The sequence below is a fragment of the Planktothrix sp. PLAVEN19ND genome (assembly GCF_057220675.1).
This window is the reverse complement of sequence record NZ_CM170132.1, coordinates 4230661-4288331: the sequence shown is the minus strand read 5'-3', so window position 1 is coordinate 4288331 and position 57671 is coordinate 4230661. Positions and strand designations below refer to the sequence as shown.

The following is a 57671-nucleotide window of genomic DNA, read 5'->3' as shown; positions in this document are numbered from 1 at the left end:
ACATAGGGAGGAAACGGAATATTGCCAAAGGCTTCTAAAAACGGAATTAGGGACTTCCCTGGTGGAATTTCAAATTTTAATAACCTTCCCCCAGTTTCTTCATCGGTTTCCAATACCGTCGCCCGCAATACTTCACAATTCCAATTATTTTTTGAGGTAGGATTCAGTTCAAACTCAATTACAGAACCCAGTTTAAATTTTTTACCCGGTTTGACTAAAGCCAACCAGCAATGATGCTGTTTTTCTTCTAGTAGTAATACTTCCACCGCCGCCCCACTACTTTTGTGTCCATACAGACGGGCCGGAAGTACACGGGTATTATTAAGTACCAGTAAATCCCCGGGTCTGAGAAATTCGGGTAAATCCTTAAATAGACAATGAAGATGGGAGTCTGGAGAATCTACAACGAGCAAACGAGAGTGATCCCTTGGTACAACTGGATTTTGAGCAATCCGTTCTTCTGGCAGTTCATAGTTATAGCTTTCTAACTGATAATCTAACTGATCCATTTTTTCTAATTATCCTTTACCCAATTTTTTTTTATACATTATCTCATGGGAGAGCAACTCAATATTTGCAGATCCCTGTGGTGATCTTGATTAGTTATACCCTGATCTCAAGTAACTTTTGGGTAGAATCCCCCATGGAAAATCGGGTGCTTTTCCCCTATCTTATTATCCCTAATCTTGTCAATATAATAGGTATAGGGTTATGTTACCTACAGATCTGGCGTTCATAAGAGTCTGATCATTTTTGGCTCCGTTTCAACTTCAGACCTGAATCAACGGTTACAGGACAAGCAAAAATACCGCTCCTATTGCTTTTTGTTGCAGAGTTCCAGACTGGAGTTGAGCAACAAACAAAGCGGAACAGTCATGCAGGAGATCACCGATGGAATACCTCTACTACCTTGCTAATACCAGTCTTACCCTGAGAGTCATAGACTTTTTATGCTCGAATCATTCTTTCCCTGTTCAGTTTATTACGGTGATTCACCAAATTAATGGCTGGATTGTTAAAGTCAAAATGTGTCAATATCTCACCCCCCAGGAACACGGAGACTTCAGAGCTTTTATGCAGGAATTGGGTGTTCCCTATGAACCCGATATGCGGATTTTAATGGCCCTTTGGGGTTTGGAAACGGGACAATCTCCCCTGAGTGTCATGCGTCGTTACCAAGTCGCGGTTGTTTCCCATGGAATTCCTAACCGCGAAGATGTTGAGTCCTTCCGAACTCAATTTGTTAGGGGTTTAGGGTACTGTCCCGAAGCCTTAGCTTAATTTCCTCGATTATTCGCTAAATGCTGATTCAATATAGTCTTGTAGAATCAGTTGGTAGCCGTTTATCAATACAGACTGACCGATATTTATACGCGGGAAAAAGCTGGAAACTTCCTCTGAGATGGATGTTTGAGTTGGGTAGCGAACACAACTGACCAAAGCCACATCAAACCGACAGGCGTATTCCAGGAATTGGGGGCGATCGCTTAAAAATAATTCAGCCGATTGAATAATTTTGGCTTGCTTCTTTAGAGTAATGGCTAAAAGTCCCCCCTGATCCCAATTCCGTTGACTACGAGTTTTCACTTCAATAAAACTTAAAGTTAAAATTCCCGCTTCTCCCGTTTCAACGGCAATTAAATCAATTTCTCCATATCGACAATACCATTGATGATGCAAAATCTGCCAGCCTTGTGTTTCTAACCAATGGCCAACCAGTTTTTCCCCTAAAGAACCAATTACTCTTGATTTAGACATCGGATCTAGGATTAAAAATACAAGAATTTGTAAGTACGAATTTTATCGAAAATTTGGGATTAAAACCCCGTCCTTTAGCGATAGCGTCGGATGGCTTTATATTAACTTTTATTGAAGTTACAAATCAACCTAACTTTTTGTGAAAAATCCAGCTAGGATAGAGAAATAACATTGGCACTCCCGTCGAATGCTTAATCTGACTTACAACTACAAGTTAAAACCAACTAAAGAACAAATAGAAATAATTGAGCATAATTTGGATGTTTGTAAATCCGTTTGGAATTATGCTCTGTATGAAAGAAAGCTTTGGTACAATTCTCGTAGTTGTAAGGTAAATATGTGTTCACTCAATAGTGAATACATAGTAGAACCTTTTGAATACCCGTCATATCATAATCAATCTGCTAAGTTAACTTTAGCTAAGAAAAATAATGCTTTTCTCAAATCTGGTAATGCTCAGGCAATGCAGCAAACCTTGAGAAAATTAGATCGGGCATTTAATGATATGAAAAGTAAGAATATGGGATTTCCTAGATATAAAAAGAAGATAAAATCTTTTAATCTACCCTGTTCTGCACAGACGGAAAAACTATCATTTCAGATTGGCTCATCAACTTTGTAGAGATGTGGGAATGATCTTTGTAGAAGATATCAATTTCACGTCATGTAGTCAAGGTTTATTTGGTCAGCAATCTTTAGATATGGGATTAGGACAATTTTTCACAATCCTAGAATATGTTAGCAGCCAAACTGACACTTATTTCTGCAAAGTAGATAAAAATTACACCTCACAGATTTGTCCTAATTGTGGGACAAACACAGGCAAAAAAGAGTTGAGTGAAAGAGTCCATCATTGTCATGAATGTGGATTTGAAATTGATAGAGATATTGCTGCTTCTATGGTGATTCGAGATAGAGGTTTAAATATTGTGGCGGCTGGTACATCCGTGACTTAAATTGCTTTTGGAGGCGATCTGACGGGGGATACATCCTAGTTAAGAGCCTGTGAAAAAAGAATCCATTCGGCTTTAGCCAGTGGAGGTTCAAGAAAAGCGGACTTTGTTAAATGCCGATTTTTCTGGCCAAGTCCTAACCGACTCAGAATTTGGCTTTGCCAATTTACGCGGAAGCAACTTTAGCCATACGGATTTGCGGGGGGTTAGTTTATTTGGGGCGAAACTCCAAGATGTCAACCTCGAAAGACCCGCGATACCCTTGATTGTGATTAAGCTAAGCTGAAATACTCAATTTCAACAATCAATATTCACAGGTGGGGGCAAATATAACCTGTGAATATTTTTGTATCTTAGTCATTTGACTATAATTAGCAATATTTTTAGACTCTTGAGAAAAGAATCTTAATCACTTAAATCATTTATTCCCTAACTCAGATTCAGCTTAACCCAGATATTTAAGCCCGTAAGCCCTTCAAAATCGGGTAAATTCTCCTCAAATTGATTGACGGTAAAAAAGCGACCATATTACCACAAGTGTTCTTAAAAAACAATTATTGAGAATTTATAGCATTAACTGTATACTGTCTTCTTGATAAACTATTGCATTAAAGCCCGATGAACAAAATCACTAGACGTGGGTTTCTCACCCTGGGAACAGCCTTAGCTGTAGTTGCTGCGGGTGGACTTAGCCCGATGGAGCCATCGCAAGCTAACCCCCAAGTTCTGAATGTCTACTCCGCCCGCCATTACGATACTGATAATCAGATCTATGAAAGTTTCACCCAAAAAACTGGGATTAAGGTTAATCTGGTGGAAGGAAAAGCCGAGGAAATGGTAGAACGGATTAAGAGCGAAGGGGCCAATAGTCCGGCGGATATTCTGATTACCGTCGATGCGGGAAATCTTTGGAGAGCGCAACAACAGGGAATTTTTCAACCGATTTCTTCCGCTACTTTAAATCAAGTAATTCCAGCGAATTTAAGGGAACCGAATGGTAATTGGTTTGGGTTTTCTAAACGGGCGAGGGTGATTGTTTATAATAAATCTAAGGTGAATCCGGCTCAACTTTCTACCTATGAAGATTTAGCCAATCCTAAATGGAAAGGAAAAATAGTAGCTCGTTCTTCTAATAATATCTATAATCAATCCTTAGTGGCTTCGATGATTGGAGAAAGTGGAACGGCTCCTACGGAAACTTGGGTGAAAGGATTTGTGGCTAATTTTGCTAGACCCCCGGAGGGAAATGATGTTTCTCAAATTAAAGCTGTGGCGGCGGGTGTGGGATATTTAACCCTAGCTAATACTTATTATTTAGGGCGTTTAGTCGCCTCTCCCAAACCCGAAGATAAAGCGATCGCCAGTAAGGTGGGTTTATTTTTCCCCAACCAAAGGGCCCAGGGAACTCACACTAATATTAGCGGGGCTGGGGTAATTAAAAATGCCCCCAATAAGGCGGGAGCAATTAAATTTTTAGAGCATTTAGCGAGTCCTGAAGCTCAAAAGATTTTTGCTCAAAGTGCTTTTGAATATCCTGTAGTTGCGGGTGTTCCCGTATCTCCTGTACTTTCGAGTTTTGGCACATTTAAAAGTAATCCGATCAATGTTGCAGCCTACGGAAAATTCAATTCCCAGGCGATTCAAATTATGGATCGCGCAGGTTGGAAATAAACTTTGATACGTTGTTGCGCTTTAGCGCTCTTTCTAGGGGCTAAAGCAACAACAACTATTTTATCTGTTTTGCATTTCAATCCCTAAAAGGGATTATTGGTTATTGCAACTAGACTTTATGGGGCTTCTCAAGCGGGGATTGCAGGTTTCAATCCCTGAAAGGGATTATTGGTTATTGCAACACAACGGGCGCAAATGTCGAAAGATTCCAATACATATAGTTTCAATCCCTGAAAGGGATTATTGGTTATTGCAACCGCATTTTATTAAAAAAAACATTTATTTGATTTGAGAAGTTTCAATCCCTGAAAGGGATTATTGGTTATTGCAACATCTGATTAAACATCTGCTAGAAAACTCTGAGCTTGTTGCGTTTCAATCCCTGAAAGGGATTATTGGTTATTGCAACTACACCACACAGAACCCCGCGCCAAATGTTATAGGTTTCAATCCCTGAAAGGGATTATTGGTTATTGCAACTGCTTATCCGTCAGCATTTGAACTCCTTAATAAATTGGTTTCAATCCCTGAAAGGGATTATTGGTTATTGCAACAACTGGTTGAACTGCCCGAAGAACTGCCCGAAGGTTTCAATCCCTGAAAGGGATTATTGGTTATTGCAACGCGAAATTCAGATAATACCAGTCCTGCTACCATTTGTTTCAATCCCTGAAAGGGATTATTGGTTATTGCAACTAAGATTAGATTAGGATTGATCGTATTTGTAATTCGTTTCAATCCCTGAAAGGGATTATTGGTTATTGCAACGTGGGAGCGATTGGTCAATACCTATCAAACTATTTGTTTCAATCCCTGAAAGGGATTATTGGTTATTGCAACCTAAAGCGTTGTGTTCTCCCTTACCTTGTTCTGGTGTTTCAATCCCTGAAAGGGATTATTGGTTATTGCAACCACGAGGCTTTAGTTCAAACCAACCCGATTAATGGGTTTCAATCCCTGAAAGGGATTATTGGTTATTGCAACTCGACAATCCCAGACACTTTATCTAAATCAGTAAGCTGGTTTCAATCCCTGAAAGGGATTATTGGTTATTGCAACTACTTAGCTGACCGATGCGACGGAGCCAGGGAACATGTTTCAATCCCTGAAAGGGATTATTGGTTATTGCAACAGCAAGCAGCAAGGATGCTATGAAGGTTTAATGTTCTGTTTCAATCCCTGAAAGGGATTATTGGTTATTGCAACCTCGAATCTAGGATTCAAAAGCTAACGGACTTTATTGTTTCAATCCCTGAAAGGGATTATTGGTTATTGCAACGTGAGTTAAATCATGGATGATAAACAGATTGCTAGTTTCAATCCCTGAAAGGGATTATTGGTTATTGCAACGGGGAGACGGTGACAACTTGATTGGGGGATGCCTCGTTTCAATCCCTGAAAGGGATTATTGGTTATTGCAACAATCGGTTTTGTGATTGCTGCTTTTGTTGAAGCAAGTTTCAATCCCTGAAAGGGATTATTGGTTATTGCAACCCGATAATATCCTTCGTTTTTAAATACATAAGTCAGTTTCAATCCCTGAAAGGGATTATTGGTTATTGCAACAGTAAAAGATTTTGTCGAAAAGGCCAGTGGATAAGTTTCAATCCCTGAAAGGGATTATTGGTTATTGCAACGCGATGCCTGATGACTTGAAAGAAGCAGTTATCGTTTCAATCCCTGAAAGGGATTATTGGTTATTGCAACGTTGATATAATCCTTTAGATTGCCTCCTAAGAAGGTTTCAATCCCTGAAAGGGATTATTGGTTATTGCAACAATTACATTCGCATTATAGTGATAGCTTACAGTCTGTTTCAATCCCTGAAAGGGATTATTGGTTATTGCAACCTGGGTTGCCTCGGTGGAGTTGCGGGGTTGGTATTGGGGGTTTCAATCCCTGAAAGGGATTATTGGTTATTGCAACGGCGCGCCGATTTGATATTGCAATCTCGCTTTTTTGTTTCAATCCCTGAAAGGGATTATTGGTTATTGCAACTTCACAAATTCACATCAGGCGAGTGTAGTGACGGTGGGTTTCAATCCCTGAAAGGGATTATTGGTTATTGCAACGAGTGACGGGAGTTTCGGTCACGGGAGCTATAATTGGTTTCAATCCCTGAAAGGGATTATTGGTTATTGCAACGATAATTTAGTTTTAATCGAAATCAGCTAAGGGGGTTTCAATCCCTGAAAGGGATTATTGGTTATTGCAACCTCGGGATGCTGACGGGGTGTTACAAGAAGTTGGGTTTCAATCCCTGAAAGGGATTATTGGTTATTGCAACGAAAAACCTCCCATTGCTCACCATTGTCTTCAACAAGTTTCAATCCCTGAAAGGGATTATTGGTTATTGCAACTAACTTCCTTGGGGCAAAACCAGACAAATAGAAAGTTTCAATCCCTGAAAGGGATTATTGGTTATTGCAACCAGGGTCGCCGCCGTCAAATCGGGCGTAAAAATGAAAGTTTCAATCCCTGAAAGGGATTATTGGTTATTGCAACCAGAAAGAGTTTAAACAGCAACGACTTTATGATTTAGTTTCAATCCCTGAAAGGGATTATTGGTTATTGCAACTCAAGTTCTCAGGAGTAGTAGGCAGAAAGTCTATGTTTCAATCCCTGAAAGGGATTATTGGTTATTGCAACTTTAATTAAGCGGTATCATGAGGATACATTACTTGTTTCAATCCCTGAAAGGGATTATTGGTTATTGCAACGGCAGGTTTTTGTCTGATGGTGTCACGCCATTGTTTCAATCCCTGAAAGGGATTATTGGTTATTGCAACGGGGGGGGCGCTTTCCCCCCATCTGGTGGGGTTGATGACTTGTTTCAATCCCTGAAAGGGATTATTGGTTATTGCAACAAACCTTTACCCTTTGCTTGTTATGCCAGATTCTGTTTCAATCCCTGAAAGGGATTATTGGTTATTGCAACCTATCAAATCGTAGGAATTGCTAATCAATTCAAAGTTTCAATCCCTGAAAGGGATTATTGGTTATTGCAACACCCCGTGAGGATAGGACTAAGGATAGGCGGTAGTTTTAGCGTTTCAATCCCTGAAAGGGATTATTGGTTATTGCAACAAAAGAGTAGAAATTATTGGTTTGGCTATTCAGTAGGTTTCAATCCCTGAAAGGGATTATTGGTTATTGCAACAAATATTATAAAACTACATCAAAACTACAATATAAGTTTCAATCCCTGAAAGGGATTATTGGTTATTGCAACAATAATCAAGTTGAGTTAAAACAAAAAATATGGCGTTTCAATCCCTGAAAGGGATTATTGGTTATTGCAACGGAAATCTTGGGGGTTAGCTGCGGTTAAGTTAGCCGTTTCAATCCCTGAAAGGGATTATTGGTTATTGCAACGTTGACGTTCTTTAAGAGTGCCACCATTAATTGAGTGTTTCAATCCCTGAAAGGGATTATTGGTTATTGCAACCACCGTTTGTTAAAACATTACACCAACTCGGAAATGTTTCAATCCCTGAAAGGGATTATTGGTTATTGCAACCGCAGGCTTCTGAAACCCTTGATATATTTAGTTTTCGAGGTACGATTCCGACAACCTGATCGTAAAGTACCATTTCAGCCATCGACTTGTCAACACGCAAAAATAAAAAAACGCCAAAACCCCATTCCCGTAAGGTATTCAAGAATCGCGCCAACCTCCTTGAAGCCTTGAGACACCTCAAACCCATAATAGATAAACCTTTCAGACCCAAAAATCCCCCTCCAATTTTGAACAGCTATAGGTTAGCGCAAACCATATCCTAGAAACGGCTATTCAACCTGATAACCCAAATCCGCCAACTGACTGCGGGACTGACGCCATTTCGGTTGCACCTTCACAAACAACTCCAAATAGACCTTACCATCAATCAACTTTTGAATCTGTTGCCGCGCATCACTGCCAATGGTTTTCAACATACTGCCCTGATGGCCAATTAAAATTCCCTTTTGGGAAGGACGCTCAACATGAATAGTAGATAAAATCCGAGTAATTTTCGGGTCTTCCTCCACCCGGTCAACGGAAATCGCTACGGAATGGGGTACCTCCTCCCGGGTGTGGAGTAAAATCTGCTCTCGAATTAGTTCCCCGATAATGAAGCGTTCGGGTTGATCGGTAACTAAATCTGGGGGATAATAATAGGGGCCAGGATCTAAACGATCTATTAATAATTGTTGCAAATCATTGACACCCTCCCCCGTTAATGCTGAAAACTTGACCACGGGCCATTCATGGGGTTGGGCCAGTTGACCATAACTCCGGTCAATAATCACCGTATCCTCCGGTTGTTGATCCAGTTTGTTCATCCCCAGAATCACCGGAATTTTGACTTGTTCGAGTAACTCAATAATATAGCGATCGCCGCCTCCAGCCTCCACAGACCCATCGACCACCAACAACAGAACATCAACGGACGAAATCGCCGACTTGGCATTTTGTACCAAAACCTTACCCAGTTGATGATGGGGTTTATGAATTCCGGGGGTATCCACAAAAATAATTTGAGCCTCATCCGTCGTCAGAATCCCCCGCAGACGGTTGCGCGTCGTTTGAGCCACGGGGGAAGTAATGGCGATTTTCTGACCCACCATCTGATTCATCAAAGTCGATTTCCCCACATTCGGGCGACCAATAATTCCGACAAACCCCGACTTATATCCCTCTGGCGGTAAGGGAATTGTTACACCTTCAGACCCATCCATTCAATTTCTGTTCCAGTTGTGATAGTCCCTTGCTATTCTAACCTAAGCCCCTTTCCCTTGATATACCGACTAAAATTTGATAGAGTTGCCAAGTAGCTCTATCCAAATCTAAGATAGAAACCTACTCGAACTCAAGGCGATCGCAGAAACCCTTTCTGAATCTGGGTTAAGATAGGTTATAGTTCTGTACAGTGCCATGGGAGTAGTGTTGATCAAACCAGAATCAACTTTACGTCCAGAGTCCGTTAATTTTTACGTTGGTGAGATTGAGGAGATGAAAACGATGAATTCAAAACTGGTTGGTGGCCTATGCGCCCTAATCGCAGCAGCTTTACAGTTACCTGCTGTCGCTCAAAATCCTATTGGGACACCTGTAGTGCCCTCTGACTTTGACTATAAATATCAACCCAAAGATCCCGATCTGGGACGGGTTGACCCCCCCATTTACCACGCCTTACCCGACCTGGGTTACCCGGATAGAACCCTACCTGCGGCCTTCAAGTTTCCGATTATCTATGAATTAGGGGCTGATAGCAGCATCACCAGTGATGCGGTAATTACCGATACGGTGTTTATCCCTAACTTACCTCCAATCCCCAATGGTATTACCTTAGACGATGTTCCCCGGATTCGGGCTGAATACACTCGCAAAGTGGAAGAATGGGGCGAACTGGTTCAAGGGTGTCTGGCTTTAAGTCCTTTAATCATCAAAAGTGATACAGGCAACCCTATTTTAATCCAACAGCAAAGCGCTGGAACAGTTGTTCTGAATGCTAACAATATTTCCGTTTGCCCCAAATAAGTTGATTTAATCTTCTTAATTTTCACCTTCTTTGTTCATGGCAAAGGAGGTGATTTTATTTTAGAAGAAATGGCACAATAATATTAGGGCAAGAGGCTATAGCAGTCACGATGGTCAAGTCTTTTCCCCCTATTGCCTATTGCCTGTTCCCTGTTCCCTTCTATAAAACCATGAAAGAACTCGAAGAAGTTGCAGAAGCACTAGACCGTCAGGACTACCGCCAAGCCGCCAAACTTCTCAAACAACTGCAAAAACAAGAACCCCAGAATTTTTGGGTACAGTTGTATGCTGGGCGTTGGTATGAAGGGACTGATAAATTAGAAACCGCCGAAAAGGTTTATCGCAAATTACTTAAAGATGCGACAAACCCTAAAATTGTCTCTCAGGCGCGTCAGGGGTTACAAAGAATTGAAGATATTGAACAAAATCGACGTCAAGACGCAATTATTCAAGCTAAAGCTGACCCGAAAAATCAAGAATTAGGGATTTTAATTTTAGAACCTTTAGCCCCAGAAAAAAAACAAATCGCCGCCCAAACCCTAGCCCGAATGTTGAAAACCGATCCCTATACCGCCCGAATGCAGCTACAAAGTCGGGGTTGGCGTCTGTATAAAACTGGGGAAATGGGAGAATTAAAGGTTTATGGTCAGGAAATGTTAGAAGCCGGAATTCCGGTATTTTGGGTGGCTTTAGCGGAAATTCAAAAACTTCAGGTTTTTCGGATACAATCAATTCAAAGTTTATCCCCTCAACCGACTATTATTTGTCAAAATGAACAGGATCAATTAGGGTCTATGACTTTTAATTGGCAGGAAGTTACCCAACGGGTAGAAGGATTATTACCTATGTTTGTAGAGTCCTTAGATTATGATCCCCGTCGTCCTAAATCCGAACGATTTCGCCATAAAGAAACCACCCAAGATTACGCTCAAATCTATGATTTACACTTGCCTAAACGGGGTTGTATTCTCAGACTTTGTGACCAAAATTATGATTTTAAACAAGGAGTTGATTTTAGTCAATTTTCCCCGGAAACCGTGCCCGCTTCCCAAAATACTAATAGAATTCATTGGAATTTGTTAAAAGAACAGTTAAATTTATTGTTAACTCATGCTCAACTCTGGTCTGAGTTTACACCCTTTGCTGAAACCACATTAGATTATACTCAATTTCTCGGTCGGATTAAACCCCATATTGATTTATCTCGAAAATCCGAAAGTGTTTGGGATAATGCTTTTCATTTATATAGTGGTTTGGTATTTTTGAAATTGTAGGGAACAGGGAATAGGGAATAATTCACGTTTAGGGTATTAGATAATCCCTCTAATTTGAGCTAGAATTGAGCTTATTTTTAATATTTCTTCTTTAGCTTATGCAAAATAACACCTTTAGCCTAACAATTAATAGTCAAAAAGTCGATATTCAAGACCTTTCCCCCACCCTCACCCTATTAGACTATTTGCGCAGTAGTGGACGGGTAGGAACAAAGGAAGGTTGCGGGGATGGAGACTGTGGTGCTTGTACCGTTGCGGTTATTGGTCAGGGGGCGGACGGACAACCCCAATATCTAGCAATAAATAGTTGTTTAATTCCCCTAGCAACGATGGCGGGGCGGGAAATAATTACCGTTGAAGGTGTTGGGAAAGACGGTCTCCATCCGGTACAGGAAGCGATGGTTAGTTTGGGGGGTTCCCAATGCGGCTATTGTACCCCGGGCTTTATTATGAGTTTATTTGCTGCGTATTATAAAGGTCAGGTTGATTATCAATCTTTAGAGGGGAATTTATGTCGATGTACGGGATATTTGCCGATTATGAAAGCCGCAGAAGCCGTTAATAATTCCCATCCTGTCGATCAGTTTAGTCAACGTTTACAAGAAATTGATTCACAACTTAATTCTATCAAATATATTACTTCTTGTCAACAGTTTTTCCGCCCCATTCGACTCTCAGAAGTTTTCAATCTTTTACAAGAATATCCCCAAGCTCAATTAATTGCAGGAGGAACAGATTTAGGCTTAGAAATCAGTCATCATCGCCAAGAATTTCCCACTCTAATTTCTTTAGAATCCGTTGCAGAACTCCAACAAATTCACTACCATTTAGATACCGTAGAAATTGGTGCGGCTATTCCTTTGAGTTATATTCAAGAACAATTAAGGGGAATATTTCCGAGTTTAGATGAAATGTTAACCTGGTTTGCGGGTAAACAAATTCGTAACCGTGCTACCATTGGAGGCAATATTGCTACAGCGTCTCCCATTGGAGATTTAGCCCCGGTTTTACTCTCTTTAGATGCTCAAATTCGGTTAGAAAGTTTAACCGGAGAACGAATTATTGCTATTGCTGATTTTTTTAAGGGTTATCGTCAAACTCAATTACAATCCCAAGAAGTAATTGTTTCCATTATTATGCCTAAAACTATTACTAAAAATGCTATTAGGCGTTTTAGTCAATCCTATAAAGTGGGAAAACGGGGAACCGATGATATTAGTATTGTTTCCGCAGCCTTTACCATTGATTTGGATACAAATAATACAATTATTTATGCTAGACTAGCCTATGGTGGAGTCGCAGCAATTCCGCTCAGAGCGATTGAGACTGAAGAAATGTTAATCGGAAAACCCTGGAATTTGGCAACTATTCAACAAGCTAAAATGAGGTTAAAAAATGTTTTTAATCCCTTGACGGATTTACGAGGAAGTGCTAGTTATCGAAAACGATTAGTTGCTAATTTGTTTGAAAAGTTTTTCCTAGAGTTTTCTCCTTTGTAAAACGTTGTTGGGCTTTAGCCCTTATTGGGAGCGCTGAAGCGCAACAACAAATATAGTAGCTTTGTAAAGATTGCGCTGAAGCGCAACAACGCGCAACAACGCGCAACAACGAATTTAAGGATAAAAATATGGAAGAAAATAATAAATCTAAACCTCATGAAAGTGCTGTCGGTCATGTTACGGGGAAAGCGATTTATACCGACGACCAAAGATTACCTAACGGAATGTTATATTTATGGCCCGTATTATCTCCTTATGCTAAAGCAAAAATATTAAAAATTGATCCTTCAAATTTAGATAATATTCCAGGGTTTGTGACTATTCTAACCGCCAATGATATCAAAGGTTATAATAACACGGGAACCATTAAACACGATGAAGTCCTATTACCTGCGGATGAAATTAATTATTGGGGTCAACCTGTAGTGTGGGTGGTTGCAGAAACAGAAATTTTAGCCCAAAAAGCAGCCGAAACTATAAAAATTGACTATGAAGTATTAACCCCAATTTTAACAATTAAAGACGCAATACAAAATAATAGTGTTCACGCCGATAAAAATATTATGCGTCGGGGAAATATTGCTAATGCTTTACAAGAATCCGAATTTATTTTAACCGGAGAGATTGAAATTTCAGGTCAAGATCACTTTTATTTAGAAACTCAAGTCAGTTGGGTTATTCCCAATATGGAAGACCATTATCAAGTTTATTCCTCTACTCAACATCCGAGTGAAACTCAAGCAATTATTTCAGAGGTTTTAGACATTCCTAGAAATCAAATTGTAGTCACTTGTTTACGCATGGGAGGCGGGTTTGGAGGCAAAGAAACCCAAGCTAATCCTACCGCAGCGATCGCCGCTTTAGCCGCTCAAAAAACCGGACGTCCGGCGCGAGTTCGACTCAAACGAGATCAAGATATGATCACTACTGGAAAACGCCATGCTTTTTTAGGTCAATATCAAGTAGGATTTAACTCAAAAGGTCAACTTTTAGCCCTAGATATTGATTTATATTCCGATGGCGGTTGGAGTGCGGATTTATCCTTCCCTATTTTACAACGGGCGATGTTTCATCTGGATAATTGTTATTATATTCCTAACTTAGAAATTCGAGGTCAAGTCCTGAAAACTAATAAGGTTTCTAATACGGCTTTTAGGGGATTTGGTGGGCCGCAGGGTATGGTAATTATTGAGGAAATCATCGATAGAATTGCGCGTAAATTGGGATTACCTCCTGAAGTAGTCAGAGAACGTAATTTTTATCATGGTGAAGCAGAAACCAATACAACCCATTATGGTCAAGAAATTTTTGATAATCGCATTTTAAGGGTTTGGGAGGAAGTGAAATTAAACTCTAATTTTGCGCGGCGGAAAATAGAAATAGCACAATTTAATCAAAATAATAATTATCAAAAACGCGGGTTAGCCATTACTCCGGTTAAATTTGGAATTTCTTTTACCAAAACCGAATATAATCAAGCAGGAGCTTTAATTTTAATTTACCTAGATGGGAGTATTCAACTCAATCATGGGGGGACGGAAATGGGTCAGGGTTTACAAACGAAAATGTTACAGGTTGCTTCCCAAGCATTAGGGGTGAATATTGAACGATTTAGAATTATGCCCACGAGTACCGATAAAGTACCTAATACCTCGGCTACAGCCGCTTCTAGTAGTTCGGACTTAAATGGTCAAGCGATAAAAAATGCCTGTGAAATCCTTAAAAGACGACTGGCAAAAGTTGCTGCCAAGTTGTTAAATATGGATGAACCTCAAGAGTTAGTTTTTGAGAAAGATTGGATTTATTGTCAAAGTTATCCCAGTCAAAGAATAGCTTTTAATGAAGTGGTTAAACAAGCCTATAATCAACGAGTCAGTTTATCTACAACGGGCTATTATCGCACCCCTAATATTTACTATGATCCCAAAACAGGTCAGGGTAGACCCTTCTATTATTATGCCTATGGTGCTGCTGTCAGTGAAGTAGAAATCGATGGATTTACGGGAACTTTTAAACTACGCCAAGTGGATATTGTTCATGATGTGGGAGAATCCTTAAATCCTTTAATTGATATCGGACAAATAGAAGGAGGTTTTGTCCAGGGAATGGGATGGTTAACGATGGAGGAATTGGTTTGGGATGACTCGGGAAGATTAAAAACATTTGCTCCAAGCACCTATAAAATTCCGACCATTAAAGAAGTTCCTAAAAATTTCAAGGTTGACTTATTAAAACGAGCGACTCAGGATGGGGTGATTTATGGGAGTAAAGCGGTGGGAGAACCTCCTTTTATGTTAGCAATTTCGGTTAGAAAAGCGATTAAAGAAGCTATTGCAGCCTTTGGTCAAAGGGATTCGGTTTTTTTAGCTTCTCCTGCTACCCCAGAAGCTATTTTAAATGCCATTGAACAGGTACAATTTACCTAAAAATAATCCTTTATTGAATCTGTGATTAATCTTAGTTATTAATTCAGTTTTCTATTGATTACTTGCCCTTCTTGTGTTATAATGATTCAATTCTATCAACAACTGATTCAAGTTTTAAATCAAGGGGATGTGGTGGTGGCAACCGTCACCCGGGTTAAGGGTTCAGTCCCGCGAGAAATGGGGGCAAAAATGCTCATTTGTGCCGATGGTCGAACCTTTGAGACGATTGGAGGGGGTGCGGGAGAATTTAAAGTTATTCATCAAGCTGGGGAAGTTTTAAAAACCGGAAACAAGCAATTAGTTGAAATTGATTTATCCGGTGCACCTGAGCGGGAAACCCAGGGGGTTTGTGGGGGGTTAATGCAGGTGTTATTAGAAAGATGGTCAGGGAAAAAAGCGATCGCATTAACGGAAAAAATTTTACAGAATTTAGAAAGAGGTGAATCCGCAATTCTTGTGACTTATTTTGATAAAACTTTTCCCTATTTACTGCCAGAAAATAACCCAATTTTAATTTCTGATCAAACCTTTATAGAAACCCTAAAACCACCTCCAACTTTATTAATTATAGGCGCGGGTCATGTCGGAGAAAAGTTATCTCAAATAGCTGATTTTATTGGCTTTAAAATTATAATCCAAGACTCTCGGACTGAGTTAACCCATCCAGAAAGATTTCCTCCCCGGGTTCAAATTTTTAATCAAAGTGTTAGCAATGTTTTGGAACAACTCACATCCCATGATCATCTCTATATTGCCTTGGTAAGCCGAGGATATATTTATGATATTGAAGCCTTAAAGGTGATTTTAAATTGGGATTTATCCTATCAATATATTGGAATGATAGGGAGTCAAAAACGGATTAACTGGGTTTACCAAGATTTACAAGAATCTGGAATTTCTCCCCACCAACTCGAAAAAATTCATGCTCCCATCGGATTAGAAATTGGAGCATTAACTCCTGAAGAAATTGCCATTAGTATTGGTGCAGAATTAATTCGAGTTTATCGAGAAAAACAGAAACCTTAAGTTTGAGGCGGTTTCAGCTAAAGCCTTGAATTCAGATCGGCTTTACATTGATTCAAAATCCGAGTATCATTTTCACTAGGATTAGGAAGACGATGAAATCCTTCTAAAACCAGATTATTTTCGCTAACTTGACCTCCGGTTGTCGCTACAACAGCAGTATTATTCAAACCAATTTGATAGGAATGGGTCTCTTGAGTATAACTGTCAATAATATTTAAACTCAGATGATTTCCTTGAGGAACTCCAGTAAAACAGTCAAAGGACGAACGTGGCATATAAAACGCCCCGGTTACTTGACCTTGCTTGACTTCAAACACCATATAAGATTGTCCAATTTGTTCCGGTTGGGGAGATTCACCATAGAGATAAACCCCATCTCCAAAAAAATGACCTTGGACAGCGGCGGTTTCTGAGCCCGGATTGTGGGGATTTTGTGAAAGTAAAACGGTGTTCGCCGAGGCAATTCCCCCAAAACCCGCGATTACCGTTAAGGCTAAAGTATTAACCAGGGGGGAAAGTCGGGTCAATACCCGGCAAAACCTACTCCCAAATGAAACATAACTGAGCAGTTGATCAAGCATTTTTTGAATCTCCTGCGAAAAGGCATTGATAACCGAATCTCTAGCTACAGCATCAATTCAGTTGATTTCGGTAAAACTTACTGCTAATTGCAACATACAATACTATTTTGAAATTCTTTTGAAGTGAACATTCCCTTTTCGATTGACCTAGATCGCTAATTCACCGAAACTAGATTAAAGCGTTTCAATAGTACGCCCACCAGAGGTATGATGACGTTACGGAGCAACTAAGGGAACGCAAAATTAAAATGCGAATTCTATTTGTCGCCGCAGAAGCGGCACCTTTAGCAAAAGTAGGTGGGATGGGAGATGTGGTCGGTGCCTTGCCGCAGGTATTGCGGGCAATGGGACACGATGTTCGCATCTTTATGCCCTATTATGGCTTTCTCGCCGATAAGATCAAAGTCCCAAAAGACCCGATCTGGTGGGGAAATGCCATGTATCAGCGTTTTGCTGTCTTTGAAACGGTATTTCCCAAAACGGATGTGCCATTATATTTATTTGGGCATCCCTCTTTTATGCCTCGTCGTGTTTATTACGGAGAGGATGAGGAGTGGCGGTTCACTTTATTTTCTAGTGGCGCGGCGGAATTTGCCTGGAATTATTGGAAACCCCATATCATTCATTGCCATGACTGGCATACTGGAATGATCCCCGTCTGGATGCAAGAAACACCAGATATTGCCACAATCTTCACTATTCATAATTTAGCATATCAAGGGCCTTGGCGTTGGTATTTGGAACGAATTACTTGGTGTCCTTGGTATATGCAGGGTCACAATACCATGGCGGCGGCGGTACAAGCGGCGGATCGCGTCACAACGGTTTCACCCACTTATGCTGAACAAATTCAAACCGCAGCTTATGGGGAAAATTTAGAAGGGTTACTTTCCTTTGTCAGTGGTAAAATGACGGGAATTTTAAATGGAATTGATACGAATTCCTATAACCCAGCGACTGACCCTTATATTCCCGAACGGTTTACGGCGGATACTTTGGAAAATCGCCGCGCCAATAAAGTTGCCATTCAAGAAGAAGTGGGATTAGAAGTTAATTCTAATACTTTTTTAATGGGGATGGTCACTCGATTGGTGGAACAGAAAGGGATTGATCTGGTAATTCAAATTATGGATCAATTCCTATCCTATAGCGATTGTCAATTGATTGTTTTGGGAACGGGCGATCGCTATTATGAAACCCAATTATGGCACATGGCCTCCCGTTATCCGGGTCGGATGACGACGCAATTATTGTTTAATGATGCCCTATCAAGGCGGATTTATGCGGGTTGTGATGCCTTTATTATGCCGAGTCGGTTTGAACCCTGTGGCATTAGTCAGATGTTGGCGATGCGTTATGGTTGTATTCCGATTGTTCGACGGACGGGCGGTTTAGTCGATACGGTATCCTATAATGATCCGATTAATTATCAGGGCACGGGATACTGTTTCGATCGCTATGAACCCTTAGATTTTTATACCTCAATGGTTCGGGCTTCTGAAGCGTTCCGGTTTAAAGATCAATGGCGAGAACTCCAACGTCGGGCGATGAGTCAAAACTTTAGTTGGGAAAATTCCGCTAGAGAGTATATCCAACTCTACAACAATGTGATGGATAGTTATGGCGGTGTTTCTAATGAACCCGCACCCCCACCCGCACCTCCCCAACCCCCCCAACCTCCCCAACCCTCTGCTGGTGCGGTGGTTTAAGGGTTGATGTCTACTAGAATTAAGGTTCAAAGTTCAAAGTTTAAAACGGTTTAAATTTTGAATTTTGAACTTTATAAGTTATTAATTTAGGCAAATAAATCTAAAGGAAAATGTCCGTATACGCCATTAATTCCATTTTCTTCGGTGGATTGAAAGGAAATTAGTACCCCGCGATATTTTTCTAAATAGGGACTAATATAGAAAGTTTGACTGCGACCATTAAATTTTAAATAGACAGATTCCGAGACAGGTTCTAAGGCATGATCTTCCAGATTAATTGAATATTCAAAGGCTTTTAAATAATCTTTTAATGCGGTTAAAGCCTGAGCCATGGAATCAGCACAAATGCCAATCATTTGATATTCTGATTCACTGTTAAGTAATAATAATGCGGCTTGAATTTTCACCTTTTCTGGATCAGAAATAGGGGAAATTTCATCTGTACAAAGAAAGCCCTTTAAAATGGCTTGAGCTTCTGGAATAGTTAATGGGGATATCATAATTAATTAGGCTTTGAAGTTAGGGTTAGAAATCAGAGAACACCCAAGGCGCGGCACTGGACTAGGCGGTGGCGTGGGCGAGTTCTTGCCACCGTTGATGCCAAAGTTCCATGGCGGTTTCCCCTTGGGGCAGGTCAGCAAATTCTTGACTTTGTTGTTTAAGTTCGGGGGCCAGGCGTTCTAAGGCATCAAAGCTATTGCAGTAACGCAAAACGGTTTTCCAGCCGTCGTGCCACTGTTGACCTGCTTGTTGACGTTCCCGCAGGGGTCTGAGACGTTCTTCTTCTTGGGCTTGACGTTGGGCTTCGAGTTTGAATTGTTGGGATTTTTGCGCCCAGGCGGAACGCCATGCTTCTAGGACGGAGGAGTCATACTGAGTTGGGTATTGCTTCACTTCTAAACTGAGCATTTCCCCCAGTTGATCTAAGTAGGGGCGATCGCTACAATTTTTAATCGCGTCTAACCCCGTTTCTTTCCAGAGGGGCAGGCGACGATAGCTGACAAAAATGGCTTTTTTCTGTTCAATTTTTACCCAAATTTGGTGTTGCCAGAATTCTAGGCGCTCAATGTTTCGAGGTGCGATACTCAGTAAGGTAGCAACTTCCAACCAAACACGGGCTAGGGGCCATTGACTCGGAACAATTACTCCAGCCTGAATTAAATTATGAGACATGGGCAAACACCTAGATTCTGCACGATGATTTTCCCTGACACTAGATATAGCGTCTTGATTGGGAATTATCAATAATTATACTCTATATTTGGAATTTAGTCTAGGTCTTGAGGAAGAAAAATTGCAGACCATGGCTAGACGGGGCCAAGATTGTAGCGACAAATACAGCAAGTTGGGTTGAAGCGTTTTTGAGTATAGACTTTAATAGAATAGCAGAAGTTAACACCATTGGCAAAGGCCCAAATTTTGGACGTCAGTGATTAGGGATTGTATCCAAAAGTATGAAAATTAATAAAATTCATCATATCGCCATTATTTGTTCTAATTATCAAAAATCTAAGGATTTTTATGTGAATCTTTTAGGGTTTGAAATTATTCAAGAAACCTTTAGAAAAGAACGAAATTCTTATAAATTAGATCTGCGAGTCGGAACCCAGGATCAGATTGAGTTATTTTCCTTTCTTGATCCTCCCCAACGGCCGAATCAACCGGAATCTTGTGGTTTAAGACATTTAGCATTTGAAGTGGATGATATCGATCAAAGCGTTAGGGATTTATTGGGAAAGGGGATTGAAGTAGAACCAATTCGTTTAGATGAAATTACAGGAAAACGATATACTTTTTTTCAAGACCCGGATCATTTGCCCTTGGAAATTTATCAAAAATAGGGAACACCGGAACAGGCAATAGGCAATAGGGAACATGGACTAATACCCAAATCTATCGGGTACATTCTTGCTGTTGTTCCCTACCCTAATTAATAATCCCGAACCACCGAAGCACTGCCATAGGCTTTTTGCCAGAGGTGATAGAGTAAAGATTCCGTGCGATCGCCTAAAACAGTCAGAAAAATTCCAGTTTCACCCTCTGGATCAACTGTGATCCAAGTTCCGGTTAAACTAACTTCTAAGGTTTCTGTATCCGCCAAACATAACGCGATCGCTTCTGACTGCTGTTGACGGACTGCCGCCTCCAACATCGAGAGGGCGGGTAAACCCACGGGTAAAAGAAATGAGGCTGAACTAGGCTGCACGACCATGGTTTGGCCGATTCGCATTGCCAACTTCACCCGCAGCGCCACCAGTTGCTCGGGAGATTGACTCAGGCGATCAAGATGAAAGGTTGTTTCGGTATAAGTTAACTTCAGCATGGATTAATCGATCCCTTTTCGCAAAAAGCAAGGGTTTATCAGGGGTTGAGGGTTAATTGTTAACGGTTAACACGAGAATTGGATCTGTCCGTTGGGCTGGTCATGGCTTGACTCCATTTACACTAATTAATACAAACACAAACACAAACACAAACACAAACCCCCGCCTCTTGTTCTGATGAGGAAGCGGGGGTTCAACCGAGTTGGGTTGAAGTTTGGGTACGGGTACAATTCATCTAAATTTGTACCTCCCGCTTCGTGAGTCGAATAAAAATGTTGAAATACTCAGAGGGTTAGGGTGAGCAGATATCGGGGTGGGGTCGGCTTTGAGTGGATCTCCATCACCCCCCCACGACTGGCCCCCATCGAGAGAAGTTCCGGTTTCATGAGGGCGGATGACTCCACTATAGGAGCCAGAACCCTTGAAACGATTGGAATTTTGCCAGAGTGGGGATAGGTTGATCACCAGAAAGCTAAACCTTAATTTAGATAGTTTTAATCTCACGTTATTTATACTACACTAATATTACACAAACGTCTAGTTTTTCAAGGAGAAAAAATTATGTATACCCTTCCTCGAACCTCAACAACCGATATGGAAGTCACCAGCATTCGCCTAGAACGGGATCTCAAAGAGAGATTAAAAGGACTAGCCAAGAACAAAGGCTATCAAGCATTGATTCGAGATATCCTTTGGAATTATGTCCAGCAAAAATCGGGAGATTATCGACCCTCCCTGACCAGAGAAGATATCCGCGCCCACATTTCCGCCATTGCCGAACAAGAGGAACGCTGCGTTTTAACAGGCAATATTATCCGACCCAAAGAAGCAATGTTTCTGGGACTAACGTTTCAAGGCGATATGGTTCCCCTGAGTGTGGAGAGTGTAGAAGGCCAGTAATCACCGAATCAGAGGTAAAGATTGCCTAGTCCCCCTAAATCAAAGAGGGGGATTTAGGGGTTTTTGGGTTAACTTGATCCCCCTATCTACCTCCTATATAGCAAGAGGCAATAGGGAATAGGCAATCTCGCTATAGGTAAATACTTACTGTGAGCAGCTTTTAGCTTTCAAGAATGTCCTAATAGATGTGGCGACTGCTATACCTCTATTCCTTTAGAATACTTTTTTTTCACAACTGGATTTGAGTAGATTATTCTGGAAAAGTCACCCTAAAAAGGCGAGACTTTAAATATAGATTTTGGGTAAAAACTTTATGTCAGATCATCAGGGTAATATTTTAATTGTTGATGACACCCCCGATAACTTAAGGCTGTTATCCAAAACTTTAAGTGAACAGGGGTATGAGGTTCAATGTGCTATTAATGGAAAATTAGCATTAATGGCTGTGCAGCATCAGCCACCGGATTTAATTTTATTAGATATTAAAATGCCGGAAATGAACGGGTATGAAGTATGTGAATGCTTAAAAATGCAGGAGGAAACGGCTGCCATCCCGGTAATTTTTTTAAGTGCTTTAGATGATGTTTTCGATAAAGTTAAAGCCTTTACTGTTGGGGGTGTGGATTATATTACTAAACCCTTTCAGATAGAAGAAGTTTTTGCTCGAATTGAAAATCAACTCATCATTCGCCGTTTACAAAGACAATTACAAGATAAAAATTTAAAACTAGAACAATTAAATCAAGAGTTACAGCGTTCCAATCAAGAGTTAGAGGAATTTGCCTATGTCGTTTCCCATGATTTACAGCAGCCGCTACAAACAATTACTGGATTTGCAGAACTGTTATTAGCCCTAAAATCCGAAATCAATTTAGAGGAGGAAGCAGAGGAATATGTTAGCCCAATTTTAGAAGAAGGGATTCGGATGCAAGAACTGATCCAAAACTTACTCGAATACAGTCGAGTGGGAACCAAAAAACGTAACTTTGAACCGACAGACTGTCAGGAAATTTTGAGAAAATCCTTAGGTCATTTGCATAGTGCTATTGAAGAAAGTCGTGCTATCATTGCTTCTGAAACTCTACCGACTCTCAAGGGAGATCGGATTCAACTCGGACAGTTATTTCAGAATTTAATTGGGAATGGGATTAAATATCAACGGCCTAATATTCAGCCTAAAATCGTAATTTCTGTTCAAGAAAAACCTGAAGAATGGTTATTTAGGGTTGAAGATAATGGCATAGGCATCAAACCCGAAAACTTTGATCGGATTTTTCAAGTCTTTCAGCGTCTTCACACCCATCAAGATTATCCAGGTAGTGGGGTAGGATTAGCCATTTGTAAAAAAATAGTTGAACGTCATCAAGGGAAAATTTGGTTAGAATCAGAATGGGGAACTGGAACCACATTCTATTTTACATTACCAAAATTAGATCAAGGTAATTATGAAAAACTCTAAAGGGTCAGAAACACCAGGATTAAAACAGCAACTCGAAGCAGAAATTAAAGCGCGTCAGCAACTGGAAATAGCACTCCAAGAAAGCCAGTCCCATTGGCGAGACCTATTCCATTTATCTCCGATTGGTATGGTGGAAATTTCCTTAGAGGGGCGTTTTTTGGAGGTGAATTGTTCCTTTTGCGAGTTTGTTGGTTACTCTAAAGCTGAATTGATGGAGTTTAAATTTAATCAGGTTACCCATCCTGATGATCAAAAAATTAGTTTGGAATCGTTTAATCAGTTAATTACTCAAAAAATATCACAATTTCAACTCGAAAAACGTTATCAACATAAACAAGGACATTGGGTTTATGCGATTGTCAATGGTTATTTGCGTTTAGATGCCCAGGGAAAACCTTATTCTGTGATGAGTCAAATTCAGAATATTACCCAACGTAAATTAGCCGAAGAAGATATTAAAGAACGGGAAGAATATTTACGTTTAATTATAAATAATATTCCCCAGCAAGTGTTTTGGAAAGACACCAATTTAGTCTTTAGAGGGTGTAATACAAATTGGGCAGAAGCCGCTCAGTTAGAAAGTCCAGAATATGTGATGGGAAAAACCGATCATGATTTATTTTCTGATCCTAAAATTGGAGACTTTTTTCGCGCCCAAGATCGGCGAGTAATGGCATCTAAACAAGCGGAAATGCACTTAATTGCCCCCAAACAAAAACTTTCTGCTGATGGCCGACAATTATGGTTAGATATTAGTCGGATTCCTATGCAGGATTCTGATGGAAATGTGATTGGAATTTTGGGAGTAATTGAAGATATTACGGAACGAAAAGAAATTAATGAAAAGTTGAGATTAACGCAATTTTCTATTGAAAAATCAAGGGATTATTTCTTATTTACAGATAGTAAGGCTCGTTTTTTTGATGTCAATGAAGCTGCTTGTAATGCTTTGGGATATTCCAGAGAAGAATTATTGAAAATGCGGGTTAAAGATATTGATGCTCAAGCCCTGGAGGATGCCTGGTCGATTTCTTGGGAGGAGTTAAAACAACAGGGTTCTTTTACCTTTGAATCTGTTCATTTAACCAAAACAGGTCAAGAAATTAGTGTGGAAATTACTTTGAGTTATTTAGAATATAATAATAAAGAATACGGTTGTGCAATTGTTCGGGATATTTGCGATCGCAAACAAGCTGAAATTGCCTTACAACAAGCTAAAGAAGCGGCGGAAACCGCAAATCGTGCCAAAAGTGAATTTCTCGCCCGCATGAGTCATGAATTGCGAACTCCGATGAATGCTATTTTAGGATTTACCCAACTAATAGAACGAGATTTAAAGCGAAATCCTAGGGTATTGTTAGCAGAACATCAAGAACATTTAGATATTATTGGTCGCAGTGGGGAACATCTGTTGAATTTAATTAATGATGTTTTAGAGATGTCTAAAATTGAAGCGGGACAAATTGTATTAAATCCCACTAAGTTTGATTTACCACGTCTCCTCGATTCGATTAAAGATATGTTAGCATTTAAAGCTAAATCTAAGGGTTTAGAGTTTAATATTATTTCTGATTTGGGTCTGGCTGAATATATTGAAACTGATGAAAGTAAATTACGACAGGTATTAATTAATTTATTAGGAAATTCGATTAAATTTACCGAAAAAGGCTTTATTACTTTAAAAGTTAAACCCTTAAATAATAAGATATCCCCAAATCAAATTTTAATTGGCTTTGAAATTGAAGATACTGGATCGGGAATTTCAGCAGAAGAATTAAAGTTACTATTCCAACCATTTATCCAAACTGAAACAGGCAGAAAATCTCAACAAGGAACTGGATTAGGTTTATCTATTAGTCAACAGTTTGTCCAATTAATGGGGGGAGAAATAACCGTTAATAGTGAAGTGGGAAAAGGCACAATATTTCAATTTTATATTCAAGCTAGTTTAGCTATTTTTTCCGATATTTGTTCTCAAGAATTTACCAGACGAGTCATCGGTTTAGCTTCTAACCAACCTAGCTATCGGATTTTAGTAGTTGATGATAATTGGACAAATAGACAGTTAGTTATTAAGGTTTTAAAACCCTTGGGATTTCAATTAAAAGAAGCAGAAAATGGTCAAGAAGCCATTACAATTTGGGAAAATTGGCAACCAGATTTAATTTTTATGGATATGCGAATGCCGATTATGAATGGCTATGAAGCGACCCAAAGGATTAAACAGCATTTACAAGCAGGTCAATCTACAGTAATTATTGCCTTAAGTGCTAGTGCTTTGCAACAGGATCAATTAGTATTTTTATCGGCGGGCTGTGATGATTTTATTCCCAAACCTTTCCGAGTTGATTGGTTATTTGAAAAAATCTCTCAATATTTAGGAGTTAGTTTTATTTATGAAGAAAATTTAGAGGATTTAGAAACCTCCCCTTTAGAATTAAATCATCTGGCAGAATTAACTCCAGAAGTGTTAGAATTATTGGCAAAACCGATTGTTCAAGAGTTATATCAAGCTGGACTAAAACTTAATTCTCGGTTAGTGGCTGAAGCGATTAAAAAGATTCCACCTTCTCAGGAGTCGATTGGTAAATTGTTAACTCAATTAGCCGATGATTTTCGGTATGATGTGATTATTGATTTAACCAAAGCGATCGCTATTTTGGAAAATTAATAGGTTATCATACTAGATATAGCAAGTCTAAATCCGTTGTACAAATAGCTAGAAATCCAAATAATCGTAGGGGCGAGGCGCGCCTCGCCCCTACACTAATCTTGGGGTTGTTTCTACTAAATGACATTCTTCAAGATAAAGTCTTGTCGCTTCTTTGAGATTAGCGATCGCTTCTTCTATGGTTGTGCCTTGGTCAACTGTTCCTACTTCTGGACACTCGGCTATGTACATATCATCTTCTCTATAAATTATGGCAGTTAAACTTTTAGTTTTCATCAATATTTTTAGGAAATGATTTTTATGTATTTAGCATATCTGATAATATCTAGTTTAGCAAATCGCTCTATCAACTGGGTTTTTCAATTAAAAAGTGCGATCGCTTTTGCTATCATTCGGGTTGACAAAAGCGACCTGTAACTCGTTCATATTCATCTTCTAGTAACCACATTTGGCTTTCTTCATAAGTCTCGCTGGTAAAAATAGTTTTATAGTTTTGTGCAGGATTTTGAATCGAAAATTTACCAGATTGTTCTTTAATTAACATCAAAATATAAGGGGGAGAAAGCCAAGGATCAACCCATATTTCCGCAAACTCCCATTCTAGTTCTGCGGTTTGGCTAAGTAGGATTGTTGGATTTTTAGAGTTTTGTTGTGCGTGGTTTGGTGCGAGGGATGACATGATATTTACCTGTGGTCTTTTTGATTTTTATTTCGCCATAATGCAATCGCAGTTCTAAAAAATCAAAGACCAATACTTGATAATTGATCTCAGTTATGCTATAATAATTCTAAGATGTTGATATTAATAAAGATAAAACAATTATTATTTTTATCTGACAATAATACTGCTAATCAAGGATTTGTTGAATGAATAATTAGAACTTGCTTTGTATATTTTTTCAACCTGGGAGGATTTATGATAATCGATCAAATCATGCAAGAACTCCAAGATATCCCGGAAGATAAACTAGCAGAAATTTATAACATGATTCAGGATTTTCGTTTAGGGTTAAATCCTGAAAACTCCCAACCTCGTATCCCTGGACTCCTCACCGGAAAACTGGGGGACGCATTCTTTGAACCCCTACCCGAAGATGAACTCCAGCAATGGGAATAAGCTACCTCCTTGACACTCATATTCTCCTCTGGTGGCTTTTTAATGACCTCAAACTTAACAAAGAATGCCGAGATATCATTGGCCATCCGAACCATAACATTTTAGTTAGCAGTGTTTCCGCTTGGGAAATTGCTACCAAATACCGTATTGGGAAACTGCCTGAAGCTAAATTTCTGGTTGAGCATTATCAGGACATATTACACCAAGCCAAGTTCAACGAGCTTACCATCACGATCGCTCATGGTCTGAGAGCCGGAAACTTGCCTATTTTACACCGAGATCCGTTTGACCGGATGCTGATGGCTCAAGCTGAACTAGAAAAACTGCCTATTATCACTTACGATCAGGCTTTTCAGACGGGGTTAATTGAGGTAATTCCCTCTCCCAATTAAAAACTATGAGGGAAACCGAAGGAATTGGGTATTTTCGTTTTGATTTTTATTTCGCCATAATGGAGAGGAATTTTAGTTCCATCTAATTTTTTTTAGGATATACCCAATTTGTTCTGCAAAAAATAATCCCTTGTACAAATAGCTGTAAATCCAAATAATCGTAGGGGCGAGGCGCGCCTCGCCCCTACACAATTATTAAAGGAGATTCTTCAAGATAAAGTCTTGTAGCTTCTTTGAGATTAGCGATCGCTTCTTCTATGGTCGCGCCTTGGTCAACTGTTCCTACTTCTGGACACTCGGCTATGTACTTATTATCTTCTCTGTAAATTATGGCAGTTAAACTTTTAGTTTTCATCAATATTTTTAGGAAATGATGTTATGTATTTAGCATATCTGATAGTATCTAGTTTAGCAAATCGCTCTATCAATATCTTTGATCGCATTTCTGGGAAATAAAAGAGCGATCGCAGTTTTGGAAAACTAGCACCGACTATCAACTGGTTTCTCAATTAATTTCTTGTAATTCCTTGATTTCTCATCCACGTCGCTAAACGTTCTAGTTGCCGTCTAACAAATCTCTTAATTCCTGGTTTTTGGTTGATATATTCAGCAACACTAGGACTTAATTGATAGTACATTTCAACCAATTTATTTCCTATCCAATTAGTTAACAATTTTTTATCTCTAAAAGCACGAAATGTATCTAAGTCAGGGTGTATTGGAGTCGAATAAGCTGCCGTTGCAATGAAGCAACCTGATGATGATTTTTTCTCTAAAACTAGAGGAAACTTAGGCTTTCCATTTTCAAACTCATAACCACTTATGAATCCTAATGTGTCTCTAATATCTTGCAAAATAGGATCTTCTTCTTCTTTATAAGAAATCTTTTGAATTTCATCTAAAGAATATTGATTACCCTCTGCCTGGTTTGAATAGATTATCCAATCAACACCCATTGGATCAGCCATATTGCGCTTTTGCTTGAGTATATCATTATATTGTTTTATTTCATCTACTGTAAAAATTTCTTCATATTCAGCCAATTTCTCTTCTATTTTCTTGAGTTGTAAAGCAAGATAGATTCTTGTCTTCTTATTTTGAGCAACATCCATTATGAATTTTAGAGTCGAATACAACTCGAAAAGTCTTGCTACATGGAATTCCTTTAAATTACGAGGAGATGACCAAAAGTTGTATAGATCACGAATAGCCTGCAAGGCATCAACATATTCTTGTTCACATTTATCGTGTTCTTCTTGATCAAAATAGTATGATCCTCTATCCATCGATTTTTTTAATGCTGCTATAGCTTCGTCATAACTGTTATAAGACTTGTATGGCATAATGACTCCTTTTTTTGCATTGATGTGTTGATTTTATCAAAAATTTTTGTAGAATTGCTACTCAAACTCGTTGCTCACCAATTTCGTGATTCTTGTCAAGATTGCAGAGCTACTTTCTTTATCCAATCTGCTTTTTAACTATCCTTTTTGTCTCTCCAAAGGAATGAAAAAAATAAGGTGACTAATTGAGCAATAGTTCACCGTAGATAAATGCTTCTGGGTTTAATTGTGCGAGTTATTGATTTTTCATTTCTTATTTCTTTGGCCCTTTAGTTACGGCATAATAGTCTCCTTTTTTTAAGGCTTCCTCCTTAGTTCTTGCTTTACCAGCGTATTCACTAGCGACGTAAACATCGCCAGTTTTATCATCCCAAAAACAGTAATATTCAGAACCAGTTGCCGTTTTAACTGTTCCGATTTTTTGTTGTGCCATGTTTATTAATCACCTCAATCGTATTAAGTTTTTATTGTTAGTTATTATCTGACTTTAATTTCTATATTGCAACCCCGAAAAAAGGGGATTTAGGGGGATATTTATTAATGGTCAAAACCTAAAAAAAACTAGAAAATGTGGGATTTTGTGTTTAAAAAGGGGAAAATGTGGGATAATGTGAGGTACGATTAGCCAGAACTACAACCCAATTGAACAGCTATGGAGATTCAAGAAGCCTTGAAGTGGACGGATGACCTAATTTTTGCCAAGACAGGAAAGCATCTGGACTCACTGCAACGGGCTATTTTGGAGGGTACATGGGAATTTCGAGGATACAAGGATATCGCTGATAACTATCACTGTAGTCCTGATCATGTTAGGAAAATGGCATCAGAATTATGGGAACTTCTCTCTGATCTCTTTGGAGAAGATGTAAAAAAAAAGAATGTTCGGTCTCTTGTGGAAAATAGAGTATTTTCTTATTTTAATAATGGGGTGCAAATTGGTAATAACATAAATGTCTGTAGCGATTTATATAATAATCCCAAAACCACAAAAGAACGATCACACTCTTCTAACAAAGAATCTCAACCCCGCCACGACCTCAGCGAAGCCCCAGAATACGATAATTTCCTCTACAACCGCACCGACGAACTCACTACCCTTAAACAATGGATACTCACAGAAAATAGCCGTATTGTTACTATAACCGGATTATCAGGTATGGGTAAAACAACCCTCGCGAGACAACTGGTAGAACAAATCAGAGATAACTTTGATTGCATCCTGTGGCGAACTCATCGCAAATTTCCTACCCTCAACGCCCTCAAAGCCAACCTGATCGAGTTTTTCTCCCCAACTCACAAGAGCGAAAATCCATCAATTATCAACTATTTACAGTCCCGCCATTCCATCCTAGATGATTTGCGATCGCACCGTTGCTTAATTATCCTCGACGACTTCCAAGACACCTTAACCCCCCGTCAATTCGTCGGAAATTATCTCCCCGGATATGAAAACTATGGTAAACTCATAACCGAAATTGGCCGATCTGCCCATAATAGCTGTCTGCTCCTGCTCAGTTGGGAACAACCCATTGAAATCGCCAACCTAGAAACCGAAAACCGCTATTGTAAAACCCTACAACTCCGAGGTTTAGGCGAATCAGCTACCCAACTCCTAGGGGATAGAAAACTCAAAGATCAACACAAATGGCCCGAACTGATTCAACTTTATAGTGGCAACCCCCTCTGGTTAAATATTATTGCTTCTACGATAAAAGATTTATTTAATGACAGTGTTGAGCAATTTTTATCCTATAAAAGTATATTTTTAGGAGACTTAGAACCTCTAATTAAACAACATTATCAACGGTTATCCGAATCTGAACAACTTCTGATGTTGTGGTTAGCAAACCAAGATAAAACGGTAGATATTTTGAGTAAACCGACAGAACTTTCATCTGATAACGATTTTTTCAGAGCTATACAATCTTTGAAAAAACGGGGTTTAATTCAACAAGCGAGGAATAATAAAGAATCTTACTTGAGTCTTCAACCTGTGATTAAAGAATATATGAAAAGTCAATCTTAGTGAGTGTTAAAGCACAACAAAAACGGTGGCTATATATTGAATTGCCAAACTAAGATTTGATTATCTTTTCCACAACAAATAAACCGTTGATTATCGGGACTAAAAATGATAGGAGGATACCCTTCTAAACGACTTGATAAAATTCCTAAATGCTGCGGTTGACTAATATCCCAAAGATAAATTGTTCCATCACCACTACTACTAGCTAACCATTTACCATCGGGACTCACCGCAACAGATGAAACCAAATCTGAGTGTTCGGTGAGGGTTTTAATTAATTCTCCGGTGTTTAAATTCCATAATTTGACGGTATGATCGGCACTTCCACTAACTAATAAAGGTTGAGTCGGACTAACAACAATTGAACAAACTTGATCTAAATGTCCGGTTAGGGTTTGTAGACTTTTTAAGTGACTCAATTGCCAAATTTTAATCGTACTATCTCTACTTGCACTGACAAATAAACTATGATTATGACAACTATTGGTTGGTACAGATAAGCATTGATTGTGAACCGAATTATCAATAAATTGCACCGATAAAACAGCGTCTAAATGTTCAGAGTAACGATAGAGTAATTCGCCATTTCTTTGATTCCAAAGTTTAATACTATGGTCTTCGCTACCACTAGCAATAATACAACCATCGGGACTATAAGCAACACTATAAACAGCACCACAACGATGACTGTAGGGGGAACCGGAATGGCTAAAAAATCGGTCGGCGATCGCTCTTTTATCCAAATTCCAAGCAATTAAAGTTCTGTCTAAACTCCCACTAACTAATTTACGACCGTTGGGACTAATTGCAACGGAAGTAATGGCGGCTTCGTGACCAATTAATCGATGCAATAATTGTCCGGTTTTTAAATTCCATATTATTAAGGTTTTGTCCTGACTTCCACTAACTAAAATATATCCATTAGGGCTAATTGCTAAGGCTTTAACGGTGTCTTTATGACCGGATAGAGTGTTAATATATTCTGGGAAAATATCAGGTAATTGGGATTTTGATTGAGTTTGAGAGATGAATTTTGACTGTAATAAGGGCAGATTTAGAGTGGCGATTAAACTAGAATTTTGTTCTAACAATAAAGAATTATGGGATAATAAGGGTATGGGATCAGCCTTAAAAAACAGATGATTTTGAGAAAATAAATTAGAAGTAACCGCTTGTAACTCAGTGGCTATAATAATGTTTAAAGGTGACGGTGGCGGGATAGGAATATTAACCGCAGGTGGAATTACGGGTTTTGCTGCTAAATCCCGCAAAACTTCTTCAACGGTTTGATAACGTTCTCTAACTAAATCCTTGAGTAATTTATCTAATATTCTAGTTAATTTTTTACTGAGGGTTTTATTAATATTTTTTAGGTGCGATCGCCAAATCAATTCACCTGTAAATGGATCAAATAATTGATTAGGGGGAATTTGAGTGAGTAAATGAATACAAGTCATTCCTAAACTATATAAATCACTGGCGGGATAGGCTTTTCCTCCTCTTATTTGTTCTAAAGGTGCATAACCAATGGTTCCAGCTAAGGTTCCTGTTTGGGCTTGAACTAAATTGAGGCTGTGTTTGGCAATGCCAAAGTCTACTAAAACCAATTTTTTATCGGTTTTTCTTCTAATAATATTATCTGGTTTTATATCTCGATGAATGATATGATGTTGATGAATAAATTGTAAAATCAGTAAAATATCTTCTAAAAGTTTAATGATTTTATTTTCACTAAAAGCCCCGGTTTCATTTAATTCTTGAAGTAAATTTTCTCCGGGAACCCATTCTTCAATTAAATAGAGGTGTTGTTCTTGTTCAAAATAGGCATATAAGCAGGGAATTTGAGAATGAGTGCCTAATTCTTGCAGACGTAATGCTTCTTGATTAAAGTGTTCAATTGCTTGTTTAACTAAAGAAATTTTATGAGATTGGGCAGAGAATTGTTTAATAATACAGGGGGTATTTAACCTATCTAAATCAACAGCTAAAAATGTGCGACTCATGCCGCCGCCTCCGATTTCCTCTACAGGACGATAACGCTCTTTTAAGAGTAAAGTTGTGCCACAGGTTTGACAAACCGTTATCCTCGATGGGTTTTGAGGATTCCGACAATAAGGATTTAAACAATAACTCATCGGATTTGGTATAGATACCGATAGTTTTAGGGTATTACATTAGAATAACTTAACAAATTAAAATCAATCCCAATCTTAATAATAATTTAGTTTTTGGGTTAAGCAAGCTAATGTAAATCCGCCTCCCAAATCCCAATATAAATTCGATCATATTGATCTCGTTGAATAATTCCTTTGAGTGAATCAACAGCAAAAGAATAATCTTTAGATTGACGGTTATAAACGCTTTTCAAACCTAATTCCAAGGTAGAATTTAAGCGACAACCGGACATACTATTGAGAGTAATTAAAATAGTTTTTAAATCAACTTCTTGAGAAAAAGCTGCTTCTGTTTGTCGCAATTTACGCGATTTTTTGTCAAACAAAAAACCCAGACTAACACGGTTAGGAATTAAATGATAAAAAACAGCTTGGGTATTCGGCCAATACCCAGTTTCTATTTTTGCGGGAGTCCCAAACATCTGAAAGATTTGATTTTGATCAATACCCGGTCTAAACCCAGGAATTCCGTAGCCAGAAGGAAGTTCACTGCATTGGTCAAGGTCTATGTTCGGAGGTTGTATAGGAGTAATTTTAGGGATAGAAAAATCGGGAATAATCGTAGCTACAATCTGTTGATTTTCTTGCGAAGCAAAACCGACTGTGGATGGATGAAAACTTTCTGGAGTGAAAACAATAGGTAATAAACCTATTAAAAACAATTTAAGAATAATAGTTGACCTCCGGCTAGATAATTTTTTAATTTAAAACACTGATTTGATTGGAGTCAGTAATAATAATTTTATCAATTTTATTAGATTCTTGTTCTGGAATAACTCCTCTAATTACAATAGTTTTATTTTGTAAATTTAACCCACTTCCTGCATTGGGAATCTGATTCAAAATTTTAGGATTCAGAAAAACATAATAAATCTTTTGATCTTTGGTTTGTAAGGTTAATCGAGTCATTTGATTTTCTACTCTGGTTAAACCATTAACAATTCCTCTAATCTGATTAGATTTTGTTGTCAAAGACTCTGAAATAGTAGAAGTTGCTGGAGAACAAAAAAAGTTAACCGGATTTTGAGTAAAATCCGCACATTTTAATACTTCTTCTGCTCTCTGACTAATTTGGATAAAGTAGGAAAAATCCGGTTCTTCATCAACACCATAATTCGCTTTTTTTTTGATATTTGTAGGAGCATTAACTAACGCTTGGGTAATAGCTTTTTGGTCATTATTTGACAAATTAGGAGAAAGATATACCCCTGACCCTGGAATATTTCTACTAATCTGAATTACCCTAAAATTAGGATCATTTTTAACCGCTTCATAGGATGCCGCACCGACATCCGCTTTCCCGGTTTTAACTAATTCTTGAATCACTTCCCCCCTATGTCCCATGGTTACCCGTAGAGATTTACCAAATAAATCATAACTAGGCATATAAAAACTAGAAGCAGAGTTAAAATCTCCCAAAGCAATAACGGTGGTATTTTGAAAATCAGAAATAGACTGAATTGGACTATTTTTTTCAACAAATAATGCCGATTGATAATAGGGTGAAGACTGGGGAAACATTCGCGCTACCCAGACATATCCATTATCTTTAGCAGCCACAGAAATCATCGGGGAAAGGGTAAAAGCAATATCCCATTTTTGAGTGGCAAGTTTGTTTTTTACCTCTTGATAAGATTCCCTGAGTTTACTATCAATATTAATAGTAATTTGATCACCAAACTGTTGTTTTAAATATTCAACTAATGGGGTATAATCATCTGATTTTCCTAAAATTCCAATGGTTAGAGAATTTGTCTCTAAACGGTTTATTGGTTTTTTAGCTTCCGAAATAACCCCTGGAATTAAACCAGTTTTGGGATTGACAAAAAGATAAACCATAATGCCAAATAAAGATAAACTCAAGATGGCACTTATGGTTAAAATAAAAGCCTGGTTAGTTTTAGGAGAACTCATTTTTTTATTCTTGCGAGGATTGTTTTTCAATTACCGCTTGGCGAAATCCTAAAACCAGTAAAATATTAGCTAAGGTTAAAAAGACTTCCGCCCCGCCATGCAACCAATCAATATTAGCTAAAGATTCCCCATAGGCAACTTTAGCGTAAATTCCCGCCGGAATTGTTACCGCTACAAATACTAATGTTCCATAGAATCCAATTAAAGCTAAACGGGGCATTTGTCCAGAACGGGTTAAAAACCACAAAAACCCTAAATAGGGAAATAGAGAAATCGCAAATAAAGTATCTTTTGAAAACATTGTTTTTTAAAAGTTAGAGGGAATCAAATGTTGTGTAGAATCAAGCTAAATACCTTAATTTTTAACGGAATTTGCATTCCGCCAAATCCACCAAGCCGCCAGACAAAGGGTCGTATTTCCTACCACAGTCATCGCTGCTTGTAAGGTAACTAACCATTCTAAGGAGGCAGGATTATCAAAATAATGCCAGGTACAGGCACACATGGCGCTGACCAAAGATGGTAACATAGCGAAGGAAAGACCCCACCAAGCTCGATTTTGAGTCACTTCTCCATAAATCCAGATGAACCAAATCGCAACAATCCACTCAATCACACTTGAAATATGAATTACCCAGGTCGGAATCGATAAAGCGTGCATAATTTAACAATCGATAACAGAAAGTTCATTAATATTTTGGTCTGATATTTATGTTAATTTAATTAGCGTACAATCTAATATTAATATTGGTAACTGGAGAAACGGGAGGCCATGCAACGGGTAATTTGTAGTGGATATTATGGAAAGGGGAATGGGGGGGATGAGGCTTTGTTAGCGTCGCTATTACAAATGCTACCGCCTACGGTTGAACCAATTATCTTGTCGGGAAACCCTAGCCAAACCCAAAACCATTATCAGGTGGAAGCCTGCGACCGCATGAATGGGATGGAAGTTCTCAACGCCCTGCGCCGCGCCGATGCTTTGATTTGGGGTGGGGGTAGCCTAATCCAAGATGTGACCAGTGCCATCAGTCCTTTTTATTATGGTGGATTGATGGGATTAGCGCAACGGATGGGACTCACAACTATTGCCTGGGCGCAAGGTATTGGCCCCTTGAACCGTTCTGTTTCTCGATGGCTGGCAAAAAAAACCTTTTCCGGCTGTAGTGCTGTGAGCGTGCGGGACGTGGGTTCTGCGAGGTTATTATCCAACTGGAATATTCCCTTTTCTCTGGCTCCTGATCCGGTTTGGGCCTTGGAATCTCGACCCGTAGCCGGGTTGTGGAATTTACCCGCCCCCCGAGTCGCCCTAACTTTGCGACCTCACGCCCAATTGACCCCCCAACGGTTATCATTAATTGCCAGAGCCTTAGTCTCGTTTCAAAAAGCCACCCAAACCTTTATTTTATTAATTCCGTTTCAACCCATTCAGGATTTAGCGATCGCCGAAACTTTACATCAAGCCCTACCCGAAAATAGTCAAGTCCTGCTCTTAGAAGATCCGCGACAATTAAAAGGAGTCTTTCGAGGGGTAGAATTTTTGATTGGAATGCGATTTCATAGTTTAATTATGGCAGCAACAGAACAATGTCGCTGTTTTGCCTTGAGTTATGATCCTAAAGTTAGCCGTTTAATGGAAGAATTAGAATTACCCGGATGGGAAATTGATCAACTCCCAGAAGATCCTAACTTAATCAGTAAAATCTGGATTGATTGTTATGCGAATAATCAACCCTTTTCCCAGGGAAAAATCGAGTTTTTTGTAGATCGGGCAAAAGTTCATAAAGAACTACTCTACTCCCAATTTCACTAAATCCTATTGTTCAATTTACAGTAATTATTTATGCCCCGCGTCCGAGTTCGTCAACACGTTAATCCCCTAAGTCAAAAATATAAATACCCGGTGATTCCGCCTGACTGGTCAAGGATTTATGCTAATCCTAACCAACCCATTCATTTAGATATTGGCTGCGCTAGAGGTCAATTTTTATGGGAATTTGCCCAATTAGAACCACAATGGAATTATTTGGGATTAGAAATTCGAGAATCCTTAGTTGAGGAAGCTAATATGATCCGAGATCAACTGGGATTAACGAATTTACATTATTTATTTTGTAATGCTAATACTTCAATTCAACCAATTTTAGCATCCCTACCTCCAGGAGTTTTAAAACGAGTCAGTATTCAATTTCCCGACCCTTGGTTTAAAAAACGTCATCAAAAACGCCGAGTTGTTCAACCAGAATTAGTGAATAATTTAGCTAATTATTTAGCAGCAGGAACAGAGGTTTTTGTCCAATCTGATATACAAGATGTGGCCGTGGAAATGTGCGATCGCTTTTCGGAACATCCCGCTTTTCATCGTACCCAAAACGACTGGTTAACGGAAAATCCCCTTCCCCTGGCCACGGAAAGAGAACAATCAACCATAGACAGAAATGAACCCGTTTATCGGGCTTTATTTATAGCGGGGAACAGGGAACAGGGAACGGGGAACAGGGGGGAAAGGACTTGTTTGCTGGATTAGTCCTTGTTGTAACTGTGCTTGCCCGACTGCTCTATCAAAACCTCTGATTAAAACAACAGAGGAGAAACATTCAGACTTGTAATTTTTGCCTGAATACTTCTCCTCCAATTCTCGATTTTAGACCCTAAATTTCGAGCAATTTTAGGGGGGAAATCGAGATTTAAAATTTACAAAAAACAGAAAAAAGAAAATTGCCTTTAAATTTTGAAAAATTTTTATTTGAAAACAATTAAGCGCCAATCGCTTCTTCCACACCGGGTAAACGTTGGGCCGAATAACCCACACCGCGCACCGTTAAAATATATTCAGGATTGCGTTGATCTTCTTCAATTTTTGCTCGTAACCGCGCAACATGAACATCCACAACCCGCATATCCGCAATCCGTCGAGGCGTATAACCCCATAATTCCTTGAGAATTTCTGAACGAGAAACTGCACTTCCAGAACGTTTAACTAATAACTCCAAAAGATTGAATTCAATATAGGTTAAGGGAACCACTTTATCACCCTTATAAACCCGTCGTTTAACCGTATCAATCCGCACCGCTTCGAGTTGAATCACCTCTGGACTCAGATTAGGGGATGAAGTTGTATCTTTAAACCGTCTTAAAATCGCATGAATTCGAGCTTCTAATTCTTTAGGAGAAAACGGTTTAGTTAAATAATCATCTGCACCCAATTCTAAACCCGTAATTCGATCCGCCACGTCCCCTAATGCGGTTAACATAATAATAGGAATATCGGATTTTGTGCGAAGTTCTTGGCAGACCCCATAACCATTTAATTTTGGCATCATCACATCCAAAACTAAAAGATCAGGACTTTCTTTTTCAAACATTTCCAGCGCTTCTAAACCATCGGCAGCAACAACCACATTGTAGCCCACCATCGAAAGACGAGTTTTTAAGATCCGCCGAATCGCAGACTCATCATCGGCAACTAGAATTTTTTCGCCGTTGCGTTTTTCATCAAATTGTGCTTGTAAACTCATATCTGGTTTTATAATGGATGGATCGGCTTTTAATTGAGCAAAGCTAAAGCAAATCATATCAATGCTGGCAGGGTCTCAGGACTGCTTCAACCGACAAATTCCGATCCCTGCACAGCGACATGATGGGACAAAAATTCACTTGTTTTTGGGGTGGGTGATTCAGTCTGATTGCTAAGATTGCTGTGTATTATGATAACATACGTTTCCAATTTGTTATCAAACTTAACAAATTCCGATTTTACGGTAATATTCAGTTACGGGGGTTAATATTTTAAAACAAAACATGAATAGTGTTATTATACCTAATTAGTAACAACAATAAACGTAAAACCAATGTTAGAAAATCATGAAGGTCAACGGGTTCCCCAGATAACATTTAGAACTCGTAAAAATAATGAATGGGTTTATGTAACAACTGATGAGTTGTTTTCACAGAAAACCGTGGTTGTCTTTGAGTTACCAGGTGCATTTACCCCCACCTGTTCGAGTAGTCACGTTCCGGGTTATAACGATTTAGCACCCGTATTTAAGGAAAATGGAGTTGATGATATTATTTGTATTTCTGTGAATGATGCTTTTGTGATGAATGAATGGGCAAAAGATCAAGAGGCAGATAATCTTACCTTAATTCCCGATGGGAATGGAGAGTTTACAGAAAAGATGGGAATGTTAGTCGATAAAACCGATTTAGGGTTCGGGAAACGTTCTTGGCGTTATTCTATGTTAGTCAAAGATGGGGTCATCGAAAAAATGTTTATTGAACCAGAAGTCGCTGGCGACCCCTTTGAAGTTTCTGATGCAGAAACTATGCTCAAATATATTAACCCGAATGCGGTCAAACCCCCTTTAGTTTCGCTGTTTACAAAAGTAGGTTGTCCCTACTGTGCCCGTGCTAAATCCCTATTAAAAGAGCGAGGAATTGCTTTTGAAGAAATTGTTTTAGGGAAAGAAGTTACAACAAAAACCTTACAAGCGGTCACCGGAGGAACTACAGTTCCTCAAGTTTTTATTAATGGAAAATTAATTGGTGGTTCTGAAGATTTAGCTAAACATTTCGGAGTTTAACCCCTGGTTTTTAATAACCCATGGAATTAACCCCCACTCACCGGAGGAATTAAAACAACTTCATCTTGATCCTGGATTTCAGTATCAGGATCAACGAATTCTAGGTTAATTCCAAATTGGGTTACAGTGCGCCATGGTTCTAGTTCTGGGTGGTCTTGAATTAACCGATCTAAAATCGCAGAAACCGGAGTTTTTGGCGGAAAATTTAATACTAATTCTGAAACTTTATAGGCTTCCTGAAACGCTGCAAATAGTTTCACCGTCACTGTAATTGACATATTAAAAATGATTCCCAAAATTGAATATTAAATAAAAAATCCTACCCCGCATCATCACAGGATAGGAAGAAATATCGCCTATAAGTTATGTTTAACTTTTACTTAAAAAGCGTTGAACTTGTCCGATAACGACAGCACCAATATTATAGAAAACCCAACCCAACGCCGCAATTAGGGGTAATAGAACAATCAGAATGCGAAAATCGAAATCCATAGAGTCTGCTCCTAAAATTTTTTAAACATCTCTCATCTTTTTGTTTTGATCCCAACCTTAGGTGGTAATCAAGAGAGGACTGAGGCTGTTTTGCCAGTTCTGTTAACCCCATTTTATCAGATTACGAGGATCAGGAGAATGAGAACCCGATCCCAGAATATAAAGTTTTGTTACAATCCTTGAGTTAAAATACTTAGAACCAGAACCACTGACTATTCAAAAAAAAAGCAAATCTTAAATTTTGGCAGCTATTCGCATTTATTCGGCACAATTAAAACTAGGGAAATTTCCGAGTTTTTAGCGTCACTGAAACCAGAATTGCGAGTCGGACAAGACTTGCTATTATAGCGATCAATGGATTTTTCAATTTTCACTCATCCTAGGGATTTTGAGTTATGATTCAGGTTAACTATTCTCTGTCCCATTCATTAATTGCAACTAATACGGCAACCTCCGTTGATTTAATTCTGAACTTCAACGGAGAAAAAACTGAAAATCCTGGCCCTCGACGGCCATTAAATTTAAGTTTAGTTATTGATCGCTCCGGTTCCATGGCGGGCCAACCTCTGCGATGTGCGATTAAGGCGGCTCAAAAATTAGTAGAATCTTTGACGGCTCAGGATATTATTTCTATTGTTATTTATGATGATCAAGCTGATGTAATTTTAGCTCCCCAACGGGTTACAAATCAAGCAGATATTTGTTCAAAATTGAATCGAATTCAAGCCGGAGGTTGTACGAATTTAAGTGCGGGTTGGTTATTAGGCTGTGAGCAAGTTAAATCCCATCTGAATACAGAATATTTAAACCGGGTTTTATTATTAACAGATGGACAAGCTAATCTCGGAATTACCGATCCTCAAATTCTAACTAAAACGGCTCAAAAACAAGCAGAACAGGGGATTATTACCACAACATTAGGGTTTGGAACCTATTTTAATGAAGATTTATTAATTGCTATGGCTGATGCGTCCGGCGGGCGGTTTTATTTTATTCAATCCCCAGATGACGCGACGGATGTATTTCGGATTGAATTAGAAAGTTTAACCTCCGTAGTAGCACAAAATTTAACGGTAAAATTACAGCCGGAAGGGTCAATTGAACTTCGAGAAATATTAAATAATTATCGGACTAATTCTATTGATAATGGTTTAGAAGTTTTTGTCGGAGATGTTTATGCAGTGGAAGCCAAACAGTTAGCACTGCAACTGATCATTCCACCTCAAAATATATTGGGTCAACTTCCCATACTCCACCTCAATTATAAATATCAAACTATTGTCAACGACAGTATCGAGCAAATTTTAGGAGAATTAAAGGTTACAATTAATATTGGTTCAGAAACAGAAGCGCAACAAATTCAGCCTAATCAATCGGTTTTTGCACAAACTAGTAAATTGCGCATGGCTCAGGTTAAGGAAAAAGCCATTGACCTTGCAGATCAAGGGCAGTATAAACAAGCATCGGAAATCCTACGATCAGCGATTCAAGATATCCAGCAAAAATTATTAGATGAAATCTTTGAAATTGCCGAAGAAATTGAACAATTAGAATATTATGCCCAACGGATTGAAAGCAAAAATTTTGATTCCGTCAGCCGGAAGGAAATGCGAGATCAATCCTATCAAACTCGCACCCGTAACCGAGAAGACTTGAATCTCAGAGGAATTAACGCCGGAGATATCAACAGTTTAGAGGCGGTTTCTGCCTTTGAGCAAGGGGTATTAGTAGAATGTATTCGAGAGGGGGGAAAATTGCGAGTTCGGGTTATTTCTGAAGGATATAATCCCGAATTAAATGTGCAGTTTCCTCGCCATATTCGGGAAGCGGGAATGGCTTATATTGTCGAAGAAATTAAACTATCCGCAAATGGGGATTTTTACAGGGCTTCAGGCACAATTAAACGGTTAGTCAAACCCGGAGAAGAACGCCAAGCGGGAACCCCAAATGCCCAAAAATCCACGAACTTACAGGCAATTAAAGCACCCAAATCCTTTGCCGACCTAGAAACAACTGATACCGTGGGAAATGGGGTGATTATTCAATGTGTTAAAGAAGGGAGTAAACTCCGGGCGCGAGTGGTTTCTGATGGTTATAATCCTAACTATAATATTCGGTTTCCCCGGGATATTCGGGCTGAAGGGGTGCTCTATGTGGTGGATGAAGTCAGGGAGTCTTCCGACGGCAAATCCTACGCCGCCTATGGCAAAATTCGGCGTCTGATTCAATAGCATTAGCTGTTGACCATCAATATATAGATAATATTAATACTCCAGTGAGTGGATATTGTTATAATGGCCCAAGCTCTAATCTGTTAAGCCGCCTCGCAGGAATTAGGGTAGAATGGGGATTTCCAACAGATCAGCATAATCTGGTTAAATCAGATTCAGTCTGATAGAATCTGAAAAATTCAGGAACCACAGACAACCTCACAACAATCAAGTGAGTGAATAATATTCGGCGGATAACTTGTCCGTGGGAGCCTGTGGACTGGATTGTGCCAACACTTCCACCCGTGAAGTCGGAACAAAACCAACATCAAAAAAATCCCAGATTTTAATTGATGGTTGTAGGTTTGGTGAAAGTGCTTGCTAGAATATCAAAATTAGACCCGTGTGAGGAGCAAATAGAGTGTCGAAAATACTACTGAAAGCATGGCTGCTCAGTCCTGCCGTCTTAGGAGCTAGTTTATTAGCCCCGATGACAGCATTCGCAGAGTTACCCGTGACTGAGGCCGGGCCCACTGCAATTGCAGCGGCAACCGAAGCATCTGCCCCGGCAGAAACCCCTTTGGAACCCATCCAAACTGAGTTAAAAATTAGTGAGCAAGTCTCCGTAAGTCCTTTGGACACCTTGACCCTCACCCTACCGCAACAGTTAGCTCAGGTTCCCGTGAATCCCCATGCTGGAGTTGGGCCGAGTAGAGGCATCGAAACTCCCGCTAACAGCGAGATTCCCCTAGCGGATATCGACGCAGCACCTCAAAGCGATGCGGCCAATAACGCCGAGGTGATGCAACAACTTAATGAATATGGTCGTGAAGGTCGGGGCAACAAGCGTCAAGCTCAAGTTACCTCCGTCTCCCAACTGTCCGACGTTCAACCGACGGACTGGGCGTTCCAAGCTCTACAATCCTTAGTAGAACGCTATGGGTGTATTGCGGGATATCCCGATGGAACTTTCAAAGGGAATCGTGCTTTAACCCGTTTTGAATTCGCTGCTGGGGTGAACGCCTGTTTAGAGCGGATTAATGAACTGATTGATGCCTCAACTAAAGATTTAGTCACCCGTGAGGATTTGGCGAAACTGCAACGCCTCATGGAAGAATTTGCCGCCGAATTATCCAGTCTGCGCGGACGAGTGGCGGTATTAGAAGCCCGCGCCGGAGAACTCGAAGCCAATCAATTCTCCACCACTACTAAACTGCGGGGAGAAGTGGTGTTCTGGCCAGGAGATGCCTTTGGAGATCGGGCAACTAATAACGTAGTTGGTCAGTTTGCTGATAAGAGCGATGACCCCGCCGAAGCCTATTTTGGCTACCGCGCTCGTTTAAACTTTGATACCAGTTTCACGGGTAAAGATTTACTCAGAACTCGTTTACAAGCCCAATCCATACCGGATTTGAGTGATTTTGATGTCACCAACACCTTGATGTCTCGGACGGGTATTGATGGTCGGAATGGCAACGTGGTTCTGGATAACCTCACCTACCGTTTCCCCTTCTCTGAAGGCAAAGGTTTAGTCTGGGTCGGTGCAAAAGGGTTAGCCTTGGATGATGTTCAAGATGTTCTGACTCCCTTTGGTGATGATGCCAGTGGTGCAATTTCCCGCTTTGGGCGGTTCAACCCGACGACATTCCAAGGCCCTGCTGGTACGGGGTTAGGTGTGGAATATGCCTTTAGTCACGCCTTCAAAGCTAACCTAGGTTATATGGCCGATGATGGTTTTGCTTCTCAAGCCAGCCAGGGTCGAGGTCTGTTCAATGGTACCTATGGTGCTATGGCCCAATTAGTCTTTGCACCAACTGACAACCTGGTTTTTGCCTTAGATTATAACCACCGTTACTTCAGTAACGATAACGTCTACGTTTCCGGTGGTACGGGGAGTTGGGGTGCTAATAGACCTTTCGGTAATAACGCCACAACTACAGATAACCTGGGCGTACAAATGAACTGGAGAGTCGCCAGCCATTTCTCCATCGGGGGTTGGTTTGGGAGTACCTGGGCTGACCAGAAGAATGGTGGTAACGGTAGTGCCACCATTATTAACTGGGCTGCGGTGTTAGGATTCCCCGATATCCTCCGCGAAGGAGATACCGGAGGTTTAATTGTGGGGATGCCTCCGAAAGTTGTCAGTCATGATATTAGCAGCTTAGAAGACAGAGACACCTCTATTCATATTGAAGGCTTCTATCGCTTCCCCCTCAGCGAGTACATCGCTGTGACACCGGGTTTCTACGTTGTCACCAATCCTGATCACAATAGCAACAACAACACGATTGTTGTGGGAACACTGCGGACAACTTTCCGCTTCTAATTCCCTTTTAATATTTCTTGAATAACCCAGTTTCTTTAAGAAGCTGGGTTTTTTATGGCTTCAAGATTGGGGTTTTGATCCGGTGTTCCGAACGTTAATTAATTTGTTGAGAAGATCAAACCAAAAGGAAGAACCCATGGAAATTGCGATCGCAGTTAATCCCCATCCTCCGATCACTTTAAATAGTTGAATAACAATATTTTCCCTTGAATTAAACTGTTGATTTAAGTTAGATTGAGTCCATCCTAGAGGTAAAGAAGAAAAGTCGAATAAATAAGAATAGAGAAAATTTTCGGTTAAATCTTGACAATCTTTTGTAGAGTTAACCTCTGAGTTTAAACAGTTATTCAAGGGAGAATTAGGATTATTAGTTAAGACAATATTAATGCTTTGACTGAGATTTTCTTGTAAAACAGGTTCTTGAAAAAGGCGATTAGTAATATTTAATGTATCTGCATTTAATCCAATGGCTACTACGAATCCAATGGTAAGTGTAATCAGTTTGACCTGCCGTTTATAGACTCCCGATGCCCGGGTCATAGACTGTTCAAACCAATCGCTGATCGCCGTTTCTAAGGATTCAAAATTGGCAGTATCTCCGGCTTTGTTTTTAGTTTTTATGGCTAAAATTTTGAACAGTTTAATCTGATCTGGGTCGAAAAACTGTTTGATCTCCTCTGAGTTAATCGCTAGAATAAAATCATCAATGGTTAAACTATTGATTTCGGGTTGAACTCCAGACTTTTCTATAATTACACTAATTAATGCTAAAGCAAAGGTTGAATTAGGAATATAAGATGGCCCAACAGAATTTTTATTGACTCGTTGTTTATAATCTTTCCAAGATTTAATTAAAGGGTATTGGTACAAAAGTTTCGCAGCTGAATTTCCTAAAATAAATTGAATAGAACGATATAAATTTTTAGCTCTCCAATCAAAGATAGAACTGGCTAAAAATTCTTGTATTTCTGATATTAATAAGCTCAGAAGTAAATAAATAAAAAATAGACCGATGGCGACATTCAGGGTTGAGGGAATATTCATATTTGGTTAAAAGTTGGGAGAAATAAGGGAAAGAAAGCCCTGAAGGGCTTACTACAATTTTGGGATTATTGTATGATATCAATTAAAATTAACATGGTTTTAAGGATTTTGAATTATGCTTCAATCTAAAAAATTACCTCGTTTAGCGATAACATTAGGCGATCCGTCAGGGATAGGGCCAGAAGTAATATTAAAAGCTTTAGCTGATCCGATGTTACATCAAAAGTCTGATTTAACTATAGTGGGAAGCGATCGCATTTTACAAGAAACCTATCAGCAATTACAAAATCAGGGATTTCAGGCAGCAAAACCTCATCAGTTACGGGTGATTCATTTAGATCCCGATCCAAGTTTACCCCCATTAGAAATCGGGATCGGAAATCGAACCAGTGGGGCGGTCAGTTTTCAATATTTAGATACAGCTATTACCCGAACTTTACAAGGAGAATTTGATGGGATAATCACCGGGCCAATTGCTAAAAATCTCTGGAATTTAGCAGGTCATAATTATCCCGGACAAACGGAATTTTTAGCAGAAAAAGCCCAGGTTAAAAGGTTTGGAATGCTATTTGTTGCCCGCTCTCCCTATACAGGCTGGACATTAAGAACCTTATTAGCTACAACCCATATTCCCCTATCGCAAATTTCCCACACCTTAACCACGGAATTAATGAGCTTAAAATTAGAGTTATTGGTCGATTGTTTACGCCATGAATTCGGACTGGAAAATCCCAGAATTGCCGTAGCCGGATTAAATCCCCATAGTGGGGAAAATGGAAACTTAGGAACAGAAGAAAAAGACTGGTTAATTCCCTGGTTAAATCAACAACGCGATCGCTATCCCTATATCCAATTAGACGGCCCCATTCCCCCTGATACAATGTGGGTTAAGCCCGGTCAAGCCTGGTTTAATTTAGGGAAAAATGCCCATGATGCGTACATCGCCTTGTATCATGATCAAGGGTTAATTCCAGTTAAATTAATGGCATTTGATCGGGCCGTTAATACTACAATTGGTTTACCCTTTATTAGAACTTCTCCCGATCATGGCACAGCCTTTGATATTGCGGGTAAAGGAATAGCCGATGGGTCGAGTATGAAAGCAGCTATTGATTTAGGCATAGAATTAGTCAATAATCGTATTAACCCTTAATTCCGATGGCAACCTCAACTTCTAAACCGTCTATTCTCTGGTTTCAGTTAATCGGATTATCCTTAGTTCAAGGCGCAATTAGCCTAACTTGGTTACTCTATCGATTATATGTACCCCAACTCTTAGCCGCTTTTGGATTTCCCGGGTTATTCCCAACTATTTTAGTAATTGAAAATGCGTTAGGGGTAATTATTGAACCGATAGCGGGGAATTTCTCTGACCGTCAAAGACAATGGCTGGGAACCCGATTTCCCTTAATTAGTTTAGGAGTAATTTTAGCTTCAGGTTTATTTATCGCCATTCCCGCCTTTTATATTTTTGGTCAATCTCTTAATTCCTTACATTGGATATTCCCAATTCTATTAATTTTATGGGCTGTTGCCATGGCAATTTTTAGAAGTCCAGTTACGGCTTTATTAGGTCAATATGCAACAGAAACAAAACTCCCCCAAGCCATGAGTTTTTTGATTTTTATGGGGGGTATTATCGGGGCAATTCGTCCTATTTCTAGTAAGTTTATTCTGAGTTTAGGATCGGGAGTTACCTTTACTATTGGGTCTTTAGTATTATTGGGTTCCGTGGGAGTTTTAAGATATTTTAATCCTGATTTAAGCGTTATTCCTCAGTCAGAAGAACCGACTCAAAAATTATATTTCAGAAACTTGGTTTTTATTGCGCTATTAGGGTTATTTGCAGCCTGGGGAACTCGATTAATTTTAGGAGAAGTTTTTCCGCAAGTGATAAAAAATTTAGGAGGGAATGTCAACTGGATCATGTTTAGTGGATTTATTCTCTTGGCATTTGCTTCTATTCCTGCGGGATTATTTGCTGTGAAAATTAGCAATCATAAGGCAACGTTAATTGGATTAATAACAACAGCTGCTTTATTATTATTCTCGTCCTTTATTACCAATAAACTCCTAGTTATCATCGTTAGTTTATTACTGATTGCCAGCTATAGTTTAATTGCTAATGGGATTATTCCGATTGCTTTTTCTCTGGTTCCATCCCATAAAGGCGGTTTAGGAATAGGAGTATATTTTGGGGCGTTTTCTTTGGCAATGAGCGGATATGATTTTATGGTAAAATATCTGGGAACTGTGAATCTAATGATCAGTTATCGCCTAGGAATGATAGCATTTTTAATCATAACTTTTTTGGTATTATTTTTGCCTCAATTAACAATTCCCAAAATAACTAAATAAAGATGATTTAGGACTTAGACATTTTCTCGCCCCTCAAAGGGCTGAAACCCCTACCACAAGTGGATGATATCCATTCAAGTTGAAATAATTTTCCTGTATAAGTTTGAAGCTATTGTTAACGCAATTTTTGTTTGAGTTCTGCTAAGGGCGTGATCGACTGTAATAGTAAGTTCGTTGAACTTGGCTTGCTGTAATATATATAGATATAGCAAGAGGCAAGAGGGATTTTTAAGGGAAAGTCTGAATATCAGGGGCATGGATAAATTAAAATATCGTAACAAGAAATAACTTAGAATTATTCTATCATCTATTAAGAGGGAAAAATGTGTGAAGTGAAACAAAACAAAACAATGATTTTTAATAATGACTTTGTTCAGATTAACCCAGAATCGATTCATACCCAGGGTAGAATTCAACCTCATGGTTTGTTGTTGACCTTAGAAGAAGCCGACCTGAAGATTTTACAGGTTAGCCAAAATGCCATGAAACTCTATGGTATTTCCACTACTGCTTTGATCAATCGACCCTTAAGCGATTTTTTAGACAAACAGCAACTTTTCCAAATTCAAGAATGTTTAATTAGTAATAACTTTAATTATTATAATCCAATTCGGCTTATTTTTCATATTAAGAATAAAAAAATTATTTGTGATGGTATTTTACACCGACACCAGGGCATCGTCATCTTAGAACTGGAGCCAACTCAAGATCAAAATGTAACCTTTATCAATTTTTATCATTTAGTCAGAGGCTCAGTTTGTAAAATTCAAAGTGCTACTAACTTTAAGGATTTAACTCAATTTCTAGCCGAGGAAATCCGAAAAATCAGTGGATTTGACCGAGTAATGATCTATCAATTTGATCACGACAATCATGGAGTTGTGATTGCCGAGGATAAACGCCAGGATTTAGAAAGTTTTTTAGGACTACACTACCCCAGTCTGGATATTCCCGAAGCCTCCAGGGAAATCTATCGGCAAAATTGGTTGCGATTATTAGTAGATATTGCTCATCAACCCGTTGATATTGTTCCTTCCCTTCATCCAGTCACGCAAAAGCCCCTAGATTTAAGTTTTTCCGTTCTCCGTGCGGTTTCTCCCTGCCATTTACAATACCTCAAAAATATGGGAGTTCAAGCCACTCTCTGTGTTTCTTTGATTAAAAGAGAAAACCTTTGGGGTTTAATTGCGTGTCACCATTATTCTTCTCGTTATCTATCCTATACCATTCGTAAAGCCTGCGAATTTTTAGGACAGGTTATGGCGGTAGAATTACCCTATAGAGAAATTAGTGAAGATTATGAATATTACCGTGAAATTCTTAAATTAGTTCGGAAAAATTTACTCAACGCGCCCGCTTTAGAAGCCTCTTTTATTCAAACTTTAGCTCAAGACCAAACGAATTTACTCAATCTTGTCAAAGCTCAAGGGGCGGTTATCCGATTTGGAGAAGATTTAATTTTAGTGGGTCAAACCCCGCCTTTAACCAAAGTTAAAAAACTGATGGCATGGTTATCTCAATATTGCCATCAAGAGATATTTTATACCGATTGTTTACCTAAACTTTATCCTGAAGCTGAATCTTATCATGATCTAATTAGTGGAATTATGGCTATTTCCTTGTCTCCTAATCAAAGCGAATATCATTTAATTTGGTTTAGACCGGAAGTGATTCAAACAGTTGATTGGGCAGGAAATCCCCAGAATTCCACAGAAATCGAAACACCAGGAGAAATTAAATTAACCCCGCGGCGATCTTTTGAACTTTGGAAAGAAACCGTTAAATTAAAATCCCTGCCTTGGAAACCCGTTGAAATTGAAACCGCCCAAGAATTAAGAAATTCTTTAATGTTAGCCGCCTTACAATCAAGTGAACATCAGTTAAGACAAAGCCGAGAACTTGCCCAAGTGACCTTACAATCGATTGGCGATGCGGTAATTACCACTAACAGTCGTGGGGAAATTGAATCCCTTAATCCTGTTGCCGAAGAATTAACGGGTTGGTCATTAATTGAGGCCAAAGGTTTACCCTTAAATGATGTCTTCAAAATTCTTGATAGCCAAACTCATAATTTTAGTGCCAGTCCTGTGCAAAAAGTTTTAGAAGAAGGGTGTATTTTTGATTTTTCCGATAATGTTATTTTAAAAGCAAAAGATGGAAAAGAACGATCCATTGATAATTCTGCCGCCCCGATTAGAAGTCGAGAGGGTGAAATTATTGGTGCGGTTTTAGTATTTAGAGATGTCACCCAAGAAAGAGAATTAACAAGGCGATTATCCTGGCAAGCCTGCCATGACGCGTTAACGGGATTAATTAATCGCAGTGAATTTGAAAAGCGGGTGACACAAACCTTACAAATGCTGTCCAAATCCTCGAATCATCATGCTATTGGTTATTTGGATTTAGATCAATTCAAAATTATTAATGATACCTGTGGACATTTAGCCGGGGATGAATTATTACGACAATTGAGTTTTTTATTACAAAGTCAAGTTACAGAAAGAGACACCCTAGCCCGTTTAGGGGGAGACGAATTTGGCTTATTATTAAATAACTATTCTTTAGACGAAGCCTATCAGAAAGCTGTCCATTTGTGTGATATAGTCAAAGATTTTCGCTTTACCTGGGAAGAAAAAGTTTTTTCCATTGGAGTTAGTATTGGATTAGTCGAAATTAATAATCAAACCTGCGATTTAGCCACAATTTTAAGTGCTGCGGATGCGGCTTGTTATGCGGCTAAAAATCAAGGTCGTAATCGGGTTCACTTGTATCAAGCTGATGACCAGGATTTGATTCAACAACGTCGAGAAATTCGCTGGGCGGCTCAAATTCCCCAAGCTTTAGAAGAAGACCGTTTTTGTTTATATTATCAACCAATTGTTGAGACTAATCCCACCTCAAAATCCCCTAAACATGGGGAAATTTTACTACGGTTAAGAGATACATCGGGTCAATTAGTGCCACCCATGGCATTTATTCCCGCCGCCGAACGATATGATTTAATGAAAAGTATTGACCGTTGGGTGATTCGTACGGTTTTTAGCCATTTAGAAAAACATTATCAGAGTTTAAATTTAACCCCAAATTCCTCGAAAAGTCAAGATTTTTATGCGATTAACCTATCCGGTGCCAGTCTGAATGATAATCAATTTATTAAGTTTCTTTATCAACAGTTTGAACTGTATAAAATTCCTCCCCAAATTATTTGTTTTGAAATTACAGAAACCCTAGCGATCGCCAACCTAAAAAAAGCTGTGCACCTAATTCAATCCTTTAAGGAGTTAGGTTGTTCCTTTGCTCTCGATGATTTTGGCAGTGGAATGTCTTCTTTTTCCTATTTAAAAACCCTTCCGATTGATTACTTAAAAATTGATGGGGGTTTTGTTAAAGAAATTCTAACTGACCCGGTTGCCCGGGAAATTGTTGAATCGATTCATCGGATTGGTCACGTTATGCAAATTAAAACCATTGCCGAATTTGTTGAAAATGATGCTATTTTTACAGAAATTAAAAATATTGGGATTGATTATGTTCAAGGCTATGGTATTGGTAAACCCCAGCCTTTTATTTTGCCAATGATTAAAAATTCTGGACAGATCAGCCAGAATCGAGATTAAAAATTGTTGGGTATTGAAACAATATGCCCATAGAAAGCGAGGATCTCAAAGTCGATAATTTAGATTAAGAGTAATGATAGAATCATCTTTAATTTGATAAATGAGTCGATGTTCTTGATCGATTCTTCGTGACCAAAGTCCCGACATATTAAATTTAAGCGCTTCGGGTTTACCGATTCCAGAAAAAGGCGATCGCTGAATATCTTTGATTAACTCATTAATCCGTTTTAAGATTTTTTGATCAGTTTTTTGCCAATAGAGATAATCTTGCCAAGCATCTTCTAAAAATAGAATATTCATCCACTTTACACTTTACTCAACTTCTATTAAGTCATGCTTTTGATAGTTTTCTTGTTTCAACTCTTGTAATGCTTTGGCAAGACGTTCAGCATTTTTAGGACTTTGGAGTAAATACAACGTTTCTTCTATGGCGTTATAGTCCTCCAGGGAAATAATTACCACCGCAGGTTCTGACTCCCGAGTAATTATAATCGGTGCATGATCATCACAAACTTGGTTCATGACTGCGGTAAAGTTTTTCTGAACTTCGGTATCGGTGATTGCATCCATAGCCCTAATTATTGTCATGAATTAGATAGAATAATTACATCATAAAACCAGAATTAAGGATTTAGACAAATGACACAGACTTCAATCACAAATTTACTCTCCTTGAAATCCTCGTCATCTGTATAAATCCTTGATGTGATTCTACGCCATTACCATTCCCCCGTCTACATTAAATACTTGACCCGTAATATAAGCTGCTGCGGGGTCTGCGGCTAAAAACCGAATCATTCCCGCCACTTCTTCCGGTTGACCGTAACGACCTAAAGGAATAAATTTGAGAATTTCTTCCGTATTTTTTAACTCTTTGGTCATATCCGTCGCAATAAATCCTGGCGCCACCGCATTCACCGTTATCCCCCGACTTGCTAATTCCTTTGCCACCGTTTTTGTAAATCCAATCACCCCCGCTTTTGCCGCACTATAATTAGCTTGACCAGGGTTGCCCATTTGTCCAGCAACCGAGGTAATATTAATAATTCGCCCTGACTTTTGTTTGAGCATAATTTTACTGGCCAGACGAGTACAAAGAAACACCCCCGTTAAGTTCAAATCAATCACCGCTTGCCAGTCTTCCGGCTTCATTCTTATTAGTAAAGTATCGCGGGTAATCCCGGCATTATTCACTAAAATATCAATTTTGCTCCAGATTTCTGTAACTTTGTTAAATAAGGTATCGACTTGATCGGCTTTCGATACATCGGCCTGGAGTGCGATCGCCTCACCGCCCGCCTGGGTAATTTCCGCCACGACTGCATCCGCCGCCGTTGAAGAACTGGCATAATTAACCACCACCTTTGCGCCTTCGGCAGCTAAGGCTAAGGCCGCAGCGCGACCAATACCCCGCGACCCACCTGTAATAATTGCTACTTGTCCGTTTAAGTGTTGTAAATTTTCAGGTAAACGTTCCATTTTGTGATTTCTCCAACTGTTATTCTCAAAAATAATCATCTCAGATTTGAGCAAATTCAGAGAAACCGAGTGGCTAAAGAATCGTTATAATTAAAATGCAAAACTTGAATCGGATCAACTATGGCCGTTAAACAAACCTTTAATAACTTTCAAGAACTGCTAACCCATTCTGAAGTTCCGGTGTTAGTAGATTTTTATGCAACTTGGTGTGGCCCTTGCCAAATGATGACCCCGATTTTGGAAGAAGTTAATCAAGAAATGAATCAACAAATCCAAATTGTTAAAATTGATAGTGATAAATACCCGGAACTGGCATCTCAATATAATATTATGGCTTTACCGACATTAATCTTATTTAAAAAGGGTCAACCCGTTGGGCGTCATGAAGGAGTGCTGCGATCGCCGGAACTGGTTAAATGGGTGTATGGTTTACTCTAATTTGATTAACCACAAAGACACAAAGTCTTTCTTAATGTCTCCGTGTCTTTGTGTTTCTAAAGCGATGGGGGATGGGAAGATAGAATTATCGGGTATTGAAATAGTCCTATCCCCGGCTAATTAATCAATCTGAATTGATTGGGGGCCACCAGAATTTCCATTATTATTGTTAGAGCCCGAGGAACTCGATACCGTGGTTCCACCTTCTTTCTCCAGCCAAGTTTTAATGGGATCGTCATTCAGGTTTAATTTTAATAAACCTGAGACAAAGCCACCCAAAAAGGCAATGGGTTCACGGGTTAATTCTTGTAAAATAGGTTTGATCTCATCCATAACGAATAAAGGTTCTCCTTAACTGGGCGATCGCAATAAATCCTCCTGAATTTTAGCGCGTTTAAAAGAATTTAGCCGTTTAATAATTATTGGAACCTTCCGAATATCCACCATCCGAGGAATATCCACCATCCGAGGAATATCCACCATCCGAGGAATATCCATCGCCATTACTGTAGGAATTGCTATAGGAGTTATTATTTTCCGAATAGCCACCATCAGAATATTCAGAATTGCTGGCGTAACTGCCATCAGCCCTAGCAGCTTGGGCGGGATCACCGGGATCACCATCTTCAATAGCTACTTTTGACCCGGTTTCAATACTATTGGGTTGATGGGCTTTAGCTTTAATACTGCCTTTACGTCCTTCTAATTCAGGCAGTTTCGGGAACTTCTCAACCGGCATTCCCTCGACCACTTGTCGCATAAATTCCCCCCAACTATAGGCCGCACTACTACTAGCGCCCCAGGTCGGATCATTATTGTCATTTCCTAACCAAATTCCGGTTACAGCTTGGGGAATATAACCAATAAACCATAAATCCCTGGCTTCTTCAGAGGTTCCGGTTTTACCCGCCACCTGTCGATCCGATAAAGCCGCTGGGCCTCCGGTTCCCGCATTCACAACTCCTTCTAACATCCAAGTAGTGATGGCGGCGCTATTTTTATCTAACACTTGTTTGGGTTTAAATTTAGCTTGATAAATAATATTTCCCTGTTTATCTAAAACACGACGAATGCCATGGGCTGGAATATAATTACCTTCATCGGCTAGGGTTCCGTAAGCATTAGTTAACTCCAACAAATTAACTTCATAGGCTCCTAAAGCCATAGCATAGGTCGGCTTTAAGGGTGATTTAATTCCCATATCTTTCGCCAGTTTCATTGCCGGTTCAAACCCAACATCTACTAATACTTTAACCGCAATTACATTCACAGAACGGCTTAAAGCATCGGACATCGACATCCATCCAGAATGCTTATTCCCATAATTTCGAGGACGGTAGCCATCTACTTTATAGGGTTCATCTAAATAGCTATCATAGGGGGAGAAACCCGCCCCAATTGCCGTCGCATAAACTAATCCTTTAAAGGTTGATCCGGGTTGTCTTTGAGCTTGGGTAACGCGATTAAATTCACTATCTTTATATTGATATCCTCCCACCATGGCTTTAACTTCTCCGGTTTTTGCTTCTATAGAAACTAAAGCCGCTTGACCAAAATTTGAACCCGCACCATCAATTTCCACCGCATCTTTCACGGTTTTTTCAGCAGCTTCTTGCCATTTCACATCTAAACTGGTTTCAACTGTTAACCCACCAGCTTCCATGGCTTCTTTAGAAACATATTGGGGGAGTTCTTTTAAGACATAACTAGAAAAATAAGGAGCTTTAACTAATAACCGTTTAGGTTGACTGGGTTTGAGGGTCAGGGGTTCTTCTATTGCGGCTTGGGCCTCGGCTGCGGTAATGACTCCCGCCGTCTGCATTCTTTGGAGAACAATATTGCGCCTTTTTTTAGCCGCTTCTGGATTTTCCAAAGGAGAATATTGACTCGGTGCCGGGGGTAAACCCGCTAACATTGCCATTTCCGACAAAGTTAATTCATTTACGGACTTACTAAAATAAACATGGGCCGCATCCGCGACCCCGTAAGCACCCGAACCCAAATATACTAAATTCAAATAGCGTTCTAGGATATCATCTTTACTAATTTGGTCTTCTATTTTCCAAGATACCATTGCCTCTTTGAGTTTCCGAATCAGACTATGTTCTTGATTCAAATAAACAATCCGAGCTAACTGTTGGGTAATGGTACTTCCCCCTTCCACCACTCCCCCGGCTAATATATTAGAGCCAACGGCGCGGACAATGCCTTGATAGTCCACCCCATCATGGTCATAGAAACGAATATCTTCAGTGGAAATGAACGCTTGCGCCAGTTTTTCGGGAATTTGTTTGAGGCGGAGTTTTTCCCTGGTTGCTGGCCCTGTTTGCATTAAAATATCACCGTTATTGGCCTTAATCGTAATCGTGCCATCGCGACTAAAGGAGGCTATCCCACTCACCGAGACCGGGGGTAGACTCTGATCAATCTGATACCATTGCCAAGCCCCATAACCCAAGGCCCCACCGCCCACACTGATCACCCCAACTCCAATCCACACCCTCGGACGACGATACCAGGGTTTCCCTTGAGGGTCTTTAGAGGTGAAACCTTGACGCAGTTTGGCCCATTGGGAATTGAGCCGATTCAGAGCGTGACGATACCAAGTCCCATCTTGGGGGTTCGACCCAGAAGCAGTTTCCGCAGAAACCTGATCGGGATCTACTTCCGTCGCCATCACGGGCGATGTCAAAAGGGGCTGAGTTGAAACCGCACTAGAAGTATTTTCCTGGTAGGTTTCTGACTCTAACGAGTCCGTTTTGGGTCTGGATGGTAATTGAGATTCTTCCATTGGTTCGGACAAATGGTTAGTTTAATTGAATATTCGACAGTATATTCTAGGATAGCCCAGGCAAAAGCCGACTTTCTTCAATAGTTAGCTGTCGAATCGGTGACCTCGCCAAAAATCGAGGTTTTTTCCCTGATCCCCGGCTTTACACCAGGGTAGGGATCAGGCCGTTTGATCGGAAATTAACCTACAATCGCCGCATGACCTATAGCTAAACCCACAACTAGCATTCCTAAAACTAGAAACGGTTGGGCGCTTGCTTGATATTTAACATCATTTTCTACAGGATTGCGTAGAAAATACATATCTTGGAAAGTAATTTGAGGAATAATCATCAGTAAAAGCACCGTAGCATATAGATTTTGCTTGATACTAACTAAATAAACCGCCATCCCGGCTTGGAAAATATCAATCATTAAAACACAAATCCACGCCGCCGTCGTGATCCCAAACATCACTGGCAGGGATTGTAACCCCAATTGGCGATCGCCTTCCACACTTTTAAAGTCATTAACAATGGCAATTCCTAACCCCGCTAAACTATAAAATAGGGTTAACACCATCAGGGTTGGGGTGAGTTCTCCAAATAACGCATGACCCGCCCACCAAGGTAAAGCAATATAACTCGCTCCAAGTGCATAATTCCCTAACCAGCCATTTTGTTTGAGTTTCAGGGGGGGTGCAGAATAAATATAGGAGACAAATGCCCCACCGATACATAAAACCGTAATTATGGGAAATTCATGGCCCGCCCAAGTATCTAATAGGTAGGAAATCCCTATTCCTAAACCCAATAAGAGGAAAATTTGGGTAACGACTTGGGGAATGGAAATCACCCCGGAAGGAATGGGACGATAGGGCTCATTAATGGCGTCAAGTTCGCGATCGTAAAAATCATTCATGGTCTGGGTGTACCCGGTCATTAATGGCCCAGACATTAACATACAGGTCGCCACCTTTAACACATCTTCCACTGACCAACTAAAATGTCCCGATGAAGCCGCGCCACAGACCACCCCCCAAATTAAGGGTATCCAGGTGATCGGTTTCATTAATTGCAGGCGAATTTTCCAGATAGAGGTTTCCCCCGACGACGCCCCTTTCATCCCTAACAGTTGTCGGGTTTTGGCGCCGCGATCTGAATTGGCTTCTTTGGTTAATTCTTCTGAGGGTTGAGACGATGGAGTATCCGACATGATCCTTTATACGTTTGTGTGTTGAGTATCTGCAATATAGAAATTAACATTAACATGGAGTTGGCTGTTAACTGTCTTAAAAAGGGAATAGGAAATGTAGGGGCGGGTTCTACAAGGGTTAATAATTCCAACCAATAATCTTTCTAAACCCGCCCCTTTTGTTACATTTAAAAAATCTAACTTAATATTAGAAACCTATAGCAAGCCAAGAGGGTTGGAAGACCCAACCCCTACGTTTTTAATGATGAAGGTTTCTTAGTTATTAATATCCAGTCGGGAGTTTGATCAATTTTTTTAACGTTGTTTAACTCTAATTTTTTCAGGGTATTTTCTTTCAATAATAAATAGGGTTGATCTAGGGTTTCCCATTTATCTTTCAGGGTCGCATCATCAACAGCATGA

57 protein-coding genes and 1 CRISPR repeat array (2 of these 58 only partly in view) are annotated in these 57671 nt (G+C 39.5%); of the genes, 27 read left to right on the top strand and 30 right to left on the bottom strand.

Features of this window, described 5'->3' with window-relative positions; genetic code table 11:
• A protein-coding gene (gene queA, locus AC2D3N_RS18240) for a tRNA preQ1(34) S-adenosylmethionine ribosyltransferase-isomerase QueA (RefSeq protein WP_079680913.1) crosses the window boundary here: on the bottom strand, positions 1–509 show its 5' end (the start). 619 nt of this gene lie to the left of the window's left edge; the window shows 509 of its 1128 coding nt (coding positions 1–509); the start codon lies at positions 507–509; its stop codon lies off the left edge, out of view.
• A gap of 382 nt (positions 510–891) precedes the next feature.
• Here queA and AC2D3N_RS18235 point away from each other — a divergent pair, with 382 nt between their 5' ends.
• Positions 892–1281, top strand: a complete 390-nt coding sequence (locus AC2D3N_RS18235; protein WP_079680914.1) for a hypothetical protein — start codon at positions 892–894, stop codon at positions 1279–1281.
• A 9-nt stretch (positions 1282–1290) separates the two neighbouring features.
• Here the strand turns inward: AC2D3N_RS18235 and AC2D3N_RS18230 are convergent, their stop codons facing one another.
• A complete protein-coding gene (locus tag AC2D3N_RS18230) occupies positions 1291–1758 on the bottom strand; it encodes a YraN family protein (RefSeq protein WP_484691727.1) in 468 nt (155 codons plus the stop codon).
• A gap of 187 nt (positions 1759–1945) precedes the next feature.
• On the opposite strand from AC2D3N_RS18230, the gene AC2D3N_RS18225 reads away from it, so the two are divergent.
• The 4 genes from AC2D3N_RS18225 (at position 1946) to AC2D3N_RS18210 (ending at position 4382) form a co-directional block, all read left to right on the top strand.
• Positions 1946–2380, top strand: a complete 435-nt coding sequence (locus AC2D3N_RS18225) for a helix-turn-helix domain-containing protein (protein WP_144017847.1) — start codon at positions 1946–1948, stop codon at positions 2378–2380.
• Positions 2361–2714 carry an RNA-guided endonuclease InsQ/TnpB family protein gene (locus AC2D3N_RS18220; RefSeq protein ID WP_484691726.1) on the top strand — a complete coding sequence of 118 codons (354 nt, stop codon included), beginning with the start codon at positions 2361–2363 and terminating at the stop codon, positions 2712–2714. Before AC2D3N_RS18225 ends, AC2D3N_RS18220 begins: the two co-directional genes overlap by 20 nt.
• Before the next feature lie 79 nt (positions 2715–2793).
• A complete protein-coding gene (locus tag AC2D3N_RS18215) occupies positions 2794–2997 on the top strand; it encodes a pentapeptide repeat-containing protein (RefSeq protein ID WP_369821849.1) in 204 nt (67 codons plus the stop codon).
• Between the two features lie 332 nt (positions 2998–3329).
• The gene (locus tag AC2D3N_RS18210) at positions 3330–4382 is read left to right on the top strand and encodes a Fe(3+) ABC transporter substrate-binding protein (protein WP_484691725.1); all 1053 of its coding nucleotides are present in this window, start codon (positions 3330–3332) and stop codon (positions 4380–4382) included.
• 73 nt (positions 4383–4455) lie between these two features.
• Positions 4456–7902: a CRISPR direct-repeat array (repeat unit 37 nt; unit sequence GTTTCAATCCCTGAAAGGGATTATTGGTTATTGCAAC).
• A 269-nt stretch (positions 7903–8171) separates the two neighbouring features.
• On the opposite strand, the gene era is transcribed toward AC2D3N_RS18210, so the two are convergent.
• Positions 8172–9101: a GTPase Era gene (era, locus tag AC2D3N_RS18205; protein WP_484691724.1), complete on the bottom strand. Its 930-nt coding sequence runs from the start codon at positions 9099–9101 to the stop codon at positions 8172–8174.
• 283 nt (positions 9102–9384) lie between these two features.
• On the opposite strand from era, the gene AC2D3N_RS18200 reads away from it, so the two are divergent.
• From AC2D3N_RS18200 to AC2D3N_RS18180, 5 genes are all read left to right on the top strand, one after another.
• Positions 9385–9903, top strand: coding sequence for a hypothetical protein (locus AC2D3N_RS18200; RefSeq protein WP_484691723.1), 519 nt, complete (start codon positions 9385–9387; stop codon positions 9901–9903).
• 170 nt (positions 9904–10073) lie between these two features.
• A complete protein-coding gene (locus AC2D3N_RS18195) occupies positions 10074–11177 on the top strand; it encodes a tetratricopeptide repeat protein (protein ID WP_484691722.1) in 1104 nt (367 codons plus the stop codon).
• 98 nt (positions 11178–11275) lie between these two features.
• Entirely contained in the window at positions 11276–12676 is a 1401-nt protein-coding gene (gene xdhA / locus AC2D3N_RS18190) for a xanthine dehydrogenase small subunit (protein WP_484691721.1), read from the top strand.
• 128 nt (positions 12677–12804) lie between these two features.
• A complete protein-coding gene (gene xdhB / locus AC2D3N_RS18185) occupies positions 12805–15102 on the top strand; it encodes a xanthine dehydrogenase molybdopterin binding subunit (protein WP_484691720.1) in 2298 nt (765 codons plus the stop codon).
• Between the two features lie 81 nt (positions 15103–15183).
• A complete protein-coding gene (locus AC2D3N_RS18180) occupies positions 15184–16128 on the top strand; it encodes an XdhC family protein (protein WP_484691719.1) in 945 nt (314 codons plus the stop codon).
• A 17-nt stretch (positions 16129–16145) separates the two neighbouring features.
• On the opposite strand, the gene AC2D3N_RS18175 is transcribed toward AC2D3N_RS18180, so the two are convergent.
• Positions 16146–16709, bottom strand: coding sequence for a hypothetical protein (locus AC2D3N_RS18175; protein WP_484691718.1), 564 nt, complete (start codon positions 16707–16709; stop codon positions 16146–16148).
• Between the two features lie 248 nt (positions 16710–16957).
• Between AC2D3N_RS18175 and glgA the strand changes: the two genes are divergently transcribed.
• Entirely contained in the window at positions 16958–18418 is a 1461-nt protein-coding gene (gene glgA, locus AC2D3N_RS18170; RefSeq protein WP_079680922.1) for a glycogen synthase GlgA, read from the top strand.
• 86 nt (positions 18419–18504) lie between these two features.
• On the opposite strand, the gene AC2D3N_RS18165 is transcribed toward glgA, so the two are convergent.
• Both AC2D3N_RS18165 and AC2D3N_RS18160 read right to left on the bottom strand, forming a co-directional pair.
• Positions 18505–18918 (bottom strand): DUF1824 family protein, encoded by a 414-nt coding sequence (locus tag AC2D3N_RS18165; RefSeq protein ID WP_484691717.1) that lies wholly within the window; start codon positions 18916–18918, stop codon positions 18505–18507.
• Between the two features lie 61 nt (positions 18919–18979).
• On the bottom strand, positions 18980–19591 hold the full coding sequence (locus AC2D3N_RS18160) for a hypothetical protein (protein WP_484691716.1): 612 nt from the start codon (positions 19589–19591) through the stop codon (positions 18980–18982).
• A 281-nt stretch (positions 19592–19872) separates the two neighbouring features.
• Here AC2D3N_RS18160 and gloA2 point away from each other — a divergent pair, with 281 nt between their 5' ends.
• The gene (gloA2, locus tag AC2D3N_RS18155) at positions 19873–20259 is read left to right on the top strand and encodes an SMU1112c/YaeR family gloxylase I-like metalloprotein (protein WP_079680925.1); all 387 of its coding nucleotides are present in this window, start codon (positions 19873–19875) and stop codon (positions 20257–20259) included.
• An 89-nt stretch (positions 20260–20348) separates the two neighbouring features.
• Here gloA2 and AC2D3N_RS18150 read toward each other — a convergent pair whose 3' ends face one another.
• On the bottom strand, positions 20349–20741 hold the full coding sequence (locus AC2D3N_RS18150; RefSeq protein WP_079680926.1) for an alr0857 family protein: 393 nt from the start codon (positions 20739–20741) through the stop codon (positions 20349–20351).
• Positions 20742–21303: 562 nt separating this feature from the next.
• On the opposite strand from AC2D3N_RS18150, the gene AC2D3N_RS18145 reads away from it, so the two are divergent.
• The 3 genes from AC2D3N_RS18145 to AC2D3N_RS18135 all read left to right on the top strand — a co-directional run bounded on the left by AC2D3N_RS18145 (position 21304) and on the right by AC2D3N_RS18135 (position 25772).
• The gene (locus AC2D3N_RS18145) at positions 21304–21642 is read left to right on the top strand and encodes a ribbon-helix-helix domain-containing protein (protein WP_079680927.1); all 339 of its coding nucleotides are present in this window, start codon (positions 21304–21306) and stop codon (positions 21640–21642) included.
• A gap of 313 nt (positions 21643–21955) precedes the next feature.
• Positions 21956–23101: an ATP-binding protein gene (locus AC2D3N_RS18140; RefSeq protein WP_484691715.1), complete on the top strand. Its 1146-nt coding sequence runs from the start codon at positions 21956–21958 to the stop codon at positions 23099–23101.
• The gene (locus tag AC2D3N_RS18135) at positions 23088–25772 is read left to right on the top strand and encodes a PAS domain S-box protein (protein WP_484691714.1); all 2685 of its coding nucleotides are present in this window, start codon (positions 23088–23090) and stop codon (positions 25770–25772) included. The genes AC2D3N_RS18140 and AC2D3N_RS18135 overlap by 14 nt, the downstream gene beginning before the upstream one ends.
• 90 nt (positions 25773–25862) lie before the next feature.
• Here AC2D3N_RS18135 and AC2D3N_RS18130 read toward each other — a convergent pair whose 3' ends face one another.
• From AC2D3N_RS18130 to AC2D3N_RS18120, 3 genes are all read right to left on the bottom strand, one after another.
• Complete coding sequence (locus AC2D3N_RS18130; RefSeq protein ID WP_484691713.1) at positions 25863–26048, bottom strand: type II toxin-antitoxin system HicB family antitoxin; 186 nt, start codon at positions 26046–26048, stop codon at positions 25863–25865.
• A gap of 112 nt (positions 26049–26160) precedes the next feature.
• Positions 26161–26451, bottom strand: coding sequence for a hypothetical protein (locus AC2D3N_RS18125; protein WP_484691712.1), 291 nt, complete (start codon positions 26449–26451; stop codon positions 26161–26163).
• Entirely contained in the window at positions 26411–26497 is an 87-nt protein-coding gene (locus AC2D3N_RS18120) for a DUF6972 family protein (RefSeq protein ID WP_484693773.1), read from the bottom strand. Before AC2D3N_RS18120 ends, AC2D3N_RS18125 begins: the two co-directional genes overlap by 41 nt.
• Positions 26498–26688: 191 nt before the next feature.
• Here AC2D3N_RS18120 and AC2D3N_RS18115 point away from each other — a divergent pair, with 191 nt between their 5' ends.
• Positions 26689–26889 carry a hypothetical protein gene (locus AC2D3N_RS18115; protein WP_484691711.1) on the top strand — a complete coding sequence of 67 codons (201 nt, stop codon included), beginning with the start codon at positions 26689–26691 and terminating at the stop codon, positions 26887–26889.
• On the top strand, positions 26880–27281 hold the full coding sequence (locus AC2D3N_RS18110; protein ID WP_079680933.1) for a type II toxin-antitoxin system VapC family toxin: 402 nt from the start codon (positions 26880–26882) through the stop codon (positions 27279–27281). Before AC2D3N_RS18115 ends, AC2D3N_RS18110 begins: the two co-directional genes overlap by 10 nt.
• Before the next feature lie 184 nt (positions 27282–27465).
• Here the strand turns inward: AC2D3N_RS18110 and AC2D3N_RS18105 are convergent, their stop codons facing one another.
• From AC2D3N_RS18105 to AC2D3N_RS18095, 3 genes are all read right to left on the bottom strand, one after another.
• Positions 27466–27639, bottom strand: a complete 174-nt coding sequence (locus AC2D3N_RS18105; protein WP_484691710.1) for a type II toxin-antitoxin system HicB family antitoxin — start codon at positions 27637–27639, stop codon at positions 27466–27468.
• 151 nt (positions 27640–27790) lie between these two features.
• The gene (locus AC2D3N_RS18100; RefSeq protein WP_484691709.1) at positions 27791–28624 is read right to left on the bottom strand and encodes a CFI-box-CTERM domain-containing protein; all 834 of its coding nucleotides are present in this window, start codon (positions 28622–28624) and stop codon (positions 27791–27793) included.
• A gap of 253 nt (positions 28625–28877) precedes the next feature.
• Positions 28878–29057 (bottom strand): hypothetical protein, encoded by a 180-nt coding sequence (locus tag AC2D3N_RS18095; protein WP_484691708.1) that lies wholly within the window; start codon positions 29055–29057, stop codon positions 28878–28880.
• 219 nt (positions 29058–29276) lie between these two features.
• On the opposite strand from AC2D3N_RS18095, the gene AC2D3N_RS18090 reads away from it, so the two are divergent.
• A complete protein-coding gene (locus AC2D3N_RS18090) occupies positions 29277–30650 on the top strand; it encodes a helix-turn-helix domain-containing protein (RefSeq protein ID WP_484691707.1) in 1374 nt (457 codons plus the stop codon).
• A gap of 29 nt (positions 30651–30679) precedes the next feature.
• Here the strand turns inward: AC2D3N_RS18090 and AC2D3N_RS18085 are convergent, their stop codons facing one another.
• The 5 genes from AC2D3N_RS18085 to AC2D3N_RS18065 form a co-directional block, all read right to left on the bottom strand.
• A complete protein-coding gene (locus tag AC2D3N_RS18085) occupies positions 30680–32785 on the bottom strand; it encodes a protein kinase domain-containing protein (protein ID WP_484691706.1) in 2106 nt (701 codons plus the stop codon).
• Positions 32786–32892: 107 nt separating this feature from the next.
• Entirely contained in the window at positions 32893–33486 is a 594-nt protein-coding gene (locus AC2D3N_RS18080) for a hypothetical protein (protein WP_234996797.1), read from the bottom strand.
• Between the two features lie 37 nt (positions 33487–33523).
• A complete protein-coding gene (locus AC2D3N_RS18075) occupies positions 33524–34738 on the bottom strand; it encodes a phosphate/phosphite/phosphonate ABC transporter substrate-binding protein (protein ID WP_079680938.1) in 1215 nt (404 codons plus the stop codon).
• Between the two features lie 4 nt (positions 34739–34742).
• Positions 34743–35039 (bottom strand): DUF3593 domain-containing protein, encoded by a 297-nt coding sequence (locus AC2D3N_RS18070; protein ID WP_079680939.1) that lies wholly within the window; start codon positions 35037–35039, stop codon positions 34743–34745.
• A gap of 54 nt (positions 35040–35093) precedes the next feature.
• Positions 35094–35399 carry a DUF2499 domain-containing protein gene (locus AC2D3N_RS18065; protein WP_079680940.1) on the bottom strand — a complete coding sequence of 102 codons (306 nt, stop codon included), beginning with the start codon at positions 35397–35399 and terminating at the stop codon, positions 35094–35096.
• Between the two features lie 111 nt (positions 35400–35510).
• Here AC2D3N_RS18065 and csaB point away from each other — a divergent pair, with 111 nt between their 5' ends.
• Both csaB and trmB read left to right on the top strand, forming a co-directional pair.
• A complete protein-coding gene (gene csaB, locus AC2D3N_RS18060) occupies positions 35511–36551 on the top strand; it encodes a polysaccharide pyruvyl transferase CsaB (RefSeq protein ID WP_484691705.1) in 1041 nt (346 codons plus the stop codon).
• A 30-nt stretch (positions 36552–36581) separates the two neighbouring features.
• Positions 36582–37265 carry a tRNA (guanosine(46)-N7)-methyltransferase TrmB gene (trmB, locus tag AC2D3N_RS18055; RefSeq protein WP_484691704.1) on the top strand — a complete coding sequence of 228 codons (684 nt, stop codon included), beginning with the start codon at positions 36582–36584 and terminating at the stop codon, positions 37263–37265.
• Between the two features lie 229 nt (positions 37266–37494).
• Here trmB and rpaB read toward each other — a convergent pair whose 3' ends face one another.
• The gene (rpaB, locus tag AC2D3N_RS18050) at positions 37495–38256 is read right to left on the bottom strand and encodes a response regulator transcription factor RpaB (protein ID WP_079681068.1); all 762 of its coding nucleotides are present in this window, start codon (positions 38254–38256) and stop codon (positions 37495–37497) included.
• 333 nt (positions 38257–38589) lie between these two features.
• Between rpaB and AC2D3N_RS18045 the strand changes: the two genes are divergently transcribed.
• Positions 38590–39321 carry a glutathione peroxidase gene (locus AC2D3N_RS18045; protein ID WP_484691703.1) on the top strand — a complete coding sequence of 244 codons (732 nt, stop codon included), beginning with the start codon at positions 38590–38592 and terminating at the stop codon, positions 39319–39321.
• Positions 39322–39347: 26 nt separating this feature from the next.
• On the opposite strand, the gene AC2D3N_RS18040 is transcribed toward AC2D3N_RS18045, so the two are convergent.
• The 3 genes from AC2D3N_RS18040 to AC2D3N_RS18030 form a co-directional block, all read right to left on the bottom strand.
• Positions 39348–39599: a MoaD/ThiS family protein gene (locus AC2D3N_RS18040; RefSeq protein ID WP_484691702.1), complete on the bottom strand. Its 252-nt coding sequence runs from the start codon at positions 39597–39599 to the stop codon at positions 39348–39350.
• Between the two features lie 91 nt (positions 39600–39690).
• Positions 39691–39813 (bottom strand): photosystem II protein Y, encoded by a 123-nt coding sequence (locus AC2D3N_RS18035; protein WP_079680945.1) that lies wholly within the window; start codon positions 39811–39813, stop codon positions 39691–39693.
• Positions 39814–40061: 248 nt separating this feature from the next.
• The gene (locus AC2D3N_RS18030) at positions 40062–40187 is read right to left on the bottom strand and encodes a hypothetical protein (RefSeq protein ID WP_255377738.1); all 126 of its coding nucleotides are present in this window, start codon (positions 40185–40187) and stop codon (positions 40062–40064) included.
• A 21-nt stretch (positions 40188–40208) separates the two neighbouring features.
• On the opposite strand from AC2D3N_RS18030, the gene AC2D3N_RS18025 reads away from it, so the two are divergent.
• Positions 40209–42044 carry a vWA domain-containing protein gene (locus tag AC2D3N_RS18025; RefSeq protein ID WP_484691701.1) on the top strand — a complete coding sequence of 612 codons (1836 nt, stop codon included), beginning with the start codon at positions 40209–40211 and terminating at the stop codon, positions 42042–42044.
• Between the two features lie 400 nt (positions 42045–42444).
• A complete protein-coding gene (locus AC2D3N_RS18020) occupies positions 42445–44349 on the top strand; it encodes an iron uptake porin (protein WP_484691700.1) in 1905 nt (634 codons plus the stop codon).
• Positions 44350–44409: 60 nt separating this feature from the next.
• Here the strand turns inward: AC2D3N_RS18020 and AC2D3N_RS18015 are convergent, their stop codons facing one another.
• Entirely contained in the window at positions 44410–45393 is a 984-nt protein-coding gene (locus AC2D3N_RS18015; RefSeq protein WP_484691699.1) for a hypothetical protein, read from the bottom strand.
• A gap of 115 nt (positions 45394–45508) precedes the next feature.
• Here AC2D3N_RS18015 and pdxA point away from each other — a divergent pair, with 115 nt between their 5' ends.
• From pdxA to AC2D3N_RS18000, 3 genes are all read left to right on the top strand, one after another.
• Positions 45509–46546, top strand: coding sequence for a 4-hydroxythreonine-4-phosphate dehydrogenase PdxA (gene pdxA, locus AC2D3N_RS18010; protein WP_079680948.1), 1038 nt, complete (start codon positions 45509–45511; stop codon positions 46544–46546).
• Positions 46547–46551: 5 nt separating this feature from the next.
• Positions 46552–47751, top strand: a complete 1200-nt coding sequence (locus tag AC2D3N_RS18005) for an MFS transporter (RefSeq protein ID WP_484691698.1) — start codon at positions 46552–46554, stop codon at positions 47749–47751.
• A 350-nt stretch (positions 47752–48101) separates the two neighbouring features.
• On the top strand, positions 48102–51368 hold the full coding sequence (locus AC2D3N_RS18000; RefSeq protein ID WP_484691697.1) for an EAL domain-containing protein: 3267 nt from the start codon (positions 48102–48104) through the stop codon (positions 51366–51368).
• Between the two features lie 45 nt (positions 51369–51413).
• Here AC2D3N_RS18000 and AC2D3N_RS17995 read toward each other — a convergent pair whose 3' ends face one another.
• The 3 genes from AC2D3N_RS17995 to fabG all read right to left on the bottom strand — a co-directional run bounded on the left by AC2D3N_RS17995 (position 51414) and on the right by fabG (position 52847).
• The gene (locus AC2D3N_RS17995; RefSeq protein ID WP_079680951.1) at positions 51414–51668 is read right to left on the bottom strand and encodes a Txe/YoeB family addiction module toxin; all 255 of its coding nucleotides are present in this window, start codon (positions 51666–51668) and stop codon (positions 51414–51416) included.
• Between the two features lie 12 nt (positions 51669–51680).
• Positions 51681–51938, bottom strand: a complete 258-nt coding sequence (locus AC2D3N_RS17990) for a type II toxin-antitoxin system Phd/YefM family antitoxin (RefSeq protein WP_484691696.1) — start codon at positions 51936–51938, stop codon at positions 51681–51683.
• A gap of 141 nt (positions 51939–52079) precedes the next feature.
• On the bottom strand, positions 52080–52847 hold the full coding sequence (fabG, locus tag AC2D3N_RS17985) for a 3-oxoacyl-[acyl-carrier-protein] reductase (protein WP_484691695.1): 768 nt from the start codon (positions 52845–52847) through the stop codon (positions 52080–52082).
• 120 nt (positions 52848–52967) lie between these two features.
• Here fabG and trxA point away from each other — a divergent pair, with 120 nt between their 5' ends.
• Positions 52968–53285: a thioredoxin gene (gene trxA / locus AC2D3N_RS17980; protein ID WP_079680954.1), complete on the top strand. Its 318-nt coding sequence runs from the start codon at positions 52968–52970 to the stop codon at positions 53283–53285.
• Between the two features lie 120 nt (positions 53286–53405).
• Here the strand turns inward: trxA and AC2D3N_RS17975 are convergent, their stop codons facing one another.
• From AC2D3N_RS17975 to AC2D3N_RS17960, 4 genes are all read right to left on the bottom strand, one after another.
• Positions 53406–53618: a ssl0294 family protein gene (locus AC2D3N_RS17975; protein WP_079680955.1), complete on the bottom strand. Its 213-nt coding sequence runs from the start codon at positions 53616–53618 to the stop codon at positions 53406–53408.
• A gap of 79 nt (positions 53619–53697) precedes the next feature.
• Positions 53698–56076, bottom strand: a complete 2379-nt coding sequence (locus tag AC2D3N_RS17970; protein ID WP_234996799.1) for a transglycosylase domain-containing protein — start codon at positions 56074–56076, stop codon at positions 53698–53700.
• 179 nt (positions 56077–56255) lie between these two features.
• Positions 56256–57269 carry a chlorophyll synthase ChlG gene (chlG, locus tag AC2D3N_RS17965; RefSeq protein ID WP_079680956.1) on the bottom strand — a complete coding sequence of 338 codons (1014 nt, stop codon included), beginning with the start codon at positions 57267–57269 and terminating at the stop codon, positions 56256–56258.
• Between the two features lie 230 nt (positions 57270–57499).
• Positions 57500–57671 carry the end of an ArnT family glycosyltransferase gene (locus tag AC2D3N_RS17960; RefSeq protein WP_484691694.1) on the bottom strand. It continues 1526 nt past the right edge of the window, so only the last 172 of its 1698 coding nucleotides appear in the window; its start codon lies off the right edge, out of view — the gene reads right to left on this strand; its stop codon occupies positions 57500–57502.

Coding starts and splice junctions, on each gene's coding strand:
- AC2D3N_RS18140 (WP_484691715.1), top strand. CDS start 21,956: ATGTCAGATCATCAGGGTAATATTTTAATTGTTGATGACACCCCCGAT.
- AC2D3N_RS17990 (WP_484691696.1), bottom strand. CDS start 51,938: ATGGATGCAATCACCGATACCGAAGTTCAGAAAAACTTTACCGCAGTC.
- AC2D3N_RS18035 (WP_079680945.1), bottom strand. CDS start 39,813: ATGGATTTCGATTTTCGCATTCTGATTGTTCTATTACCCCTAATTGCG.
- AC2D3N_RS18085 (WP_484691706.1), bottom strand. CDS start 32,785: ATGAGTTATTGTTTAAATCCTTATTGTCGGAATCCTCAAAACCCATCG.
- AC2D3N_RS18130 (WP_484691713.1), bottom strand. CDS start 26,048: ATGAAAACTAAAAGTTTAACTGCCATAATTTATAGAGAAGATGATATG.
- AC2D3N_RS18195 (WP_484691722.1), top strand. CDS start 10,074: ATGAAAGAACTCGAAGAAGTTGCAGAAGCACTAGACCGTCAGGACTAC.
- AC2D3N_RS18210 (WP_484691725.1), top strand. CDS start 3,330: ATGAACAAAATCACTAGACGTGGGTTTCTCACCCTGGGAACAGCCTTA.
- AC2D3N_RS18115 (WP_484691711.1), top strand. CDS start 26,689: ATGATAATCGATCAAATCATGCAAGAACTCCAAGATATCCCGGAAGAT.
- AC2D3N_RS18125 (WP_484691712.1), bottom strand. CDS start 26,451: ATGTCATCCCTCGCACCAAACCACGCACAACAAAACTCTAAAAATCCA.
- gloA2 (WP_079680925.1), top strand. CDS start 19,873: ATGAAAATTAATAAAATTCATCATATCGCCATTATTTGTTCTAATTAT.
- AC2D3N_RS18025 (WP_484691701.1), top strand. CDS start 40,209: ATGATTCAGGTTAACTATTCTCTGTCCCATTCATTAATTGCAACTAAT.
- AC2D3N_RS18075 (WP_079680938.1), bottom strand. CDS start 34,738: ATGAGTTCTCCTAAAACTAACCAGGCTTTTATTTTAACCATAAGTGCC.
- AC2D3N_RS18000 (WP_484691697.1), top strand. CDS start 48,102: ATGATTTTTAATAATGACTTTGTTCAGATTAACCCAGAATCGATTCAT.
- AC2D3N_RS18045 (WP_484691703.1), top strand. CDS start 38,590: ATGTTAGAAAATCATGAAGGTCAACGGGTTCCCCAGATAACATTTAGA.
- AC2D3N_RS18095 (WP_484691708.1), bottom strand. CDS start 29,057: ATGGCACAACAAAAAATCGGAACAGTTAAAACGGCAACTGGTTCTGAA.
- AC2D3N_RS18040 (WP_484691702.1), bottom strand. CDS start 39,599: ATGTCAATTACAGTGACGGTGAAACTATTTGCAGCGTTTCAGGAAGCC.
- AC2D3N_RS18065 (WP_079680940.1), bottom strand. CDS start 35,399: ATGCACGCTTTATCGATTCCGACCTGGGTAATTCATATTTCAAGTGTG.
- AC2D3N_RS18160 (WP_484691716.1), bottom strand. CDS start 19,591: ATGTCTCATAATTTAATTCAGGCTGGAGTAATTGTTCCGAGTCAATGG.
- AC2D3N_RS18230 (WP_484691727.1), bottom strand. CDS start 1,758: ATGTCTAAATCAAGAGTAATTGGTTCTTTAGGGGAAAAACTGGTTGGC.
- AC2D3N_RS18005 (WP_484691698.1), top strand. CDS start 46,552: ATGGCAACCTCAACTTCTAAACCGTCTATTCTCTGGTTTCAGTTAATC.
- rpaB (WP_079681068.1), bottom strand. CDS start 38,256: ATGAGTTTACAAGCACAATTTGATGAAAAACGCAACGGCGAAAAAATT.
- glgA (WP_079680922.1), top strand. CDS start 16,958: ATGCGAATTCTATTTGTCGCCGCAGAAGCGGCACCTTTAGCAAAAGTA.
- AC2D3N_RS18150 (WP_079680926.1), bottom strand. CDS start 20,741: ATGCTGAAGTTAACTTATACCGAAACAACCTTTCATCTTGATCGCCTG.
- AC2D3N_RS18225 (WP_144017847.1), top strand. CDS start 1,946: ATGCTTAATCTGACTTACAACTACAAGTTAAAACCAACTAAAGAACAA.
- AC2D3N_RS18100 (WP_484691709.1), bottom strand. CDS start 28,624: ATGCCATACAAGTCTTATAACAGTTATGACGAAGCTATAGCAGCATTA.
- AC2D3N_RS18200 (WP_484691723.1), top strand. CDS start 9,385: ATGAATTCAAAACTGGTTGGTGGCCTATGCGCCCTAATCGCAGCAGCT.
- trmB (WP_484691704.1), top strand. CDS start 36,582: ATGCCCCGCGTCCGAGTTCGTCAACACGTTAATCCCCTAAGTCAAAAA.
- xdhB (WP_484691720.1), top strand. CDS start 12,805: ATGGAAGAAAATAATAAATCTAAACCTCATGAAAGTGCTGTCGGTCAT.
- AC2D3N_RS17975 (WP_079680955.1), bottom strand. CDS start 53,618: ATGGATGAGATCAAACCTATTTTACAAGAATTAACCCGTGAACCCATT.
- AC2D3N_RS18110 (WP_079680933.1), top strand. CDS start 26,880: ATGGGAATAAGCTACCTCCTTGACACTCATATTCTCCTCTGGTGGCTT.
- xdhA (WP_484691721.1), top strand. CDS start 11,276: ATGCAAAATAACACCTTTAGCCTAACAATTAATAGTCAAAAAGTCGAT.
- AC2D3N_RS18015 (WP_484691699.1), bottom strand. CDS start 45,393: ATGAATATTCCCTCAACCCTGAATGTCGCCATCGGTCTATTTTTTATT.
- AC2D3N_RS18090 (WP_484691707.1), top strand. CDS start 29,277: ATGGAGATTCAAGAAGCCTTGAAGTGGACGGATGACCTAATTTTTGCC.
- AC2D3N_RS17970 (WP_234996799.1), bottom strand. CDS start 56,076: ATGGAAGAATCTCAATTACCATCCAGACCCAAAACGGACTCGTTAGAG.
- AC2D3N_RS18145 (WP_079680927.1), top strand. CDS start 21,304: ATGTATACCCTTCCTCGAACCTCAACAACCGATATGGAAGTCACCAGC.
- AC2D3N_RS18175 (WP_484691718.1), bottom strand. CDS start 16,709: ATGCTTGATCAACTGCTCAGTTATGTTTCATTTGGGAGTAGGTTTTGC.
- AC2D3N_RS17995 (WP_079680951.1), bottom strand. CDS start 51,668: ATGAATATTCTATTTTTAGAAGATGCTTGGCAAGATTATCTCTATTGG.
- fabG (WP_484691695.1), bottom strand. CDS start 52,847: ATGGAACGTTTACCTGAAAATTTACAACACTTAAACGGACAAGTAGCA.
- AC2D3N_RS18180 (WP_484691719.1), top strand. CDS start 15,184: ATGATTCAATTCTATCAACAACTGATTCAAGTTTTAAATCAAGGGGAT.
- pdxA (WP_079680948.1), top strand. CDS start 45,509: ATGCTTCAATCTAAAAAATTACCTCGTTTAGCGATAACATTAGGCGAT.
- AC2D3N_RS18070 (WP_079680939.1), bottom strand. CDS start 35,039: ATGTTTTCAAAAGATACTTTATTTGCGATTTCTCTATTTCCCTATTTA.
- chlG (WP_079680956.1), bottom strand. CDS start 57,269: ATGTCGGATACTCCATCGTCTCAACCCTCAGAAGAATTAACCAAAGAA.
- csaB (WP_484691705.1), top strand. CDS start 35,511: ATGCAACGGGTAATTTGTAGTGGATATTATGGAAAGGGGAATGGGGGG.
- AC2D3N_RS18235 (WP_079680914.1), top strand. CDS start 892: ATGGAATACCTCTACTACCTTGCTAATACCAGTCTTACCCTGAGAGTC.
- AC2D3N_RS18135 (WP_484691714.1), top strand. CDS start 23,088: ATGAAAAACTCTAAAGGGTCAGAAACACCAGGATTAAAACAGCAACTC.
- trxA (WP_079680954.1), top strand. CDS start 52,968: ATGGCCGTTAAACAAACCTTTAATAACTTTCAAGAACTGCTAACCCAT.
- AC2D3N_RS18165 (WP_484691717.1), bottom strand. CDS start 18,918: ATGATATCCCCATTAACTATTCCAGAAGCTCAAGCCATTTTAAAGGGC.
- era (WP_484691724.1), bottom strand. CDS start 9,101: ATGGATGGGTCTGAAGGTGTAACAATTCCCTTACCGCCAGAGGGATAT.